Below are 57671 nucleotides of genomic sequence, written 5' to 3'. Positions count from 1 at the left end.
TTTTTACATACCTTCTTGTTCTCACAAAGGTTTCTTCAAAAGCCTGTTCTAATGAAACTTTTTTATTTAAATATTTTTTAATTTCTTCAATTCCTAAAATCTTATTAGCAGGTAAACTTGGATTTATTTTCAATTTTAAAAACTTTTTAACCTCATCGACCGCACCAAGTTCAAACATTTTTTTTAATCGAAGTCTTAGTAATTTCTGTAAAAAAGTATTTTCAGGATTAATATATATTTTTACAAATTGATAATTGCTAAAATAATTTTTATTTTTTTTCTGCCAATCAATTAAAGATTTTTTTGTAAAAGTTACAACCTCATAGGCTCTTATTAGTCTGTGTGTATCATTTTTTTTTATCTTGTTCTGAACTAAAGGATCTAATTTAATAAGCAAACTATAGAACTTATCATTACCTAAGTTTGCATTTAACTTTCTTGCTTTTATTTTGATAGAATCTGGAATTTTTGGAATATTAGAAATACCCTCGGTTAATAATTTAAAATACAATCCTGTGCCACCAACAAAAATAGGTTGTTTTTTTTTCTTTATAATTTTATTCAAATTTAATTTAATTTTTTTTAACCACTCTCCAGCAGAAAAATTATTTTTTACAGAGATATTCCCATAAAGATAATGAGAAATATTAGAATAACTCTCTGGTCTAGCTGATAAAATTTTAATCTCTTTGTATACCTGCATGCTATCAGCATTAATAACTTCACCATTTATCTTTTTAGCGAGTCTTAAGGCAATTTCAGATTTACCAGAACCGGTGGGTCCTGCGATAAGAATAATTTTTTGCATTGGTAAAAATTTTATTTAATTTTTACGCCAATAAATTTACTTTGATTATTGCTATCTAAGATAGTCAATAAAATTGAATTTGTATTTTTTTTAAGTTCTTTTTTAAATTGATCTTCAAAATTTTTAACATTACTTACTGCAATATTGGCAACTGCAATTATAACTTCACCTTCTTTAACTGGTAATAAAGCTAAAGGACTATCTCCGCTAATCTCCAGAATATACACTCCTTTTTTATCTTTTAAATTGGATCTTTGTTCGACGTCTTGATTGTTTATATTTCTAATTTTAATTCCAAGCTCTTTAATAGTTACAATTGAAGGAGTTACTTGTTTGTTATTTTCTTTTTTATATTCGCTTGTTTCTTCAAGTCTCGTAACGGTAATATTTTTTGTTAATATTTTTTTATTTCTCCAAACTTTAACCTCAACACTTTGTCCAATAGGAGTGTCAGCTACAATTTTTGGAAGCTTTCTCATGTTATCAACTTTTTTATTATTAAATTCTAATATGATATCGCCCGCTTCTATTCCCGCTTTATCTGCTGGTCCACCTGTTGAAGCGCTTGATACTAAGGCTCCTTCTTGACTCTTAAGTCCCAAACTATCTGCAATTTCTTTTGTAACTTCTTGAATTCTAACGCCAATATATCCTCTTTTTATTTCTCCAAATTCTGTGATTTGTTTAACGACATTCTTTGCAAAATTTGAAGGAATGGCAAAACCAATGCCTACAGATCCACCTGAGTTAGAAAGTATAGCGCTGTTAATCCCGACCACTTCACCTTTGACATTAAATAACGGTCCCCCAGAGTTTCCTTGGTTGATTGATGCATCTGTTTGAATAAAGTCATCATATTTTCCAAGACTAATATCTCTATTTCTTGCAGATATAATTCCAGCTGTAACAGTGCCACCTAATCCAAAAGGATTTCCGATTGCAACAACCCAATCACCGACTCTCGCCTTATCTGAATCTGCAAATGTTACTGCTCTTAAATTGTCTTTAGTGTTAATTTTAATAACCGCAATATCGCTGGTTGGGTCTGTTCCTAAAACTTTTGCTTCATATTCTTTACCATTAGTTAATTTTACAAATATTCCTTCAGCACTTTGAATAACGTGGTTATTGGTAATTATAATTCCCTCTTTATCAATTATAAATCCAGATCCAAGAGATTGAGTTTTTCTTTTTTGTGGACTCCCACCTCTATCAAAATCTTTAAACAAATCTTCAAATGGATGTCCTGGAGGAAATTGAAATGGAAATGGATTTTGAGGTCTTGTTTCTATAACTCGTGTTGCAGAAATATTTACAACCGAGGGTATTAATTTTTCAACTAAATCTGCAAATGAATCTGGTGCTTCTTTTGAATTTAAATTTGTAATTAATAAAACATTACAAAATATAATTAATAAAAATTTTTTAAAATTTTTCATTGAAATTTTTTTATATAAGCGATAATTACAAAACCTATAATAGCAAAAATAAGCCCTCCCACTCTTAATTTTTGTTCTGATAAATCTTTCATGGAATTTAACATGCTCTTCATACCCCTTGGAAATAATGCATAGAGAAGACCTTCAATAAACAGCAATAAACCAACTGCTGTAAAAATCTCAAGCATTAAGTTATTTTTTTAAAACTTTTTTAAGGCCAGACTCTCCGAAATATCTAAAAAATTCGCTATCGGGTGACAAGACTAAAGATGTTTCGCTGCCACTAATCAAAGATTTTTCATAAGACTGCATTGCTCTATAAAAACTGAAAAATTCTGGGTCTCGTCCGAATGCTTCTGCAAATATTTTGTTTCTAAGACCATCTCCTTCTCCCCTTGTAATTTGCGCGGTTTTTCTTGCGTCAGCTAATATGATAGCAGCTTCTTTATCAGCTATAGATTTAATCGTTTGTCCAACTTCAAACCCCTGAGCTCTAAACTCTTTGGCTTCTCGAGTTCGCTCGGTTTGCATTCTTTTAAAAATTGCCTCACTATTAGCAGATGGCAGATCTGCTCTTTTAATACGCACATCAATGACATCAATACCAAAGTCTTTAGCCTCTTCAGCGACATCTTTAGTAATTTGACTCATAAGTTTGTTTCTATTGGTCGAAATCAAATTAACTAGGTTTTCCTTACCTAAAACACCTCTTATTTTAGCGTTAATAATTGATGCTAATCTTGATTGAGCGATTCTCTCATTTCCTACTGAGATATAAAATTTTAACGGATCGTTAATTATAAATTTTGCATAAGCATCAACAATTATTCTTTTTTGATCTAACGCTATAACCTCTTCTGCTGGAGCATCTATATCTATTACTCTTTTATCAAGGAAATGAACATTTTGAATTAAAGGAATTTTAAAATACAAGCCCGCATCTTTATAAACTTTTTTTGGCTCTCCTAATTGCAAAACAATTGCCTGATGAGTTTCTTTTACAATAAAGAATGTTGAATAAATTAGTAAGCCAACCAATACAGCTACGAAAATTGAAATTTTTAATATTTTTTCAGACATTAGTTTTTAACCTCACTTTTTTTTGACTGAGTATCAGTATTCTTTTTTAATTCTGGTAAAGACAAGTAAGGTACAACGCCTGAGCCTGACTGCTTATCAATTATAATTTTGTTAACACCGGACAAAACTTTTTCCATAGTCTCAAGATACATTCTTTCTTGGGTTACAGTTTTTGCTTTTGCATACTCATTATAAATAGCAATAAATCGACTAGCCTCCCCTTCTGCTTGAGCAACTACTTCTTTTTTATAACCTTCTGCTTCTTGAACAATTTTAGCGGCCTCTCCTCTAGCTCTTGGAATTATGTCGTTCGCGTAAGCTTCGGCTTCATTTTGCGCTCGCTCTTTATCTGCTTTTGCTGCCTGAACATCTCTAAAAGAGTCAATTACTTGTGCTGGTGGATCTGATTTTTGTGCTTGCACTTGGGTAATATCAACTCCACTATTATAAGAGTCTAAAATTTGTTGCATTATTTTTTGAACTTCAATTTCTATTTCTGCTCTACCTTGCGTTAAAATTGTCTGAATTTTTTTTCTGGCTATAACTTCTCGCATTGCAGTTTCAGCAACACTTTTAATTGTTCCAATTGGATCTTGAATATTAAACAAATACTTGCTTGCATCACCTATCACCCAAAAAATAGAATAATTAATATCAACTATATTTTCATCACCCGTTAACATTGCGCTTTCTTCTTTAATATCCCCAATTACTCCTCTGCTTCCTTCATTTGATGATCTAAAACCAACATCAATTCTATTTACCTTGGAAACTTTAGGTGTCATCACAGACTCAATTGGGAACGGCAGATGATAATTTAATCCTGGTTGAGTCATGTTAGTATATTTTCCAAATCTTAAAACAACTCCTTGTTCGTCTGCACCTACTCTATAAAATCCACTTAAAGCCCAAACAGCAATTGCTCCAATTATAAAAAGTGTAATTGGTTTTTTTACATCTGGGGTTTTTGAAGATCCACCAAACATGTTTTTTAAACCATCTTGAAATTTTTTTGCTAAATCCTCCATATCATCAGAATTATTAGAACTAGGCTGCTTATTATTCTTATTAGGACCGCCCCAAGGAGATTCTTTTTTTAAGATATCTTTAGTATTATTAGACTCAATTAATGACATATTATTTTAAAAATAGTCTTACTTAATATAGGTATAAATGGTTATTTAAAAGGAAATTACAATGCGCCAAAATGACTGAAAAAGAAGCAAATCTTAGCAAGAATTTTATGGATCAAATTACTCCTAAAACTCAATTTAAAAAAAATAAAATAAATGGAGTAAAAAAAGTTATTGCTGTTTCTAGTTGCAAAGGTGGTGTTGGAAAATCAACAATTGCGGTTAACCTTGCAATTGCTCTCAAAAATTTAAAATACAATGTTGGTATTTTAGATGCTGATATTTACGGTCCTTCACTTCCTAAAATGATAGGTACTTCAGAAAAACCAAAAAGTGAAGATGGTGCAAATTTAATTCCGATTAAAAAATTTGATATCCAATGCATGTCCATAGGATTTATGGTTTCAGAAGAAACTCCCATGATTTGGAGAGGTCCAATGGTTGCTAGCACCATAAAAACTTTTACTAATAAAGTTTTATGGGACAACGTTGATTTTTTAATTATTGATATGCCCCCTGGAACTGGAGATGCTCTTTTAACTTTTTCTCAAGAAATAGATATTGATGGAGCTATCATCGTCACAACTCCTCAAGATATCGCAATCATTGATGTAAAAAGAGGAATTGAAATGTTTAAAAGAACTAATGTTAAAATATTAGGCATTATTGAAAACATGACCAGCTTTACATCGGATGATGGTGTTGAACATTTTATATTTGGGAAAGATGGCGGAAAAAATATAGCAAGTAAATTTAATATTGAACTTTTAGGGCAAGTTCCAATTAATATTAATCTTAGAAAAAATTCAGATGAAGGAACGCCTTTTGTAGATCAATTTAAAAATGATGAAATTTCTAAACTGTTTTTAGAAATTGCAAATAAAATTACAAAAAAAATTAAATAACTATAAGATTTTTTTTATCTATTACTTCCATTAATTCATTCCACTCTCTTTTACTAAGTCCAGAATCTTCATAACTAATTTTATTTCCATTAATCATTGATTTTACAATTTTTAATCCTTTTGATGATAAATGAGCAGCTCCAACTCTATAATCTAAAAATGCTGCATGAGTGATTGGGACCCATTTTTTAACTGTATCTAACATTTTCTCTGCATAAACTCTAATTTCATATTGCGCATGACTATCTCCTCTTAAAAATAAAAAATTCATGAGATTTAAAAGATCAGTTTTCCAATACCATTGAGTGTATGAATTTAATGTTAAATTCATTCTTGCAAGTTCCCTAGCTAGACCAGATTTTTTTTCATCAATAATTGTTCCATCAAATCTTTCGTTCAACATTTTTTCATAATTGTCATAAGTTCTCACCGCATCATCTTTTAAAATTTTAAGAACTTCATCGGCTTGTTCGCCCGTAATCAAATCGCCTCGACCTTGTCGATTATTAGTTGCCTGCGCCGATAATTGCTCTTTTGCTGGAAGGTAAAACTCTTTATCTAATATAGAGTATCTTGCTGAATACTCATTTACATTAGCCGTTCTGTGTCTAATCCACTGTCTTGCTATAAAAATTGGAAGCTTTACGTGATACTTAATCTCGCACATTTCAAATGGAGTGCTGTGCCAATGCCTCATTAAATATCTTATCAAACCTTCATCCGTTGAGACTTTCTTAGTTCCTTTTCCATAAGAAACTCTTGCAGATTGAACAATTGAAGTATCATCGCCCATATAATCTATAACTCTTATAAATCCATGATCTAGAACTGGAATTGCTTCATAAAGAACCTTTTCAAGTTCGGGAGAAGTTACTCTTTTTGTATAATTGCTTTGTGATTGCTGCTCTTGAATTTCTTTTTTTTGTTCAGAAGTTAGTTCCATTGTCTTAGAAAAGCTTAGATTTTAAATATATCTTTAATTTAGCGATTCAAAGTCTTATATTATTAATGTTGGTTTTCCAACTATGACGATAAACGAGATTCGTAATAAACATTGAGGACCAGGGGGCGGTACCCTGCACCTCCACCAATTTCAACTTATGGGGGTGAAATAGAATCGACTAATGTCTAAAGGCTTTTCTTTCGTCCGGTATAGTACCACCGTAAAGGACTAAAATATAAACGCAAATGAACAATTTGCTCTCGCTGCCTAATTAATTTATTAATTAGATAAGCACGGTCTGGGGCACCGGGTAACAGAACGCCCCACTTTATCTGTTTACGATAAAAATATTTAAAAAATATTATAACTAGAGTACTAGGATTATATTATGAGTAGAATTTCTGCTTTATTCCCAAAAAAAACAAAAACCTTTTTTAAAAAATTTAGAAAATTTAACGCTTTAAATAATTTAGACAAAAAATTACTACAATATATTAATTATAATAATGGATTTTACATTGAATGCGGAGCAAATGATGGTGTGGATCAATCAAATACGTGGTATTTTGAAAAATTTAAAAATTGGCATGGTATTCTTATTGAGGCACATCCAGAAATATTTCGTGAATTAAAAAAAAATCGCAATAAAAGAAATATATTAGTAAATAAATTTTTGGTCTCTAATAATTATAAATCACAAACAATTAATATTTCAAATAATGATTTAATGTCAAAATTTAGCACTACTAATGAAGAAAATAGTTTCTCTACGTCCATTACTTTGACAGAGGTATTAAAAAAAAACAAATCACCAAAATTAATTGATTTATTTTCGCTTGATGTTGAGGGATATGAATTTGAAGTCTTAAAAGGAATAGATTTCAAAAATTATAAATTTAAATATTTCTTAATAGAAACAAACAATTTCGATAACTTAAATAATTATTTAATTTCTAAAAAATATAAATTTATCGATAAATTCTCTAATCATGATTATCTATTCACAATTAATGAATAATATTTATTTTAAGCTAAAACTGAAAAGACAAAGTAAAATCAAAGTAACTGATATTTACAAAAAATATAGAACAAGATTTTTAAAAAGTCAGATTTTATGATAACAATTTATTACTAGGCATGCAAAAGAACACTCTTCTTTATTTATGAAAAAAATAGAAATATATACAACAAATTATTGTCCTTTTTGCGTAAAAGCAAAATCATTATTAAATAAAAAAAAAATTAAGTTCTCTGAGATCAACGTGTCTAATGATGAGGCTTTGAGAGAAAAAATGTCTGCTATGGCAAATGGCGCAAGGTCTGTTCCTCAAATATTTGCAGATAATATTCACATTGGTGATTGTGATAAAATTCATAAATTGGACCAAGAAAAAAAATTAGATAAATTACTAGGTCTCGTGTAAAAAGCTTAATGATTGTATCGCTTTCTATAGCTTTCTTTGCTGGTATAATTAGTTTTATATCTCCATGTGTGCTTCCTTTAATTCCAGGTTATGTTTCATTTATATGTGGAACCACACTTAATAATCTAGATCTAAAATCTAAAAAATTTATATTACAAAAATCTTTATTTTTTTCTTTAGGCTTTTCTTTAGTTTTTATTTCTCTTGGAGCAACAGCTACTTTTATTGGAAGTTTCTTACTGCATAACTCTCAAATTTTATCAATTATTTCTGGAATAGTAATAATTTTTTTTGGTATTTATTTATTAGAATTAATACAAATTAATTTTTTAAATAAAAATTTTGGCAATTATAATATAAAATATTCCAATAATCTGTTCTTTCCATTTATAGTTGGAGTAGGATTTGGATTTGGCTGGACTCCCTGCATTGGTCCAATTCTTGGTTCAATCCTAGCATATGCTTCAATGGAAAATTCTATATATAAAGGAGTTTTATTATTAGGCGTTTATTCACTAGGTCTTGCGATTCCTTTTGTAGTTTCTAGTTTAATTATTAAAAAATTTTTAATCGTTTCGAAAAAAAGTAAATCTTATCTAAATAAAATAAAAAAATTTTCTGGAATTATACTATTAATAACTGGAATTTTAATTGTTACTGGTAAACTTCAAACAATCGGTTTTTATTTAATTGAATTCTTTCCAATTTTACAAAAGTTAGGGTAATTTCTAATTTAGCATTTGAATAACTCTGATAGGCTTTCCCTCTTTAAATGCTTCTAAATTTTCAAACATCTGAGAATAAAAAACTTCGTAATTTTCTTTAGTTACATAACCTAAATGTGGCAACAATAGTGCATTAGGTAAAAATCTTAATTTATGATTTTCAGGTAGCGGTTCAATATCGTAAACATCAAGACCTGCTCCTGCTATAATATTTTTTTCCAGAGCTTCAACTAAATCAAATTCATTTACTACAGGACCTCTTGAAGTATTGATCAAAAATGCTGTTTCCTTCATTAAAGCTAAATCTTTTTTTGCTATCAAATTTTTTGTTCTATCGCTCAAGACTGTATGAATTGTAATAAAATCAGATTTTTCTAATAACTCTTCTTTAGTTACAGCCAATACTTGATTATCTGTTGCTATAGAAAGTTTAAGATTTTCACTCCAGGCAATAACATTCATTCCAAATGCTAAAGCTACTTTTGAAACTTGAGCTCCTATTTTTCCAAAACCTATAATACCTAGAGTTTTACCTTTCAGTTCATATCCTAATGTAGTTTGCCAATATCCTTGGTACATGTTCTCTGCTTCTTCTCTTAAATTTCTTGCAAGCCCCAAAATTAAGGCCCATGTTAATTCTACTGTTGAATTAGAACTTGAATCTGTACCGCAAACTAAAATCTTTTTCTCTTTAGCGGTTAAAAAATCTATAGACTTGTTTCTCATACCGCTCGTAATGATAAGTTTTAAATTTTTTAAATTTGAAATAATTTTTTTAGTAATTGGGGTCCGTTCTCTCATCACCAAAAGAACTTCAAAGTCTTTTAATTGTTCTATTGCGCTATCTTCATTTTCAAATGGTTGATTAAATACATGAAAATAGAAATCTTTTTTTAATTTTTCAAAACTTCCAAGAATTAGTGAAACATTCTGGTAATCGTCTAAAATTGCAACTTTCATCTTGGTGGTGATTTTTTGGAAGAAAGATAAATTCCTATGAAAATTATAATGGCTCCTATAATATGAAAATTCATTAATCTTTCATTTAATAAAAATATTGCCATAAAAGAACTAAATACTGGCATTAGATGTAAAAAAATTCCAGCTTTATTAGGTCCAACAATAACAACTGCTTTATTCCATAATATATAAGAGCCTATTCCGGCAAAAAAAATAACGTAGCTTGTGATTAAAATAACTGGAATATTAAATTTAATTACTTGATGGTTCTTAAATTCATATAAAAATTGTGGAAATAAAAAAATTAAACCAATAGAAACAATTACTGTCATGAAACTTAGATATTTCAATCCTGTATTGTGAGTTCTAAGCATTGTTGAATAGATTGCCCACGATAACATTGCAACTAACAACCAAAGATCACCTTTGTTTAGATCTAGATTAATTAATTTATTAAAATCTAAGCGTGTAACAATTATTGCAACGCCTGTTATAGACAGTATTAGACCTAAAATTTGACTAAGATTTATTTTTTCAGTTCTAAAAATAAAGGAAATAAAAACAATTAATATTGGTATTGTTGAAATCATTAGGGCTCCATTAAGCACTTGAATAAAATTTAAAGAATAATAAACAACAGAGTTAAATACACTAATGCTAGTAATCGACATTATTAAGATTGAATAAAAATTATTTTTTATAACTTTAATATTTTTTAATATGTCTCTTAATGTAAAAGGAATTAAAATAATCCATACTATTAACCACCGAAAAAAATTTAATGTTAATGGTGGAACTTCATAAAGTGTTGCAAATTTTCCAACAATAAAATTCCCTGACCAAAAAAAAGCGCAAAGTGTAAGCATTAAATATGCCCTAAAATTAATGCTCATTTTGATTAAATCCTGTTCGTAACTTTATAATAAGCAAGACCAATTATTTCATGAAATATTGTATTCCAATTAGACACGCCTTTAGAAATATCAAAATTTATCCAAAACATTTTACTAGTGCCTGTCTGGTAATCAACAATAATTGGCTCTAAAATAATTCCTTGTTTCTTAAATGAAAAAAAAGATCTTGGCATGTGACTTGCTGTTGTTATTAAACCCCACGCACCTTTATTTTGAAGAATAAACTCTTTGGAAAAACTAACATTTTCAAGTGTATTTTTTGATTTTTCTTCAAATATTAAATTATCAATTTTAACTCCTTGATCGAAAAAAAATTTTTTTGCATTTTGAAACTCACTCCAACCTTCTGGATACAGTTGACTAGAAAAACCTGAAAATAATATTAAAATTTTAGGATTTTTCTTATAAATTTCTAAAGCTTTTGTTAATCTTTCAGCTCCACCATTAATTGATGTTTCATTTCTTTCTTTAGAAAGCAAACCAGAATTCAAACTGCCACCCATAACTATAACACCCTTTAATTGCTCAACCGGATATTTAGAAGGCTGAATATAATCCTCTATCTTATTAAGCAAAAAATTACTTAAAGGAATATAGCCAAAAAATAAAAATAAAATTAAAAATAATTTAGAAAAAAAAATAACAAATTTTTTTGAGTTTGTGAAAAATATTATAAAAATTAATGAAAATATAATTAAAAATAAAATATATAAAGGATTAATAAAAAAATTTACAATTTTTGATAAATAAAGTTCCATAAAAAATTTTATTAAATAAAATCTTCGTTATATAATTTAGAACTTAAAACAATTCCAAGTCCTATCATATTTGTGAGCATGGCCGTACCACCATATGATAATATTGGTAACGGTACCCCGACGACAGGCAATAATCCTGTTACCATTCCTAGATTTATTGCAATATATAAGAAAAAATTAAAGGCAAAAGCATAGCAAAATATTTTTGAAAAATTATTCTTACTCTGATCTCCAATCAAAGTTACTCGCTTAATTATCGAGAAAAATAACCACAATAATAACAAAGAACCTATCAATCCAAATTCTTCAGCAAAATGAGAAAATACAAAGTCTGTATGGTTCTCGGGGACAAAATCTAATGAACTTTGTGATCCTCTTAAGTATCCTTTTCCAAAAATTCCACCTGATCCTATTCCAATTTTAGATTGAATAACTTGATAATTTGCACCCAAAGGATCTCTTTCTGAATTAAAAAAATTAACAACTCTTTGTTTTTGATAAGGTTTCATTCCTGCAAAAATAAAAGGTAGACATAAAATAATAATTATAAAACCAGATATAAAAATTTTTCGATTTAAACCTACGATCCACAAAGTTCCTAGTGCTGCACCTAGAATTAATACTGCAGTTCCAAGATCTGGTTGTCTTAAAACTAATAAAAATGGAATTAAAATTAAAATTGCAGCAACCAGCAATGAAAATATCTTATTAGTATTTTCAACTTTTACCAGGTTATAAAACTTTGCAAGAACTAATATAATTGCAAGTTTTGCAACTTCTGAAGGTTGGACGTGAAAAAATCCAAAGTCTAGCCACCTTTGAGCGCCTTTAGCTGTTACACCAACAAATTTTAAGACTATTAAAAAAAATAATATTAAAAAATAAAAATGATATGCATATCGATACCAAAAATTTACATGGGTAAAAGCAACTATAATTAAAATTATAAATGCAAATATAAACCTAACTAAATGTTTTAAATAAATAGTTCCTTGCCCCTTATCTATTGAATACAAAGATAAAATACTTATTAATCCTAATGCTAAGATCATATAAATTAAATTTCTGTCTAATTTCTGAAATTTTTCAATTAATAAGAAAATTTTAGATACTTTTACTGTTTCACGCATTGGATATTCTCTTTTTAAATAAAAAATCAAACATGCTGCTGGCAATCGGAGCGGCAACCCTTGATCCAGGGCCAGCGTGTTCCGCAACTACTGCCACTGCATATTTAGGCTCTTCTACTGGACCAAATCCTGCAAAAAGAGAATGGTCTCTGTATTTATATTCTCTACTATTTGGGTTTGCATTATCTTCTCTATCTTTAATGGTCAGTTTTGTAACTTGGGAGGTTCCTGTTTTTCCGGCAAATCTTAACTTACCGGTTAATCTAGAACCATAAGAAGTTCCTCCCGGCTCATTTGTTGCTGCAACTAAAGCATCATTTATTATTTTTATATTTTCAGTATCAAAATCCATACGACTTAATTTAGATTTTTCATCAAGATAAAAAGTTGGATTAACTATATAACCTCCGTTTGCAAATTCAGCCATCGATTTACAAATTTGCATTGGTGTAGCCAATATATAACCTTGTCCTATTCCTGTAATTAAAGTCTCTCCTAGCAACCACGGTTTACCTAGAACATTTTTTTTCCATTTTGTATCCGGAACTAAACCTTTTTTCTCTTCGTCAAAATCTTTTAGTGTTGTTTGTCCAAAATTAAATTTTCTTATTGTTTCCGCTAATCTGTCAACTCCTAATAGTCTTGCCACTTCATAAAAATAAATATCGCATGATTTTTTTATCGCATCTTTTAAGTTAATTCTTCCATGCCCTCCATCTTTCCAGCAATAAAACTCTTGACCATATAGCTCAATCTTTCCAGAGCAAAAATGAGTGTAATCTTGATCGACAATTTTGTTTTCTAAAGCTGCCAAAGCTATAATTGGTTTTACTACCGATCCTGGAGGGTATTGACCTGATAAAAACTTATTAATTAATGGTTTTCTTTCATTCTTTAATAATTCATTAAATTCTGGTTGGGTTATCCCAAAAGCAAATTTATTTGTGTCAAATGAAGGAGTTGATACGCATGCTAAAACTTCACCTGTTTTAATATCCATCGCAATTGCAGATCCGGCATATCTACCAAATTTTTGATAAGTTAATTTTTGAAGTTCAAGATCAAGGGAGGTTTTTAAAGCATTGCCACTTACTCCATCTACAAATTCAACTGTTCTAACTGCTCTTCCAGCTGCATTCACTTCAAAACGAGTAAAGCCTGGAGTACCAATAAGTTCTCTATTTAATATTTTTTCAATTCCAAGTTTTCCAATCTTAATTCCTGGGGTTCTAAAAAGATCATCTTTTTGATTTTGCAGATCATTTTCATTAGGAACACCTACGTAACCTAATACATGAGCAAATTCATAAGGGTAATTATAATGTCTCTCCATTGAAATGAATGGTTGAACCCCATTTAGAATAAAAAGATTGCTGTTTATTTTTGAAAACTCTGCCCATGTTAAATTTTTATTTATAACATAGGGTTGAAATTTTCTTAGTTTTGTAAAATCTGTCTTTGTCTTTTCAATTATTTCGCTATCTAACCGTAAAAACTTATTTAATGTCACAAGAACAAAATCAAGATCAGTGACGTCTCCTTTTATTAAAGCAATTCTATAAAGTTGACGATTTTCTGCTATCTTGTTATTAAAACGATCTAATATTAATCCTCTCTCAGCTGCAATTTTCCATTCTTTAAAACGATTTCGATCAGATAGAATTGAATACTTGTTTTTTTGAAAAACTTGTAACCACAAAAGTCTAAGACCAATTAAACCAAAAAAAGTATATTTAGCAGTAGTTAAAATTGCTTTTCTTCTATTAATTATACTTGTTTTTGTTTGATAACCTTCTGTTGGTCTGTGCTTAAAAAGCTTCATAAAAATATAGACAATATAACATCAAAAATGCTAAATCGTCTCACTTTTTTGGAGGAAAGCAAATATTAAAATAGAAGTTAAAAATGACAATTTAGAGCAAGCTCTTAGAGCTTTAAAAAAAAAATTACAGAGAGAAGGTGTATTTCGCCTGCTAAAAATTAAAAGTCACTTTGAAAAACCATCAGAAAGAAAAAAGAGAGAGAAAGACGAAAACACAAGAAGAGTTAAAAAATTTAAAAAACTAAAAGCTCGTTACTAAACTCAAGATTATAGTAAAAAAATAGCCATCAAAATTAAAACAAGAACTATAGAAACCGATATATACACTGTTAATTTCTTGAAATTAGACCAAGTTTCTATTTGAGGATTTATATCCATAAAATTTCTAACCTTGTCGTGCTTTAAACTTAGGATTTTTTTTATTAATGACGTAAAGTTTTCCTCGTCTTCTAACCACTTTACAATTGATATCTCTTTTTTTAAGAGATTTTAATGAACTCACAACTTTCATAAGGACTTTAATTATACATTAAAAGACACTTTGTAAAGAAAAGTTAACGATTATTCATTAAAAAATTATTTACATAATCTTTTAGCTTAATTTTTGCAGATAATCTTATTATTTTATTATTAAGATTCATTTTTGTTAAAGCAGATGCAAAACGCTCTCCTTTTCTATTTGGCAAATATCTAATTTTATTTTTAAATAATTTTGCAAGTTGAATAATACTATAAGACTGTTTGCTTGCGATACAGTAGTGTTTGCATTTATTTTGTCTCCACGCAAAAATACATGCTTTTACGGTATCATAAACATGAGTAAATCTTCTCATTTGTGTCCCAGGTCTCACCACTGGTAATTTTTTTTTCTGCTTAAAATTGTCTTCAAATATTCCAACAACCGTTGCCATATCACCTTGGCAAATTTGCTTTTCTCCATACACATTATAAAAGTATACAACTTCATATCTAAAATTAAACCACTTCTTCAAATTCTCTAACAGTTCTAAATTTTTAGCTTTTGAAAAAGCGTAAGGAGATAAATTCATGTCCTTCCCTTTATTTCCTAAACTTGCAGAGGTTGCAGAATAAATTAATCTAATATTGTTCTTTAATGCAAAATTAAATACATTTGAGCTTCCTTCAATATTAGAGTTGAAGCATACATTTACTTGTTTGAAGCTTTGATAAATTCTTGCAAACTCACCAAAATGAAAGATGCTATGAATTTTACCAATATAACTTTTCAATAATAGTTCTAAATTTTTTGTACTTCCCTTGAAATACTTAACTCTTTTATTTTTAATATGATTTTTAGACGAACCGGATGAATAATTATCAACGCTTATAATGTTGAATTTTTTAAATTTTAAAAGTTGAGATACTAAATTAGATCCTATAAATCCAGCACCTCCAGTTACTACCAATATATTTTTCATTAAATATTTAACGAGGATTTATAAAGCCTGGCAACGTCCTACTCTTCCGTGCCTTAAGACAAAGTACCATTGGCGCTAAAGGGCTTAACTGCCGAGTTCGGAATGGGATCGGGTGTTACTCCTTTGCAATAATCACCAGGCAAGGTTTTATACATAAATAGTATTCGTTTGTAAATATAATTGAAATTTAAACTAAATCTTCTCAATTTAACAAAAGTAGATAATTTAAAATATAGTGCTATAAGATAAAAACTTTATCGCGGGGTGGAGCAGTCTGGTAGCTCGTCAGGCTCATAACCTGAAGGTCCTTGGTTCAAATCCAAGCCCCGCAACCAATTTAAGTGACGCCTTTAAGGACAAAAATTTAATAACACAAAAAGTGACATGAGAAGAAAGAAATTTTATTCGAAAATTATAAAAAAATACCTAGAAAATAAAATTGATAATACTATTTTAGTTTTAGGTGCGGGAAATTTAGACAAAGAAGTTTTAGAGAAATATTCAAATATTTTTTTTACTAATGTTAACGAACAAAATGAAAAAGAAATAAAGAGCAACATATTCATGCAAAATTTGCCATACAATGACAATAGTTACGACTACGTAATTACCCATGCATCAATTCACCATTGTTCAAAACCTCACGCTGCAATTTTAGAGATGCTTAGAGTGGCAAAATTTGGAGTAATTTTTATAGAATCTCGCGATTGCTTTTTAACCAGATTATCTTGTTCGTTAGGTTATTCAGAGAAATACGAATTTTCTGCAGTAAAAAATGACGAGCGTGGAGGTGTAGATAATACAAATGTTCCAAATTTTGTTTATCGATGGACTGAAATGGAAGTTTTGAAACTTATAAATTCTTACAAACCATTAAATAAATACAAAATCTATTTTGATTACGACTATGATTTTAAATTTTTGAATAACTTTTTTATAAATTTTTTTATCTGGATTTTTTTTCATATATTTATAAATCAAAAAAATTTAATGTCCGTTTATATTAAAAAAAACTAATTGTTATAACTTAAAAAAATAAAAAAGTTATTTTACATTATAGGTAACTAGGAAATTTATTTATCATTTTTTAATAAATAATTTTTAAGAGTTAAATCAAAACCTTTATTAAGGTCTATCCTTGGGAACCAGCCATATTTTTTAGCAATTGAACTATCAATAATTTTTCTTGGGGTACCATCAGGTTTAGATCTATCTAAAACAATTTTACATTTTAAGTTTATCTTTTCTAAAATGAACCTCGCATAATTTAATATACTTCTATCATTACCTGCTCCAACATTAATTAAGGTTTCTTTTGTCTTCTTATTCATAAAATAAATACATGCATCTGCCAAATCATCCACATACATTAATTCTCTTTTTGGTTTTCCACTCCCCCACAATATAATCTGTTTTTTTTTATTCTTTTTAACTTCAATTGCTTTTGCTATTAAAGCTGAAAAAAAGTGAGATGTTTTAAGATTATAATTGTCATTTGGACCGTATAAATTGCACGGCATTAAACATTTATAATTAGTTTTATATTGAAAATTATAACTTTCGCACATTTTAATACCTGCGATTTTAGCTATAGCGTAAGGTTCGTTTGTTTTCTCTAATTCTCCAGTTAATAAATAATTTTCTTTGATTGGTTGTTTAGAATTTCTTGGATAAATGCAGCTCGATCCTAAAAAAATTAATGATTTTACTTTATTTTGGAAACAAGAGTGAATAATATTATTTTGTATTGCTAGATTGTCATAAATAAAATCAGCCTTGTATTTATTATTTGCATAAATCCCGCCAACTTTCCCTGCTGCATTAATAACAGCATCAATCTTATTTTTTTTAAAAAAATTAAATACCTGTTGTTGATTTCTTAGATCTAATTTTTTTTTATCTACAGTTAAAATTCTTTTATAATCAAAATATTTTAACCTTCTAACAACCGCCGATCCTACTAAACCTTTATGGCCTGTTACAAAAATCCTACTTTTCTTATTAATCATTAAATCTTTTCATCTCTTCGCTTACCATTTCTTTTGCTAATGAATAAATATCATAATCTGGCTTCCATTTTAGTTCTTTTCTGGCTTTACGTGAATCTCCTAATAAAGAATTTACTTCTGAGGGTCTAAAATATTTTTTATCTACAGAAATAATTTCTTTATTATTTAAATAGCCTTTTTCATTTAAACCTTTGCCTTTCCAAATAATTTTTATTCCTAATTCTTTTGCCACTAAATAAACAAAATATTTAACCAAATACTGTTTACCTGATGAAATGACATAATCTTTTGGGTTTTTTTGCTGTAACATTTTCCACATAGCAACAACATAATCCTTTGCATGACCCCAATCTCTTCTGGCATATAAATTTCCGAGATAAAGATGTCCTAATCCAGTTTGTACTATTTGACAAAGCGCAGTGACTATTTTCTTTGTAACAAAAGTTTCACCTCTTATTGGACTTTCGTGATTAAATAAAATTCCATTACAAGCGAATATATTGTACGATTCTCTATAATTGACAGTAATCCAATGCGCATAAAGTTTTGCAGCTCCGTAAGGACTTCTTGGATAAAAATTAGTTTTTTCATTTTGCGGGGGTTTTGACGCACCAAACATTTCTGAAGTACCGGCTTGATAAAATTTAATTTTTTTAGAAAGTCCTAACGTCATTATTGCATCTAATATTCGAAGAGCTCCAATAGCATCAACGTTAGCGGTATATTCAGGTACTTCAAAAGAAACTCCAACATGAGATTGTGCTCCTAGATTATAAATCTCATATGGCTTTGTTTTTTTAATTATTTTTAAAACAGATAATGAATCAGTAAGATCTCCATAATGCATATAAAAATTAGTTTTCTTATGGGGATCTAAATAAATATCATCTATTCTGTAAGTATTTAAAGATGAGCTTCTTCTTTTAACTCCATGAACGATGTAATTTTTTTTTAATAAAAATTTAGCTAGATAGGCTCCATCTTGACCCGTGACACCAAAAATCAGTGCAATTTTTTTCATATAATATTAAAAATATATTTATAATTTTTTTATAATTTAAAATTATTTAAGTTATTTATCTAAAAATTTAATAAAGATGTTTGTAGCATAAATTATTTTAATTTACTAAATTTTCTATTTTTATACTTGATAGAAACTTCTTTAATATTAATTTTTTTATGGAACAAATTATATTTAAATATTGCATAAATTGCTTTCAATCCATCAATAAAAAATATTTTTTTACCTTGCTTATGAGTCCTTCCATGGTAAGAAATAGGAACTTCTAAAATTTTTATACCTAAAGAAGATATTTTTGCTGTAAATTCAGGACAAAAATTAAAACCATTCTCTCTTAATTTGATCTTTTGTAAAATAGCTGATCTAAAAACTTTATAACATGTATGAGCGTCGGACAAATTTTGGTTATTTAAAATATTAGATAAAAAAGTTAAAAAATAATTAGCAAGCATTCTTATTATTGTATCAATAGATTTTGGTCTAAATCTTTTTGCTCCTAACAAAACTCTTGAGCCATAAACAATATCTGCAGTAGAATTAATTATAGGACAAATAAGTTTTAAATAATCTTTCGGATTATATTCTAAATCTGCATCTTGCACTATCACAATAGAACCACGAACTTTTTTAAATCCTTGCCTTAAAGCATATCCTTTACCAAAATTTTTTTTTAAAAAAATCTTTTTTTGATAAAGACCTTTGCATTTATTTTTAATAATTAGTTTGGTTGTATCGGTAGAGCCGTCGTCTACTAAAATTACTTCTTTTTTAAAATCTTGAATTTTTTTTATTTTTAGTAATATAGCTTTAATGCTTTTTTCTTCGTTATAAATTGGAATTACAATTGAAATTAACATTTTTTTAATATTTTTTATATTTATGAATAAAAAAAATATTCCTTACTGACAAGGGGTTTAAGTGTCCAAATCTATCAAAATTAGTATTATTTATTTTTTTTATTCTAACTAATAAATTTTTTTCTAAATTATAATAATATTGAGAATAATTTTTTAACTGTTTGACTATTTTATCATGTAAAAGATTATTATATTCAATCAAAAATGCTGGTTTATATTTTTTTATAGTTTTTTTCATCCCTTTTATAACTTGAAAATCATGACCTTCGGTGTCAATTTTGACAAAATCTATCCTTTCATTAATTTTTAAATCATCAAATTTTTTGATCTTAATAACTTTTTTCTTTATAACTACTTTTTTATTAGGAAATGTACTTAAACAACTATTTTTTAAATAATCTTTGCTGAAACTAGAAAAATAATGAATAAATTTTCCGTTAATGAAAGGCAAAAAAAAATTTAGTTTATTGTTTTTTGAGCCTAATGCTAAATTATGAATAAAAATATTAGGATCTTTTTTTTTAATTTTTTTTAAAAATTTATTAAATAAAAAATAATTGGGTTCAAAAAGATGAATTGTATTTGTAAAGCCCATTCTTCTTAAAGCTAATGTGGACGTACCTGTATTAGCTCCAATATCAAGAAAGGAGTTAACATTTTTACTAAAAATTTTTTTAATACCATAATAATCTTTATCATGGGGCAAAAAAAATTTAAAATGAGTTATATTATTTAAAATTAGCAAAATAAACTGTGGATGTCTTTCTAATTTTCTTATAAATATAAATAAAACTGTTCTCAATAAATTTACTAACATAAAAAATAAGTTGCATTATATTTTTTTATATTCTTTTTTATCATCAATTTTTCTAGCATTTGCTGGCTTTCCTTTCTATAAAAATGAAAAAAATTATAAAACTTCTCCGTTATTATTAATTATTTTTGGATCAATATCATTATCAGTTTTAACTTTGCTGATTAATTTTTTTATTCCTTTAACTCCAAAAATTAACACATTAATTTTTTTTATTATTTTAATTTTCGGTTTTTTTTATCTTTTCAAAAAAAAAATTATATTAAAATTTTTCTATACTGGGCTTTTAATAGCAACACTATCTACATTAATAATCACACTAGATAATATATATAGACCAGATGCCAACTTGTATCATCTCCCTTACACGAAAATATTAAATGACAATAAAATTATATTTGGCATTTCAAATCTACACTTTAGATTTGGGCATACCTCAATTTTGCAATACTTAAATGCTATTTTTAATAATTTAATTTTTAATGAAAACGGAATCATTTTGCCATCGGCAATAATTTTTTCAGCAATAGTTTTGTATTTTTATAATGAAATTACAAAAAATTATTTTAACGACAAGATATATGTTTTTTATATATTTCTTGCTCTATCCTATATTCTTTATGGTTATAATAGATATTCTGAATTTGGCAATGATGTAGCGAGTCATCTCATATTTCTATTGACGTGTTCTTTTTTCTTAAAAAAAAATATGGACAACTCACTAAGACCGGAAGAAATTAGTAGAATAATTATATTATCAATTTTTTGTTTCACATTGAAGCCTACGCTTATATTAATTTTATTAATACCCCTGTATTATTATTTTTTTTTTTATAGAAAGTATTTTTTAGTTAACACTATTAATATTTTTAGCTTATTTTTTTTAATAATATGGTTTGCTAAAAATATAATTATTTCAGGATGTCTCATTTATCCAATTGAAATTACTTGCTTTGATCAGTTGCCTTGGTTTAGTTCAGATATAAATTTTGATTTCGCCCCTAAAATTCAAAGCCTTGAGAATGAAGCTTGGACAAAAGGTTGGCCCGATTATCGTGGAGAACCAATAACGCAGCAGTATTATGTAAAAAATTTTTTTTGGTTTAAAACTTGGTTTTTAGGGCATGGCATACTAATTATCAAAAAAATATCTATATTTATTATTTTTTCTTTTACTATTTATTTATTTTTAAAAAAATTTGAGAACAGTGATATGACTTATTACAAAAAATATAAATCGGAAATTGTAAAAAGACTTTTTTTTTTATTAATATTATCTTTTTCTGGAATTTTATTATGGTTCTTTAGATTTCCAGTTTTTCGATATGGCTCGTCTTATTTGGTAATTTTTATAATAACAATTTTCACTTTACTTGCCACTAAAATTAACCTGAGAAACAAAAGTGAAAAAAAGCTTTATAAATACATAAAATTTACACTAATATTATTATTTACATTGTTTGCTCTTAAGCACATTGTAAGAATTTATAAAAACTACGATACATACTACATCAATTATCCTTGGCCAAAATTTCATTCAAACAGACAAATTGATGGAAACTTTGAGATAACTCCGATTAAAATAAACGGCGTATTTGCATATTATTTATTAAAAAGCATAGATGGTTGCGGGTATACTATGTCGCCATGCGCAATAAGAAAATTAAAAAACATAAATTTTTTAGTTAAAAACGACTATAAATTTTTTAATTTAATAAAATAAAAATAATTAGGATATTTGCAGAATAATAACTATATTTTAAAGTATTTATTTATTATTTTGAAATTCTAAATTAATGTAATTTATTTTGTATTTTAAAAGAAATTTATGTCTAATGTTATAAAAATATCAATAGATAGAATTTGATATTAAAGAAAATATTATAAATTTTCTAATAAGTATTTATTATAAAAGAATTTCGAAATTGATTAACATTCTTTAATTGATCATTGGATAAATCAAAAAAAATAAAAAGAGAATTATTGGGTTTGAATCTTTTATAGTAGTTATTATTTTTTTTAAATTTATAATATTCAACAAATACAATTTTTGTCGGATATAATTCATATAAAATTATATCATTATAAAATGTATGTTCACCGGCAATATTATTGTTTGTATAATCAGACATACGGTCTTTGTGAATTAAAAAAACACTATCTATATTGTTAATATTTTTTAGTTCAGAAATTTTATCTCTATTAATCTTAAAATTTAGATTACTTAAATTTGAATAATAAATTTTATCGGTTACGAATAAGCCTATTGTTTTTTTAGGTGTAACAGAAATTAAAAATATTATAAAAAAAAATAGAACATAATTATTATAACTTTTTTTAAAATTCTCAATAATAATAGAAATATAAAAAAGAAAATTAGCAAGTAATAAAATTGCGATATATCTCTGTAATGCTAATATTGAAATTTTTTCAATCTGAAATTTAAGTATGAAAACTACTGAAGAATAAATAAAAATAAGAAAAAAAGAAATTAAAATTAAATAAAATTTGTATCTAAAATTAAATAATAATATTAACCCAAGTAATAAAATGTATATAAATAGAGGTATTTGAAATTGTAGAAAAAAATTATTTATAGAAAAAAAAGTTAATATACCATTAACTAATGTTCCAAAATGTGAAAAATAAATTGGAGAAGTAAATAACTCAATAAAATTTATGCTAAAAAGTTGGTATCTTATAAATTTTATAACATTCTCAATTATTGTCTGAATTTCATAATTCCCACGCAAAATTAGTTCCGTTGGTAAATAATAATAAAAAATTAAAATTAAAAAAGAAATTCCAAAAAAACAAGTTATATTGATAATAGGATTTTTATTATTTTTATAAAAAAAAATCGCAAAAAATAAAAATAATAAAATTAGTGCATAGATAGTTGAGGCTCTATTAATTAATAGTAATGTTAAAAAAATTATAATAAAGGAAATAGAGAATTGTAAAGTTTCTTTATTTTTTTCTTTTGTTGCAAAAAAATATATTAATTTTAATAAACAAGAAAAAAATACTGCTAGAATTGGATCTGAATAGATGGATAAAAAACCAAAACTTAGATTATTTAATAATAAATAGAAAATCAAAAATATAAAAATTTTTTCAACACTTAATAATTTTCTTTCATAAAAAAGATAAAAATAACCACAAATTAATAAAATATTGTTAGCAAATATAGCTAAACCTTCTTTATAATTAAAAAAAACTAATAAATATTGAAATAAAGAAGTTCCTTTTGGATGATGGTTAAAATGATTGTAAGGTTTTAAACCTAATAATAATTCTTTTAAAGAACGCCCCCAGTATGTAAATTCATCTTGATCAAGATAATATCTATCTTTACTTACATAAAAAATAATTAAAAAAAAAAATATAAACTCTAAATTAATACCTATTTTGATTTTAGTAAAATTAGGAATTAAAAATAGAAGTGAAAAAATAGAAAAAAAAAAAAAAAAAAAATTAATATGTAATAAAATAGGCGCTGACGTTGAGCCTTCTTTAAATACTAATTTTAAAATTCTTTATGGACCCAATAATAAAATTATAGAATTCAACAAAAAACCAAAATTCAATTTATTATTAGTTTATCCTTATTGTCAGCTACATCTACCTTAATATTAAAAAAAATTATATTTTGATCTAAAAAAATAATATTGAATAATGGAATTATAAACAAAAAAGAAATTAAATCTAAAAGAGTAACTATCGTACCTCCACCAAGCAGTATTAAAAAAAAAATTAATTCTTTTTTTTTATAAATCAAACTCAGAGTTTTAATTATATCCATGCATAATACCCGCAATATTGTTTTTACATTTATTCTTTTAACAAAAATTTAAATATTATTTTCACCCCAAAAATACTTGGGTTCGTATTTTAGATAAGAATAGTAACCTAATCTTAATTTAATTATAGATTTTCTTTTCTTAATATATTTTTTTACTAAATCTTTTAACTTTATAGGTTTTCCACTGCAAACATTAAAAATGCCATTATTTTTTTTCTCTATAACCAATAATATTTTTTTAACCATTTTGGATATAGGCAAATAATCAATCATTTGATCGCCTTTGCTCATTTTAAAATATTTTTCCTTATTTCTAATAGATAGTCTTAATTGAGAAAATATGGAATTTTTATTTTGCCACTTACCATATGAATAATAGAGTCTGAGCCATTTAAAATTAAAAGTATAGCTCTTTTGTAGATTGGATATTTTTTTATATAATCTAACTTTTGCCAGGCCATAATTTGTGACTGGATTGGCCTTTTCATTAACTTTTTGCAAACCTTTTTTCATTCCATACTCTTGGCAAGTTCCTGTAACAATTAAGTTTTTAATTTTTCTTTTTTGTAACAGTTCTTTTATAAATTTATAATGAATTAAAACATTTTTTTTTAACTGATCAGGTGAATTATAATTTGGTAATCCCTCCCAAGCTAAGTAAATAATAGTAGAATTTTTTGAAATTTTATTAAAATTTATATTGAGATTATTCAGATTAAAATTAATATAATTAATCTTAACAAACCATTTAAAATTTTTAATATCCTTAAAACTTCTTGCTAAAACTGTAACTTTATATTTATTTTTTATTAATGCTGGTATTAAGTGCTTTCCTATATAACCAGTGGCTCCGAATACAATAATTTTTTTACTATACATGATCTAGCTAAAAAAAACTTTTCTAAAAGCTTTTTTGAATCGTGAATCCAACCCTGAATCATATATATTTTCTATGTTGTTAAGAATATATTGCCTAATTACATCAAAAAACGCCCTACTTTTATTTTCTCTAAAAGACAAATAATTTTTTCTTGTTGTTGTTTTTAAATTCGTTGAATATGCATATTCAGTTGCCAACTCTGAATAATACTCTTCTTTATTTATACTCAATAAATATTTTTTAATAATATCTTTTAATACCATAATATCAGAATCATCATTTGATTTTAAATCTCTATATTCATGAATTGTTGGCGTATTATAATAATCTCGTAATCCAAAAAAATTAGGCAAAACTTTAACTCCGCCAACTAACAATATTGATATTTTTTCTAACTGCTCTACACTAACAAAATACTTGAGTTTACAGACATATCTGCTTAAAATTTTATGTGATTCAAAGCTTCTAACACCGTAGTGTGTGGGAGGACATCCCAATCTATAAGCAGATTCTAAAAGAACAATATTGGTGATAAAATTTTCAGTATTAATATCAAAATCATTAGGTAAATGATTAATTAATCTATATCCCAAAAATTTATATTTAGGATTATACTGTAAACACAAGTATCTCCCAGTAACAGCCGAGTAAGATTTGTTTTTTTTTAAAAAATCACTTCCTATAGAATAAAATCTAGGATCAACAATGTCATCATCTGAGCAGTATGAAATAAAATCGGTAGTATTAAGTGCATCAATTAATTTAAATCTTTTTTGATAAGAAACTTCATAATAGTAATTGACATTATATTTTTTTGCTATTTCTTGATTTTTTTTTTTTTCTGTTAAATTTGTACTACCATCTAAAATGTAAACTTTGCTTTTAATCTTTAAAATAAAAAAAACATTTAATTGCCTTTTTAACAAGCTATTCCTATTATATGTAAATATATATACTGAATGATTATACATTGTGAATTTTTTTATTGTACAACATTAAGTCCCGAGATGAATTTTTATTCATATATATCAAATTATGTTTACCAATATCTGTCCCAAGATCTTCATAATTATTATTCATAAAATTTGAGTAGTATACTTTGCAAGCTTCAATTTGAGAAAATTTCATAATTCTAGCTTTTTCCGGATTTATTAAAAAATACTTATATTCTTTTACGTTTTTAGGATCTTTAAAGATTTTAAAAGAGCTGGTTGGATTAATGCTTGCTGAAATTCCTATTTTATTAAAAAAAGCTAGCTCATAAAGAATACTTCCATTGATTGAAACGCCAAAATTAATTTTTTTTATTAGATCAAGATTATTAATATCATTATCAATCCACTCAACTGCAGGATACTTGTTTTTTAAAATTTTTATTATTTTGATATTTTCGTCTATTTGATTAGGGTGAGACTTAACTGCAATTTTTAAATTATACTTATTTATGCAATTAATTGTAAAATCTGCCCATAAATAGTGGTCTGCAAAAATATGTTTAAAACCCCTATCGTGCGGTGCATCAAAAAAATCATGTAAAAATAAAACACCATTAATTCCGGACTTATTTATAAATTTTAATTTTTTTTTGTAGGCATTGTTCTCATTCAAATAGTGTCCACTAATTTCATTTTTTCCATAAAATTTTTTGATAATTTCTTTTTTTGCTTGCTTGATCTTTGTCTTTTTATTTTTTAATTTTTCGAAATTTTTTTTTAAATTTAAAAAATTATCATTATGAAGAGGGTCCTTTATAGATAATTTTTTAGCATACGAATGTTTTCTTCCATACGAAAAAACATTAATTTTTTTTTCTAAAAAAAAACGACAGGGTATACCGTGATGGATGTAAGATGAAAAAGTTGTAAAATAATAACTAATTTTTTTTTCTAAAGAAATATTAGATAAACTTTCTATAATAGCTTTACTAATAAATAATAATTTTTCAAAATAGGCATCGCTAATATCAATAGTTTTTTGTGCCCTAAATCTTAAGTATGTATCGTAGATTAGATCACCTATATTTAAATTTTTTATTTTGATTTTCAGTACGTTAGTTTTCTTTTGGGTACTTTTATTTTTTTCACTTTTGTAGTAAAGAATATTTGGTGTAGTGTAAAATTTATTAACACCGATTGATTGATAAAGTTTTTTCCATTTCTTAATTCTTATTTTAAAAACTACAAAGTTTTTAAACTCATTAAAAAACTCGAATAAACTTACATTTTTTTTTAATACTTGGAAATTATATGGAATTATACCGATTGGTGTAAAGCCTTTTTTTAAAAAATTTTTTACAACAGATTTCATATTTAATAAGAAAAAATAATCTTGAGCAATTTGAATAGCTATATATTTTCTATTATTAGCATTTATTTTATATTCTGACTTATTTGAGGCTATAAATTCTTTTTCATTTGCATCAGCAAAAAAATTTAAATTAAGAAACTTTTTATATATTTTCATATTTGGATCCAAAATGTAAATTTTTATAAAGGCTCCTCAATAAATGATTGATTATAATATTATTTATTTTTTTTTCTTTTATTTATGATTTAAATTATTATATTAGTAGTTAATATAAATAAAAATTCAAATTATTTAATAGTCATTAATATGTATCTTTTGTTTAAATTTTAAATATGAAATTTTTAATTGCAATAAACGCATACATTCGATCTCAAAAAATTGTGATTTTTTTATATTACCTAATCTACTGTTTTATTTTTTTCCCGCTTTTTTTATTTGAAATAATTTTTTATAAACTTCGTAAAAAAAATAGTAATTTTTCATATCAATATATGATAAAAATTTTTATTTTAACTGGTGGCTGGTCAAATATTTTAATTAGTAAATTTTTATGTTATAAAAAAGGAATAATTTACAATCAAAATAGCAATAATAACAATATTTATTTAGGCAAAAATATTTCTGATATAAATACGGAAATTAAAAGTAAAGGATATTGTGTTTTACCAGAGTTGCTCTCGGAGGAAGTAATTGAAAACTTAAACTGTAAATTAATTAGCTGTAGGGGAAAATATAAGTCCGATATTTACTCCAGCATAGAAGATGAAACTTTAGATATAGAAAATCCTAAGGGAACAAAGTTTGAATATAACAAAAATGAACTTATTGAATTTGAAGAAGTTCAAAAAATTTTTTTTGACAAAAAATTACTAAAAATAATTGAAAATTATTTGGATGGATTGCCAATAATAGATATACTAGCATCTTGGTGGAATTTTCCATCAGTTGAAGCGGATCACGCAGCTGCTCAATTGTGGCATTTTGATATGGATAGACCTAAATGGCTAAAAGTATTTATTTATTTAACAGATTGCAAGGATGATAATGGACCACATTGTTACATTAACTCTACAAATAATAATGGCAAGATACCTTTTAAAATCAGGTCTTATGGTTACGCTAGATTAAACGATAAGCTTATAGAAAATTACTACGAAAAAAAAGAGATAAAAACTTTTACTGCAAAAAAAGGAACTATTCTTATAGAAGATACTCGTGGCTTGCACAAAGGTTTAAAGGTTGAAAAAGGAAATAGACTTTTGCTTCAATGTCAGTATTCGTCTTCATTGTTTGGATCTCAAATAGATAAAATAAAATTTCCCAAAAATATCACTGATAGTTTGGTCAAAATTAAAAAAGATAATTTAAAAATGTTTGAAAATTTTTATGAATAATTTTATTTTAAATAAATACATAAAAACTTGAACCTTTTTTTATCAACTCAAATCAGTATCATGGTAGATTTTTCCTGCAATATAACGGTGAGGGTTTAATGCTAACAAGGCAGTTGTACCAGTAAGTTCTATTGATTATGCTATTAATTCTAATGGCATTTGATTATTTAGATTTTTGATTTGAAGACCTGCTTAACAGAATTAATAAATAGAGAACAAATAGACTGAGCTACAATAATAACAAAAAAAATATTAAAAGATTTAAACAAAATTTTAATCTGAAAAATATATACTTAAGCACGAAACTAAAAGAAAATTTTAGATTATCTACTTTTTTACAATAGTAATATTGAAAAATTATTAATAAAAACACTTTAAATATAAATAATTTATAAAAATTACTATAAAAAATATTTGAAATGCATAAATTATGAAAAGAACTGTAACAGATTTATTTTTTTAAACAAAGTACTTACAAAGAATGTAAATTAATTAATAAAAAATCTGTCTCTATTTAAGAACACAAGAAGCAATTATTTATTAGAGTAGTAAGTTTAAAAAAAGTAAACTATATATATGCTAAATCAATTCTAATTTTTATAAAATTGAATAATCAAATTAAAAAAATAATTGAGACGGATAAAAATCTTGAGATTGCATTAAATAATACGCTAGGTTTTGTTATTAACAAGCTGAATGTCAGTAAAATTAAAACAGTCTTCGTGATTGAAGATAAAAAAGTTATTGGTTCGATTACAGATGGGGATATTAGAAGATCAATTATAAAAAATATTTCAATTAACACTCCAATAAATAAGATAATGAATAAAAAACCAATTTTATTAGGTCTTTCGAAAAATGGCTTTTTAAAAAAAACTGAACTTATCGTTAAAAAAAAACAAAATTATATATTTCCTGTAATAGATAATAATAAAAAATATTTAGGTTTTATAAGGTATCAAAACTTTAAAAAAAAATTAATTTTATCACCCAAAAAGTACGATGTTGTTATTATGGCTGGAGGATTTGGAAAAAGATTAGGTCCATTAACTAAAAAACTTCCAAAACCGTTAATAAGAGTAAATGGGGTACCGATTTTAAATAGGGTTATTTCAAAAGTAGATAACTTAAATGTAAATAAAATTTATATTACCTTGCACTATAGAAGTGATAAAATAATTCATTTTCTAAAAAAAATAAATTCTAAAAAAATAATAACTGTTATAGAAAAAAAACCTCTGGATACTTTTGGCTCATTGAATGAAATTAAAAACAAACTTACAAAAGATATATTGGTAATTAATAGTGACATAATAACTACTCTAGATACAAATGATTTATTTGATTTTCACATGAAAAAAAAATCGGATTTAACATTATGTACGAAAAAATATGAGTCTAGTGTTGATTTTGGTGTATTAAAAATCAAAGGTAATAAAGTTCTTAAAATAACAGAAAAACCCTCATTTGATTATTGGATTAATACGGGCATCTATTTTTTAAAAAAAAATTGTTTATTTAAAATAAATAAAAAAAAAATTAATGCAGTTGATTTTATTAACACCTTAATTATAAAAAATTTTAAAATTTTTTTTTACCCTATGTACGAAATCTGGTTTGATATAGGTACTCAAGAACAACTCAAGCTAGCAGATGCATATTTAAAAAAAATAGATAATTAATTATTTAAAAGTATTACCGATTGGATTAATTTTTTTTAATAAATATCCTGCCCACTCAAAATCTAGCAAATCATCAATATCGGCTGATCGCTCTCTAGGCATGATATATGGATATGTTTTCTCAGTATAATATTGACGTGTCGAACGCAGAACTTCTGTTTGAAATACATATACAGCACCATTTGGTACATATATCTTTTTATATTCTTGCCTATTTTTTAATGCATTAAATTCATGTGAGTGATTTTCTAATATACCTTCTTTCGTGATATGCTTATACCAATCTAGAGGAACTGGTGCTTCAGTAACACTGATGACAGAGCTTGCATTCTTGTCATTAAAAATTTTAATAGCTTCATTAATATCCTGAGGAGTTCTTAATGGAGCAGTGGGTAACAAAGCTACAAACGACTGTATTGGCCTTGAATTTTTTTTAGCAATGAAATCTACTACGTGCAAATAAGTATCCATCACCATCGAAGTATCAAGAGCAAGATTGGCAGGTCTCATAAACACTTCTGCCCCGCAATCCTTAGCGATGGACGCAATTTCATTGTCTTCAGTAGATACAATCACTCTATCAATTAAATTTGATTTTAATGCAGCTTTAACAGAATGGCAGATTAATGGTAAGCCACCCAAAAGTTTTATATTTTTTCCGGGTAAGCCTTTGCTTCCTCCACGCGCTGGAATTATAGCCAACATATCTATATAATATCATCTTTTGTTAATAAGTAATCAGCCTCACAATCTCTCTTTAACTTTTTACCTACAACAAATTTTATTTCGTCAGTAGAAAAACCTGTTCCTGGTCTTTTAAGAGATATGTCCTCTTCTCTAATGATATTTTCTGCCTTAAGATTTTTATTTAATACAATGCTTCTACGAAATACTTTTTTTTTCTCTTCTTCAGCTTTAGAGATAGTTCTTTTAAAATTACCCAATGACTCATGAATTATTTTTGAACCTTCAACTATTTTTCTCATTTCTTCTGGATTTGCAGAAATCTCATGATCCCAACCTGGCAAATTCTTGTCTATTGTAAAATGTTTTTCAATAATACAAACTCCAAGCGCAACTGAGGCTAGAGAAGCTACAAAACCTAGCGAATGATCAGAAAAGCCCACTGGATAACCAAATGTATTTTGGAGCATGGTAATATTTTTGAGATTTAAATCTTTATTTTCTGTAGGATAAATAGCTACACAATGTAAAATTACAATTTTAGAATTACCTTCATTTTCTATAATTTTAACTGCTTTTTCTATCTCACCCAAATTTGCCATACCTGTAGATAGTAATATTGGTTTATTAAATTGTGCTACATATTGAAGTAACGGATAATTATTTATATCCATGGAAGCAACTTTATAAAATTCTACATCTACTTCATTTAATAAATCAACCTCTTCTTTACTGAAAGGTGTAGAACAAAAATCAATACTCTTTAATTTACAATAATTCTTTAACTCAAAGTGCTGTTCCTTTCTTAAATAATATTTATCAACCATTTCTTCTAATGATCCAAAATGTTTTTTTTTACTATCATTAAAGATAGTATTTTGTTTATAGCCAGTATTGCTTATTAAGGATTTTTTATTCCACGATTGAAACTTCACTGCATCGCAACCACACTCAATAGCAGAATCTATCATTTTTTTTGCTAAATCCATATCACCATTATGATTGGCTCCTATTTCAGCAATAATATATGGACTGCAATAATTATAAATATTTTTTTTTCTTGTTAATTGTATTTTCATTTTATTGCAAATAATATTTTATATATATCATAGCTCCCACCAAAGTGGATTTTTAATTTCTCTTCTTTTATCAAAATTTAAAGAATATAAAATCTTAAGTTCATTATCGAATTGATTTCCATTAACACTCAAGGCTTTGAAATGTTGTATTTTAATATTTTTAACTTTATTAAAAGATTTTTCGTCTAATTGTTTTAGACCGATAATATTTTGTTCATATTGTCTATAAAAACTGATTGTCTCGTCCGTAAAAACTGCCTTGTATCCCTTTAATAAAAAATTTGAAAAAATATACCAATCAACAGCCACTAAATCATTTGGAATAAAAAGTTTTTTTTGATTAAAAAGCTTTATTGCAGAATTTGAAAAACCAAAAATATTTTTATTTTTGATAAATTCAAATTCTATAATTTGAAGATTTTTAACTCTATTTGATAAATATCTTTTATTGTACACAGTATTTTCATTAAACAGACTAAGATCATTTACAACTATATCGGCCTGATTAAGAATTTTTATAGACTTCTCTATACGATTATTTTTAAAATAATCATCACTGTCACCAAAAATTAAAATATCATAATTTTTTTCAATACAATAATTTATTCCTACTTCTCTATTTTTAGCTGATGTGCCAGAAGAATTAATATTTACAATATTAAGATTTGAATAAAGATCTTTATAATAATTTAAATTTTTAAAGCTATCATTTACAATTACCAAATCAAAATCTTTATAAGTTTGAGCGGATAATGAATCTAAAAAAGATTTTAAAAATTTTTCATTTTGCGGGAAAATTGTGGTCAAAAAAGCTACGCTCTTCATAGTTCTTAAATTTTTGATATTAAAAATAAATACTTTCTACTTTTTTTTGATAGATATAATCATTTAATTAAACTGCCTGCTTTGATGAAGTTATTCTTTCCTATTTTGATATATTCCTTAGTTGTCACGTTGCTGCCGATAAAACTTTTAGATCCTATTTGATTGCCACCATTTATTGTAGCATTGGTAGAAATATGACAATGATCCGATATTGAACAATCATGTTCAACTAACGCCTTTGTATTTATAATACAATTATTTCCTATGAATGAATTTGCATTAACAATCGCGTGATGCATAATAATAGTCCCCCTACCAATCCTTGAATGTTTTGATATATAGGCCTTTGGAGAGATAATTGATGCTAAGGTAAATCCAAATTTGGTAGCCAAATTAAATAGTTTTATTCTTATCAAGGCTGTTTTAATCTGACCAACAGTTATTAAAGCATATTTATATTTTTTTACTAAGTGATGTAAATCAAGATCACTACCAATAACTGCATACCCTAAAACTTTAGAACCTAATAATTTAGGCTTATCAACTATACCTGCTATTTCAAATTTTGCTTCTTGTTCAATAACATCAATTGCTGACTTGCAGTGGCCTCCTCCACCAATTAAAATAATTTTTTTCATGATATTTTGGCGCTACTAGGTATGTTAACTACTCTTTCAAATAACCACTCTGAGTTTTTTAAATCATCACACTGCGAGTATCTGAACATTGGAAGTTTATTCATTAATATCCAAATTGGTCTGGTCATAACTCCGTTAGAATTTGTATCCTCTAAAAATTGATCTCTTTGTTGTTTATTTTGAAGTAGAATGGAATTTAACCAATAATTTGATTTACTATTTCTTTGTTCTTTAAAAAAATTATAATTAGTATTTTTAAAAAAAACTTCATATTTCTTGGCTAGGTTACGTTTATTTTTTATAAAAAAATCTAAATTTTCAAGTTGCGCAACTAATAATGCGGCATTTAAATTTGGCATTCGATAATTATAACCAATCATGTCGTGATTAAAATCCCAATTATGGGGAACTTTAGCAGTTGTAGTTAGGTGTTTTGCTTTTTTTGCAAGCATTTTATCATCAGTAATGACGCAACCTCCTCCGCCAGCAGTAATGATCTTGTTGCCATTAAAACTTATAATTCCTAATTTACCAAAAGTTCCTGTATGTTTATCTTTGTAAAAGCTACCTAAACTTTCAGCGGCATCTTCGATCAAAAATATATAATATTTTTTTAGTATTTTTTTTATTTCGTCAATTCGACAAGGATGACCATAAGAATGCATAGGCACGCATGCTTTAATTATTTTATTAGTTTTTTTATTTATGCATTTTTTGTTTTTAATGATTGTATTATTTTTTAAAAAAGATTTAAGCGCAGATGGAGATAAGCCCATAGTATCTAAATCAACATCAACGAATATTGGTTTAGCTTTGCAGTAACTAATGGCATTGCAGGACGCAATAAAATTTAGCGGCTGAGTAATTACCTCATCGCCCTGTTCTACTCCAGCTAGTATTAATGATATATGAAGAGCTGCGGTGCCACTGGTCGTTGCAATCGCGTATTTTGCACCAGAATATTTGGCAATTTTTTTTTCAAACTTATCGACAAACTTACCTGCAGAAGAAACAAATGTTGTATCAATACATTGATTCAAGTATTTTTTTTCATTACCAATGAATTTCGGCTCATGCAAAGGTATGAACTTTTTAGTTCTATATATTTTTCTTACAAAATTAATAAAATCATTAAACATTATAAATTTCAGATTTATATGTTTTTAAATTTTCTGGCTTGGTTATCCAATCAATAGTTTTTTTTAATCCTTCTTGAATACTAACCTGAGGTTTGTATCCAACTAGTTTATTAATTTTTTTATTATCACACCAAAGTCTATATACTTCTGATTTTTTAGGTCGCTTTCTCTGTTCATCATTAATAAATGTAACATTGCTAGACATTAACTCTTTAATCAATTTAAGCATATCAGCAATACTTATCTCTGAATTAGAGCCGATGTTAACGATTTCGCCAGTTGTCTTTTCACTCTCTGCAAGCATAATAAATCCACGACAACAATCTTCAACGTAATTAAAATCTCGAGTAGGAGACAGATCTCCTAATTTAATTTCTTTTTTACCTAAAGCAATTTGAGTAATAATTGTTGGAATTATTGCACGAGCTGATTGACGGGGTCCATAGGTATTAAAAGGTCTTGCAATTGTAACTGGTAAATCAAATGAATTATAGAAACTCATAGCCATTGCATCTGCAGCTATCTTGCTAGCGCTATATGGAGATTGCGCATACAAAGGGTGTTTTTCATCAATTGGAACATATTGAGCAGTTCCATATACTTCGCTTGTAGAAGTGTGAATTAATCTTGAAATTCCATTTTCTTTTGCTGCTTGACAAATATTTAAAGTACCTTTTATATTGGTCTCCACATAACTATCTGGGGCTAAATAAGAAAAAGGAATTGCTATAAGTGCCCCTAAGTGAAAAATTATCTCCACATTTCTTGAGATCATTTTGCAATAATGAGCGTCTCGAATATCACCATTTAATATTTCAATATCTTTTTTGCAATTTACATTCTCTAGCCATCCCCAATTATTAAATGAATTATATTGAGAAAGAGCTTTGACATGATATCCTTGCTTTACTAGCATCTCCGTTAAATGAGAACCTATAAAACCGTCAGCACCTGTTACTAAAACTTTTTTCATTATTATTATAAGTATTTAATCTATACTTGTATAAGATTTTCTCTAAATTGATAATTAACTTTTATTAACTCTTCAAAAGTTTTCTTGTATATTAATTGACCATTATCTAATAAAAACTCTTAATTAAGTCCTATGTTTATAAAATAGTTCTGCAGGCTAAGTGTGTAAGTTAATGACATTGAGTTCTTATCTTTATTTTTGATTTCTGATAAATTTAGCTATACACAAGGTAAAGTAAATAAAATTTATAGTAGCTTTTTATGAAAAAATTTCTTAATCCGCTTAATTATATTAGTCACTTTATTCGTATACTTTTTTTTTATACCAATAAAAATTTATTTCATGGCGTGATACCAAAATATTTTAAAGATGGGACTGTTACCAGTCATATTTTTGGTGGATCAACAGATATCGCGTTCCAAAAATCCATTAGAGATTCTAAAAAAGAATTTATCCATCCATTATATCATGAATGGAGATTGTATATTGCGTGCATAATTTTAAAAATGCTTATACAAAAAAGAAAAATAATTTATGTAGAGTGTTGAGTGGGAGAAGGACATACATTAAAAGTATTTACAAACTACATCAAGCATTCAAAAACAAAAAAATTAAAGAATAATTACAATAAATCTATTTATTTACTAATGGATACTTTTAGTGGCGTGGATATGAGTTTGGTTCCAAAAAAAGGTAGGAAGGGGGAATACATCACAAAAGCTTATGGGGGTTCTACATTATCAGTTATAAAAAAAAGATTTAGTTCATTAAAGAAAAGAGTTCACTTCATAGAAGGAAGTATACCAGCATCTCTTGACCGGATACCAAAAAAATTTAAGTCACCTGATTTTTTACATATTGACATGAACAATCCAATTCCAGAAGTTTCTGCAATTAATTTTTTTATTAGATCAATGCAACCAGGAAGTATTTTATTGCTTGATGATTATGCATTCGCTACAGCAAAAACTCAAAGACAACATATAGATCGATATTTTGATAAAATAAAAAAAAGCCGACCACTTACTCTACCAAGTGGTCAGGGTATCTATTTTTTTTAGTTTTTTAAATTTTTTATATTTACTGCAGAAAGGGAGCAATCTATTTTTCTGAAAATGGTTCGCTATTTTCACAATTAATAGTGTAGAGATTATAATTATTATACCTTAAGAAATCATACAGTTTTTAGACAAAATATTTTTTCAGTGCATAAATCAAGCCAATTGAGCTATTAGTAACGGTAAGCTTAACGTGTTACCACGCTTCCACACCCGTCCTATCAACGTCGTAGTCTACGACGGCTCTATAGGAAGAACTAGTTTTGAGGTGAGTTTCTCGCTTAGATGCTTTCAGCGATTATCTCTTCCGTATTTAGCTACCCGACACTACAGTTTTTTTTTATCAATAACTAACTAAATTGGTGAAATTAAATCATGTGAAATCAATATTTCTATTAATTCGTATAAATCCCAGGCTGGAAGATTAATTTTTTCAGCTATGTCTACTAATGAATGTTCACCATCACAAAAGCTAAGAAAATTCATCATTGTTTGAACTTCTCTTCCTGATTTTTTGGTAGAAAGTGTTGGATACAAACCTCTTTTTCCTAATTTTGGCTCGCACAAAACTTTAATTTTATAAACCCTGTTTTGCTCGAGAAGCTCCAAAGCTCTTCTTAAAGCCCAATAACCGCCTTCCAATCCTTTTGGTGTGACAACTTTATCTAGGTTATCAAGAGATGTGTGATACTCGGGGTACTGTCCATACTTTGTTCTTAAAATTGATGCTATTGGTAAATCTATTCCTGGGGCACAATATTGACGTTCATCGCTACCTCTATCTAACCATGTATAGCTTGTGTAATCAGGATCAATCCATTTAAGAACATGCTTTGCCACTTTATCGCTAATAGTGTTGCCATTACGGGAAGGCAGATAAGAATAAGTACGTTCATCACCTACGCATGAAATATTAAACCCTGCAAAAACTTTTTTTTTCAAATTGATATAGTTTTTACTAAGGTATGCAATTGACCCAATTGTTTCGGGAATAAATACAAATCTATATGTATAATGTCTTACTTTTAACTCGCTTAACCACTTTGCTAAATATGTTGCAACAGTAATACCGGAAAGTTCATTATTTGCCATGGATGGGTGACAAACATAAGTTGATAAAAAAACTTCTTTTTGTGATTTTCCTTTAATAAGTAGTTCTCCATACGTTAATGAACCATTAAACAATTCACTGTCGATACAAACATCGTACTGCCCTTCTTCTAATTTTTCTCGCTGTTTTTGAGATAAGCAAAATCCCCATTCCCTATTGTAATATGATGTAACATATGGGATGGCCCCTGGCTGGTCGGGTAAAGAATGAAGATGTTTTTGCAATTGAGCAAGGCTTAACTTTTTTCGAACAGGGATACTATAACCAACTAAATTAAGGTTATTTTTTTTAAATGAACATATTTTTTTACCTTTTGGAGTAATTATATATGCATCATGAACATGATACTCTTTAGGTATAATCCAATCAAAAACTTTTGTCCCAGATTTAACTTCAAAAATATTCAATTTAGGAATAATTTCTTTAATAATAGATAAGGTTTCCCTGACCCCACCTCCGGTAATACTTCGATTCAAAGGCCACAAGGTTTTTGCTAATAAATAAATATTTTCACCTATGTTCATTTTAATTTTTTTAAATCAAGTAAATATTACTTAACTTTGATTGAGCGAGCATTATCTTCTATAAATTCAACTATATATAATTCTAAAGTTCAAACAAACATATTAAATCTATTTTCATTAAAATTATTATTCATTATAGGCAAATTTAATCTATTAGTATTCTATTATTTTTTTTTATTAAAATTTTACAAACTGAAAAAAAATCCCTAGCCTTAAAGCTATAACTTTTAATTCTTCCAAAGTTTGTAGTGCGGATTTTATGTTTTTTTACCATTTCTTTTTTTAGAATATTAAAATTATAATTATAATTTTTATTATCTATTCTACAAAAAAACTTTATTTTTTTATTTATAATTTTTCTTTTTTTATTTATAATTTTTGCATTAAATATTTTAAATTTTCTATAGGGTACATTTAGGACTTGCTCGACATAATGAATAAAAGTTACCGCCTCTAGACCGCAGCCTAGACAAATTAATTTAACATTATTTGAATAAAGGTAGCCAAATATTGAATCTTTCCCAAAAGAATTATAATAAGGAATTTTTTTTATTTTTTTTTCTTTGCCATAAGTGCACACACTAAATATTGGGTCACTAGATCTTCCTGAAAGATTATTTTGTCTAAAGTCTTCGCTAAATTGGCCTATTTTGCTTTTGCTTTTATTTATATCGAATATTTTTGTCTTATTGATGCTATATGTAAAGCTTGGAACAATAATAGTACCTTTTTCACCAATAAACTTTTTTACACATTTCCAAAAAAAATCTGTTTTTTCTTTTGGTGTTGAGCCCTTAACCTGAGATATTCCCATGGAGTTACCGTGAAAAAAAATGGTATCATCTTTTTTAATATTTAATTTGTGTAAAAAACAATCTATTTGTTTTTTATCAAGGAGCATATACTTAATATTATAATGATAATCTTTTAATTATATAATTAGACAAATCAAAAAATCTATTTACAGAATTTTCATTATCAAAATATCCATGCACATAGATATTTTGATTTTTTATAGCTATATTTGGAATTATTATTTCCATACTATTTTTTGTTAAATTAAAGTTATTTGGATCTGAGTCTTTGTTTGAATAACCATAAATATTTTTAAGTTCACCAACATCAATTTCTTTCTTCAAATGTTTTATAAATTTTTCTAAAGTAATCTTATTTTGAACTGAAAATCTTAAGTCAATTGACGACACTCCTGTATAAGGAATTAGTGAATATTCAACATTAAAATTATCATTATTTAGAAAGCTCAAAAGCTTTGGTCCTGATTTCTCCAGGGTGCATATTCTTTTTTCTATAGTATTAAATTTATCAAGTTTATATCCTGGTATGTTATGAATTATATTTACACTGCTATCTTTAATATAAAAGTGCTTATTAATATAGGCAGCAAAAGGCACGTATGCATTTACTGTACATGAGCCGTAAGAGATTACTTTATTGCCAATTTCAAATTGATCATGATTATATGAATATATTAGAGTCTGGTCAGCGTCATGTGATGTAGCTGAGATTATTACATGACTAGTGTTATTTTTTAAAAATTTTAAACAATTATTTTTGGATGTGTGCTTTCCTGAAGCTTCAAAAAAAATTTTTGGTTTTCCTATCCAAGTAATATCTTCAGAGCTAGTGTGGGTACAGGTTATTTCATAGCTATTTTTATTTTTTTTATTTTTTATCAATAAGATTTCATTTTCTAATGAAACTTTATAATTACTAAAATTTATTTTTTTATCCTCTTGTATTATTTTCAAAATATTTTTTTGATCAAGTGTATCATCATTAATAAATTTTATTTCAAATTCCGAGATGGAGATATTTTCTAACCAATACTTTAAAAGATGAATACCGAATCTACCAAATCCATTTAGACCGCATATAGTTTTCATCGGGATTATTTATTAAATACTAAGTTAAGTTTTTTTTTAATGATTATTCTTTTAATTTTACCAGAAGCAGTTTTGGGAAAGTCGTCTAATAAATAAAAATATTTTGGCATTTTATAATTGCTAAGATTTTTTTTACATTGTTTTTTAATACAATCCACCAATAAATTAAATTTTAAATTAGAATTGTTAGGTTTAATAGCTACTGCAATTTCCTCACCTTGAATTTCATCATCAATTCCCACCACGCAACATTCTAAGAATTTTTTTGTTTTATATATTTCTTCTTCTATTTCCCCGGGAACAATATTTATTCCGTTTTTAATAATGAGATCCTTAGATCTGTCCAAAAAGAAGATGTTACCTTTTTCTTCTTTACCTATATCGCCGGTAATAAACCATCCTGTATTTGTAAAAGATTTTTTGAATAGTTGTTTGTTTTTATAATATCCAACAAAAACATTTTTTCCCTTAATTAGAATATTGTTTTTCTTATCTAGCTTAAATTTACATACAGAGAGAGGTTTGCCTATGGTTCCTGGCTTCCACTTTTTTTCTCTTGGATCATCTAAGTGAGTCGGCCCAGTTTCCGATAAACCATACAAATTTGCAACTTTAATTTTATATTTACTAATAAATTCAATTTGTTTTGATAATGGCAAAAATGAAGATCCGCATCCAATAAATTTGAGATTATTAAATTTTATTTTACTAATATTTATATTCATCTTGTTTAGCATAAATAAAATAGAGGGGACTATTTGGGTGTAAGTTATTTTATATTTTTTAAGTATATTAAAAAAATTTACCCCTATGTTTGCAAATCCACCAGAAATAAATAACTCAGATCCAACCATTAAACTAGGTAAAATATTATAATTTATTGATGCTGTATGTCCAAATGGCAGAAAGACAAGATGTTTATCTTTGTGTCCGAATTTAAAATCTTTATTGATAGAATCAATTAGTGACAGCATATTTTCATGAGAATACATAATGCCTTTGGGGTTTCCAGTTGTCCCTGAGGAATAATAGATACAAGCCAAATCTTTCAAGTCATTTCTAATTATATTTTTTTTATAAATCTCATGACCTAAAATATGATTAATATTTATGATTTCTTTTTTAAAAAATTTTAAATCTTTACTACCATCAGAAAGAATAATGTCTGGTTGAATAAATTCTAAAATTTTTTTTATTTCATTTTTTTCTGTAAAGAATGGTATGGGCACGAAAACTCCTTTGGACGAAGTAATTGCAAGAAAAAATTCAATATAAGATATGCAATTAGGCAAAATACATAAAATTTTTTTTTTTTTAAAACTATAATTATTTTTTAATTTATAAACAGTTTCAATTACATCATGAAAGCTTTTTTTTTTTCTATTATCTATTTCATATATAAATTTTAATTTTGTTTTATGTTCCTCAAAATATTCAAATATTGATTTTTTTTCAATTTTCATCGATTTACTTGATATTTTTTAATATATTTTTAATACTATTGAACTTGCTAAAATTTCTTTGGTTTATTCTAATTTTAAATTTTTTTTCTAAAGAAGATAGTATTGAAAAATTAGCCATGGAGTCCCAATTTTTACAACTGGTTTGCTTAGAATTTAAATCAATTTTTTCATTTAAGATGTTTTTAACAATCTTAATTATTTCTTTCTTTTTTTCACTTTCATTCATTTTGAATATTTTGTCTATGATTTTTTTAGTTTTAAGCTTTTTCATGTAAGTTTTATATTAATATTTTGCAAATTATTTATAAGATTAAAATGAAAAAACTCTTTTATAATTATTATTTCTCTAGATTGCAAACTTCATAATTATTTAATAAAACAGGAGCATTTCATGGATTTAATCATTAAATTTTTTTTCCAAGTTGTAATCCATTTCTTTTTTAATATCATTAGTTTGTAAAGATTTATAATTCAGACTTTTTACAAAATATCAATTTAATATCCAAAAATCTAAAATTCAAATAAATAGTTTGAAGAGTTATATTAAATAATTTTTTTACATAAAAGTTCATTATTACATCTCAATGCTCTGCGTATCATGAATTTTTTGTATAAAAGCAAATATCTTTATTGTTATTTTTGAAATTTAAATTGTTAATTATTGCTAAACTTTTCAAACTTATATTTACCCAATATTTGCTTCATGCATACCAATAACCATGATTTTAGAATGAGACTTATCTACGGTATTAGTTATGATAAAAAATTAATTTCATCTTTTGAAAACTTTGCGCCATTGTGTCAGAAGCGGGAACGTATAGTTGTTAAATTTTTAATAAAAAATTAAAAGTTTTTAATATTTATTGCATCATCCAAAGCGTTATTTTTGATTACAAAATTATCAATATCAAACAAAAACCAATGCAAATTGGTTCGACCTGTTAAATTTCCAAAGTTCCTGTATTTAAAAAATTTAAAAAAATTCAATGTCAAATACTTATACAAAATTTAATAAAATAATTTCTTACAGTTTTTTTTTAATGGATTTAACTATTACTAGCTATTTAATTAGAAAAATATGATACAAAAATTTATAAAATAAATAAATTCTAAAAATTTAACATGTATAACTTTTAAAAATTAATCAAAAAAATGTTTAAAACTAAAATGCAGAGTTCTTATATAAAGTTAAATCAATTAATTACATTTAGATTTTTTTTTAGACTTCCTATAATTATATTTTTTTTATTTACATCTGCGGTTGTATATTTTGTCATCTTAATAGCCAAACCATTTAAAACTATAAAAATATATACTTTCGATGCTGGAGCATTTGGTCATTACTATAGTGACTCTTTTCTTACTAACTTATTTAAAAAAAGAAATCACTTAATTTTTTCTTATATATCTGGTGATGATAAATATTCAAATAAATTTTTGAAACATTTTATAAAAAAAAAATTTATAAATTCTATTTTTTTTAAGTATTTAGATTTTCTAGCTACATTTTTACCATTTGGAAAAAATCTAAAATCATTTGATTTTAGATTTTACGCGGGTTCAAAAGATATATTTGGTCTATTTTATTACAAAAGAAAATTAGCAATAAATTTTTCCGACATTAAAGAAAGAGAGTTTAATAAATTTTTAGAAAATTATGGAATTGACCGAAAAGACAAAATTGTTACAATTAACATCAGAGACAATTATTATTATCATGTATTAAAAAAAAATATTACATCAAATAGCTTTGCGAGGAATTCTCTTGCTTACCAAGATTTAATACCTACTTTAATTGAATTAAAAAAAAGGAAGTATAAAATCCTTAGAATAGGTAGATTTAGAGAGCCTTTAAATGGCAATTTAAATAATTTAATTATTGATTTAGTTGATAAAAATTCAGATCCTGCCTTTGATTTTTGGATATGCAAAAGAACGAGTTTGCACTTAGGACATAATGGCGGGATTGATGCGTTGCCTGGTTATTTTCAAAAAAAATGTCTAATGTTTGAAATATCTTTTATAACAGAAGTATTTAATTGGTGCCCAGGAATAGCTTCTCTTTCGAGATTATATTGGAAAAAAAATGATAATTTTTTAACTTTAAATGAATATTTAAATTTATCATACAATAACCAGAAAAATAAAAAATTTTTAGAAACTGAAATTTATCGTGAGAAGGTTAATCCTCAAGATATACTAGATCTAACAATAAATACCTTAGATAACCAAATCCTAGCTAATGGTCGACAAAAAAAACTAATTAGATTATTAAAAGAATGGGACAGAAATAATCTAAACAAAAATAATATGAATAAAGAATTAAAAAGATATTTTATTTTTTTTCATCCAAAATTTAATTTTTCTGAAAAATTTTTAGATTATGCTGGAGAAAAGTGGATGGACAATTAGAAAATTTTTTAGTTATTTTGATATTCTTTATGATTTTTGGAAAACTGTTTATAAATTTAATAAATTTTATTATCATAAGTGTTAAGGTATGTAAAAATAAACAATTGCTAAGTTTTTTATTTTATAAATAATGAAAAAAATTTGTTTCGATATTGATGGAGTTATTTGCGATACCAATAAATCTAATTATAAAAAATCTATCCCAATAATAAAAAATATCAAAATAATTAATAAACTTTACGAGAAAAATATCATAATTCTTTACACTGCCAGATGCATGGGCAGGACTAATGATAATATAAAAAGAGCAGAAAAAATTATAAAAATATTAACTATATCTCAACTTAAAAATTGGAAAGTAAAATATCACAAAATTTTTTTTGGGAAGCCAAGCTACGATCTTGTTATAGATGACAGATCGTTATTTTTCAAAAAAAATTGGAACAAAAAATTAAATAATTACTTATAAAATTTTATTTCAATAAAGATTCAACGTATTTGGCATAATCAATATAATCAATATTTTTTGAATGCCCTATAATTGATACTTTCATTGAACCAGCTACATTGCCTAAAAATGTTATAAGCTCCGCATCATCAGATAATTTGGAGGCTAAAGAAGATATTGCAAAAAAAGCATCTCCACTTCCCATCGTGTCAACTACATTATAGTTAAAAACAGGAACATTTTTAAAAAATTTATTTTTAAAATACCAAGCCCCATTCTTTCCATCAGTTATGCATATATTCTTAAATTTTATTTTTTTAAACAAATCATTTCTAATTTCTTCTTTTGAAATATTTTTTTTTCCAACAGCAAGCAAAGCTTCTGGCTTGTCAATGCAAATATAATCTGCTTTATTATATTTCGTAACTAAATTAAATGGTAAATTGCCGCTATTTGTCTGAACGTTAATTGCTAGATATTTTGACTTAACAATCAAAATATCAATAATTTTATTTGTAAAAAAACCATGTCCGAAATCATTTAAAATAACTATGTCAAATTTTTTGAGATTTTTATTTAAGTATGATAAAATTTTTTTTTCATCTCTTTTACAAATATAATCTTCTTTCATTTCATACAGTTCAAATATTTTTTTTGGAAAATACGAATTTTCAATAAATCTTATTTTTTTAATATTTTTAAATTTATTAGAAGAAATAAGATTTATATTCAATTTTTTTTTTAAATTTTTCTTTATAAAGAAAGAATCTTTAGAATTATTTTCAGCAAGAGTTAATAAAGTTACATCATTGCAGAATGAAGAAATATTATTAGAGACTGCAAAAACGCCACCTAGAAAAGAACTTTTTTCGTTCCTTAAATATGAAATTAAATTTTCTTTTGGTGTTTTATTAAGGGGTTTTGTATATATATACTCATCTATTATCCCTTCTCCCAGAACAAGAACTTTTAAATTTTTAAATTTTTCTAAAATATTGTTAATTTTATCAAAATTATTTTTTTTGGAGAAAGTGCTTAAAAAAGTTTTGGCTTCCTCCTTAAGTAAATCAAATTGTGTATTTATTATATTCGATGAGCTGAACTTTTTAGTTTCTGTAAACACAACCTTACCCTTATATCCTTTTACTAAATCTAATTCTTTTTTTAAATTTCCTGTAAAATCTTTTAAATTTAAATAATCTTTGCCTTTAAAATAAATATTAGGTTTTATTAGATTTATAGAAGTTTGAGCTGTTTCTTCTTGAATTATAATAACATAATCTACAAAACTTATAGAGCTCAACATTTCCGCTCTTTGGTTTTCTTTAAAATACGGTCTGCCAGGACCTCTTTTTACATAATTATCTCCTGTAATAGTTACGAATAATTTAGCACTAGAATCTTTTTTTTTAATATCCTCAAAATGCTTAATGTGACCCAAATGTAAAATATCAAAAACTCCATGAGCTAAAAATATCTTAGCATTATTCGCTTTAAGTTTTTTTAGCAAAACTGAAGCTTCACTAATACTAATTATTTTTTTTAACATAATAATTAAAAACCTTATTTAATAAATTTTATGTAATCAACTAGCATTAACAACCACGATTGATGGATGTTTTCTACAATATTATATGTTTTGTTGTTTACCCAAAAATTAATATCTCCAATACTTTTCAGCCGATTATTTTTATTAAAACCAGTAAAAGTTATTAATAAATTTTTATTCTTTTTTATAAATCTAGCCGCATTAATCATATTTCTAGATTCTCCGCTGCTGCTTATCAAAATTACTACGTCTCCTATCTCTAAAAATTTTTTTAATGACTGAGTCACAGAATGCTCATAACCATAGTCGTTGGCATAACACGTAATGATAGACGCTTCATTAAAATGAATAGATTTTATATTGCAAACATTAACTAGATCTAAAGCAACATGACTTACAATTGATGCGCTACCTCCATTACCAAATAAAATTACTTTATTTTTTTTTAAATTTTTTAATATTTCTGCTAGTTTATTAAAATTATTGATGTCCAAGTTATTAAAGCTTTTAAAAAAAGAATTTTTATAATTTTTATAAAATTTATTGAAAAAAGTTTTTTTCATTTTATTGATTAAATGTGACGACAAATTTATATTTGGTATTTATATAAAAATATATTAATTCTTTTAAGTTAACAATATTAAAGAACTTTTTATATACTTATTATGTTATACTTAAATGTTTAAATGAAAAAAAAAATTTTAGTCTTGGGTAGCAATTCTTTTTCAGGTTCGCACTTCGTAAATTTATTATTAAAAAAAAATTTTAAAATTATTGGAATTAGTAGGTCAAAAGAGCCAATAAAATGTTACTTACCTTATAAATATAATAAAAAATTATATAATTTTAAGTTTTATAGAAAAGATTTAAATAAAAATTTAACTGAAATAATTAAAATAATATCCAAAAATAAAATAAAATATATAGTTAACTTTGCAAGTCAGGGTATGGTGGCTGAAAGCTGGAAAAATCCTAAAGATTGGTATCTAACAAATACTTTGTCTCAAATAAACTTTTTTCAAGAATTAAAAAAAATAAAAATTAAAAAATATTTACATATAAGCACACCAGAGATTTATGGCAGTTCTAAAAAAAAAATATATGAAACCAATGCGCATAATCCAACAACTCCATATGCAATTTCTAGATCTGCGGCAGACAAACATTTATTTGGATTAAATAAGATATTTGAATTTCCGGTAGTATTTGCAAGAGCTGCGAATGTCTATGGACCAGGACAACAACTCTACAGAATTATACCAAAAATAATTATAAGCATAAAAAAAAATATTTTAATACCGATTCATGGAATGGGTAAATCAAAGAGATCCTTTGTTCACATTGATGATACAAGCGATGGATACTTTAAAATTTTAATGAATGGAAAAATAGGACAATGTTATCATATTTCTGCAAAAAATTATTTATCAATCAAGAAACTTGCGATGCTAATATGTGCGATTTTAAAAAAAAAACATTCTAATTTTCTAAAATTTTTACCAGAGGATAGACCTGGTAAGGACATGGACTATTTTTTATCCTCTAAAAAAATTAAAAAAGAATTAAAATGGAAAGATACAATTGATCTTTACAAAGGTATTAAAGATACTATTGAATGGATTAATGATAATTATAAAATATTAAGTAAAGAACCTATGAAATATAGACACAAACAATGAAATTATTAATAACTGGAGGATGTGGCTATGTTGGTTCTGAACTTATTAAATCTTTACTAAAATCAGATCATAAAATAATTAACATTGATGTCCAATGGTTTGGCAACTATCTACAAAGCCATAAAAATTTAATAAATATTAAAAAGGATATTAGAAATATACCTGATAAACTTTTTAAAAATATTGATATTGTAATTCATTTAGCAAACATTGCTAATGATCCAGCTGTAGAGCTTAATCCGGTTCTCTCATGGGAAGTGAATGTACTTGCTTCTATGAAATTAATAAACCAAAGCATTAAATATGATGTTAAAAAATTTATATACGCGAGCTCTGGTAGCGTTTATGGAATAAAAAAAGAAAAAAAAGTAACTGAAAATTTAGAACTATTACCAATATCAATTTATAATAAAACTAAAATGATATCTGAAAGAGTTCTTATGAGTTTTAAAGACAAAATAGTTATAAATTGTATAAGACCAGCTACTGTATGCGGTCTATCTGCACGAATGAGGTTTGATTTGACAGTTAATCTACTAACTTTACAGGCGTTAAAAAATAAACAAATTACTATTTTTAATGGCAATCAAATAAGGCCAAATATTCATATAAAAGATATGGTAAGAGTTTATGAATTTTTTATAAAAAAAAATATCAGCTCTGGATTTTATAATGCTGGTTTTGAGAATCTAAAAATTAAAAGTATTGCCCAAAAAATAAAAAATAAGATAAACACAAATATCATAAAACTTAAATCGAATGACTTAAGATCTTATAGGCAAGATTCTTCAAGATTGATTCATCTAGGATTTAAAAGAAAATTCTCTGTAGAAAATGCAATTGATGAAATTATTGGTGCCTACAATGCAAATAAAATAAAAGACAAAAAAAACAACTACACAGTTCAATGGATGAAAAAACTAAACATCAAATAAAAAAAATTAAAATTCTCGCAAAAGAAATAAGACAAGACGTATTAAAAATGTCTTATGAAATGAGAACCGCCCATTTGGCTTCCTCCCTGTCCTGTGTTGATATTATTTCAACTATTTACGAATCTTTTTTAAAAATAAAAAAAAATTACTTACAAAACATAAAACGTAATAGATTTATCTTAAGCAAAGGCCATGCCGCAACTACATTATATTCTGTATTATTTAGAAAAAAAATTATTTCTAAAAAGGAATTTAATTCTTTTTGCAAACCAAACTCTTTACTTGAAGAGCATCCATCCCCGAAAACAAAAGGAGTAGAATGCGCAACCGGATCTTTAGGGCACGGATTGCCGATTGCATGCGGCATTGCATTAGGAAATAAAATTAAAAAAAATAAAACAAAAACATACGTGCTTATTAGCGATGGGGAGTGTAACGAAGGTTCTACTTGGGAAGCGGCAATGTTTGCATCTGCAAAACAATTGAATAATTTAATATTGATCGTAGATTATAATAAATGGCAAGCTACTGGTAGAAGCAACGAAATACTCTCTTTGGCTCCTCTAGCTAAAAAATTTGAAACTTTTGGCTGGAAAATATTTGAAATTAATGGTCATAATTATTATCAGTTAATAAATGCTTTAAAATATTCTTCTAAAAAAAGACCCATCGCAATTATTGCAAATACTATAAAAGGAAAAGGTGTTTCATTTATGGAAGACAATAATAATTGGCATTACAAATCACCAGACGAACAAGAATTAATAAGGTCATTAAAATTTTTATAACTTAAAATAAAATATGAGAAACGCTTTTGCAAAAAATATAACTAAGCTAGCAATTAAAAATAAAAAAATAATTCTTCTATCTGGTGATATTGGAAATAAACTATTTGATGAATTCAAGAAAAATTGCCCAAATCAATTTTATAATTGTGGGGTTGCTGAAAATAATATGGTTGGCGTAGCTTCCGGACTTGCTAAATTAGGCTTTATACCTTTTGTTTACACAATAACGCCATTTTTAGTTGCCAGATCATATGAACAGATAAAAATTGACGTTTGTTATCCAAATCTTGGGGTCACTATTGTTGGGACAGGAGCTGGTTTATCGTATTCTAGATTAGGGCCGACGCATCATTCGTTAGATGACTTATCTTTAATGCAATCGATACCAAATATAAGGATTTTATGCCCTGGAGACTCTATAGAAGTAGAGGCGCTCCTAGAGCAAATAGTTAAAAAAATAGGGCCAACATATTTTAGACTGGGAAAAAAAGGTGAGCCATTAATAAATACATCTAAAAAAAAAATAAAAATAGGCAAAGCAAATTTAATCAGAAAAGGTAAGGATGTATTAGTAATATGCGTTGGTAATACAATTGGAATCGGCCAATCACTAAATCAAACTTTAGAAAAAAAAAGAATTAAAAGCACTATTCTAAGTTACCATACAATTAAACCCATAAATTTTAAAGAATTACAAAGCTATATTAAAAATTTTAAAAAAATAGTTATCATAGAAGAGCACTCCGTTCATGGAGGACTTTCGTCTACAATAAAGAATTACTTTTATAAAATACTCCATAATAAAAAAGTTATTTCAATTTGTGCTCCGGATTTATTTTTTAATGGACTAGGAGAACAGCATGAAGCAAGAAATAAATTAGGATTTAATATAAAATCTATAATAAAAAAAATTCTAAGTGAATAAAATAAAATTAGCTATAGATCTTGATAATACAATTATTAATTACGACCATCTATTTTATAAAGCTGCCAGGAATAAATTAAGCATTCAGTCTAATATAAAAAATAAAGAAAATATTAAAAAGTTAATAATAAAAAAATACAGCGAAAAAAAATGGACAGAAATTCAATCTGCGGTTTATTCTCAGAAAATATTTCAAGCCAAAATATTTCCTGGATTTATTAATGAAATTAAAAAATTATCTAAATATTGTGAAATTTTTATCGTTAGTCATAAAACTTTGTGGCCAATCTACGGTAAGAAAATTAATCTACATAACAAAACAAAACAATTCTTAAAAAAAAAAAAAATTTCATTTTGCAAAAATTATTTAATTAAAGAAGAAAATATATTTTTTGAAACAACAAAAGAAAAAAAAATTAAAAGAATTGAAAGAATAAAACCTGATTATTTTATTGATGATCTAGAAAGTATCTTAAAAAACATTCCTAAATCTATAAATAAAATTTTATTTAACAATAAAAAAAATAATCATTTTGAAAATCTTACAACCTGGTTTCAATTAAATAAATTTATTAATAAATACCAACTATATCTAAACTCAATAAAAAAAAAATATGGTAACAATGTAAAAATAATAAAAGAAATCAAAAGAGGAACTAACAATTATTCTTTAATAATAAAAATATCGAATAAATTATTTTACCTTAAAATATTTCCCAACGAAGCAAATTCACTAAAAAAAAATATAAAAGAATTTAATTTTCTTAGTTCTTTAAAAAAAGCAAAAATATTTCAAATAGCAGATCCTATTTATATTAATTTAGAATTAAATTATTCTCTTTATTCTTTCATAAAAGGTACAGTTAATTCAAAACCGAGTAACGAAGATATCAATCAATGTATAGAATTTATAAGAAAAATTCAAAAAGCTAAAAAATACTTCTTCAAATATTCAAATCGAGAGCGTTTATATGCTACTGATTATTTAAGATCTATTTTCAGTTATTCCTCAAATATAGACCAGAGAATATTAAAACTTAAATCAAAGTTAAATAATCAAAAAATTATCAATTTTTTATCAAATAAAGTGCTGCCTAAATGGAACCTTTTTAAGAAAACTTATAAAAATGACATTAAAAATTTAAAGATTGATAAAAAAGAATTTATACTTTCTCCTTCAGATTTTACGTTTAAAAATACTTTAAAAGTAAAATCAAAAATATTTTTCTGCGATTTTGAATATTCGGGGTTAGACCATCCTTATAAACTTGTATCTGATTTTATTTGTCAGCCTGATATTAATATTTCTTCTAAAAAAAAACTTTATGTATTAAGTAACTTTCAAAATTTTATAAAATTTGACCACACAATATTTAATCTAATTTTAAATATCACTAAATTTAAGTGGTGTTTAATAATTTTGAAAGCACTAACTAAAAACAATAAAACTTCTAATCCGAAAGAAGATTTATTTCTTAAATCGCAAATATATTTTAAGAATTTATAAATAATTAAATGCCATATATTGTCTCGATTGACCCCCGTCTGGCTGTAGAATGGATCCGTGAAAAAAAGATGCATATTCAGAACTCAAAAAGACAATAATACCGACCAACTCATCCATAGTACCAAATCTTCCTAGTGCAGTTCTATTTTTTAAATATTGTTTTGCATGTTTTGATTTAATATTTTTAGGGTTCCAGTGTCCTTTCTCTGTAATAACCACTCCAGGAGCTACCGCCGTCATTACAATATTTCTTTTTTCTAAAGCTAATTGTCTTCCCACGCTTCTCGTGTAAGCAGTAAGAGCAGCTTTCGAAGCATTAAATGCGGAGGGCCCACTAATTTCAAGGCCAGCAATAGAAGTAATGTTAATTATACGTCCCCAATTATCTTTCATCATATCTTTGATAAAATTGTTAGTAACATTAACAGTCGTAAAAAAATTTAAATTCATGACTTCCTCCCATTTTTTTACATCAACGAAAGGATCTGTTATATTTAATGTATGACCTATATTATTGATTAATATATCAACCTTTGAAAATTTATTTTTAATTTTTTTATATAAGATTTTAACATTTTTTTTTTTAGATAAATCAATATTAAAACCAAAACTATTCTCTCTGCCTAAAACTTTTAATGTATTTTGAATATCAGTTTTTTTTCTCGAGGTAATAATTACTGTTGCATTTGCTTTGGATAGAGCAATAGCGATACCTTTTCCTATGCCTGTGGCACCGCCAGTTACTAAGGCTATTTTTCCTGTAAGATCTATTTTCATAAATTTATAAAGTTAATGAGGGATTAATAATAATTCTTGGCTTTTTATCAAAAAGCAACTGATTTATCCTTCTTGTTGAAATAGATGATGCCGTCGAAGTTGTTATTACTAAAGAATTTCTCAAATCAGTATTCCTTAAACCTTTAATTTTAATATTAAGATTAGGAAAATATTTTCCAATTTTTTCTTTGTCGTCATCTAAAATGGCATCGCATAAAGAAATTATATTGTTTAATTGGTAATTAATAATTGGCAACATAAGCCCCCCCCCCCACGCGTAAATCTTGAGTTTTCTCTTTTTATAATACTTAATAACATTCGTTAAATTTTTTATGTACAACTTATAACGGATATACACCTCATTTAGATCAAATTTTAAATAGTCGATTTTTATAAATTTATTCTTTTTAAATTTAGATTTTTTTTTCTCAAAATAAATCATCAAAGCACCATAATGTTCTTCGCAATAATCAAATTTCTTTATTTGGGCTCCAACCATATCTAAAATTTTTGAGCTAGACTTTAAAGAAAAAAGGTTAAAATGCTGATGGTGTATTTGATCAAAGGAGCATCTGTTAATTAAACTTTCGCAACTTGGGTACTGGAAAAAAAATTTAGTTTTATTACTTCCTAACATCATAACTTTTTTTAAAAAATATAGTGGATTCTCAATATGCTCTAATGTATGGCCACAGATAACAACATCCGGAACAAAACTAATTTGGCTTTGGTTAACTTTTTCAAAAAAATTTTTTATAATTTTTATTTTTTTAATATTTGAATCTAGTTTTCCAGTTGGGTCGATCGCAACAGCCTTATTAATTCTTTTATCTTTATAAAATTTATTCAAAAGATATAAATCGTTAGCTCCTATTTCTAATATATTTAATTTTCTTTTATTTAAATTTTTATTTATAAATTCATAAAAAATATCATTTGCATATCTCCCGGAAAAAGCTTTTGTTGAAGAAGTCATGTAGCTATCATTGTAAAACTTTGCGGTATCGTACAAATAAGTTAAGCTTAAATGTTCACATTCAGAACAAAATTTTATTTTTTGATCATAAAAAATTTTAGCTCTTGATGGTTTTTTGAATAAAATCTCTGTTATTGGTAATTTTTTTAAATAGAGGATATTGCTCTTAGGGGGTATTTTATTACACAATGTGCAATGAGGTTGAAATTTATATTTCATTAAAATAATCTATTTTTTTTAAAAAATTTTTAACTTCCTGTTTATTATCTTCATTAGGTGCCCATTTGGGATAAGAAACGTCTTTATGTTTTATAAAAGGTCCAGAATAAACTTCATGATAAATACACCATTTGCTTACTGCGATAGGCATATGATAATAACCTTTGCTCATCCTATAAAAAAAATCTAAGTTTGATTTATAGTCACCCATCCTAACTATTCTAATTTTTTTTCCGTTTTTATCAAATAAATAAACATTCATTTTTCCTTCTATTACATGATAAGATTCGCTTTTTCCATTTGGGTGAATATGTGGAGCAATGAAACTTTTATTGCTTAATGCTATAATCATTTCTTGCGTTTTTTCATTATTGTTTTTATGAATGCATATTCTAGATCTTTTTTTTGAATTTCTAGAAGCAATTAACTTTAATTTTTTTACTAAAATTTTTTTATAAATAGCGATATTGTTTTTATTCTGAATTTTACTAATCATTTAAAACTACTATCTAAAATCGCAACTTTTTTTCTAATTATGTCTTTAAAATTTTTGTATTTTCTACTTTTTAATTCTTTATGCGAAGTCAATAAATTATTAATTTTACCTCTTGGTTCAGAATATCTTATTTGATTAAATTTGACAGGTGCATATTTCATTTTACTTCTCTTTTTACTAAATTTTATAATAAAATCGGCTAATGCACTTCTGACTATTTTTTGAGGAGAACAAATGTGAGCTATCTTTATTTTTTGCAACTTTTTATTTACAATTAAAGATGCTAATGAGCTACACAAATCATCTATATCGGTCATACTAAAAATATTGTCATAAGCCATTTTAGCATCTTTTTTTAATAAAGATTTATAAGTCATAGAAATTACACAGCGGTTTAAATTCTCTCTGCCAACCACCCAACCTGTTCTAATAATGCAATAATTTTTTAATTTTTGTTTGATATATTTTTCAATAAAAAATTTAGTTTTTCCATAAAAATTTAAAGGACTGGGTCTTGAATTCTCATAATAATTTCCATTTTTTCCATTGAAGACCTCCACTGATGACATAAAATATAATTTGCAACCAATTTTATAGATATCTTCTATTAAATTTTTTGTAGATAAAATATTTAATTTTTTTGCTTCTGCTTTATTTTTATATATCCAATGTGGATTACTGTACGCGGACAACAATATAATCACATCGCTAGAAGAAAGATCTGGAAAAATATCTTTAACTTTATCTTTTAATAAATCAAACTTTATAAGACCTTTAATTTTTCTTAATGAATAAGTTCCAATAACTTTAATTTTTTTTTTTTTTAATTTATGAATTAAAGTAGATCCGATTAAGCCGGATGCACCAATAACAAATACTCTCATTAATAAACAATTATTGATTTGCCAATAATTTTACTTTTACGCATATCACTAAATAATTGATTAATATCATCAAGCTTTATCTTGTTATATATAAAGCTGTTATTATTAAATTGTTCCTTACTTATTATTTGAGAATAACTTAAAAAATCTTTATCTGGATTAAAATCACCGCCTCTGCTTCCAATTATTTTTTTACCTAAATTAATATCTAAAGTATAAAATTTTGCCAATTCTTTAAAAGAGGGAACGCCTATCAAAATTTCTGAACCCTCTTTATGTAAGGCTTTAAAAGCCTGAGATATAACCACCGAATTTCCACTGCATTCAAAAAAATAATCAACCCCATTTATAAATCTTTTTTTAATTTCAACATCAATGCTTCTTGATTTATTATTTAACAAAAAACTTGCTCCATACTTTTTTGCTAGATCTAATTTTTTATTATCTAAATCGATTGCAATTATATCTTTAACTTTCAAATAATTTAAAATCTTGATAACGTACAAACCGATTGCACCGCAACCACTTACAGCTGTTACACTATTTTTTGCAACTTTTGATAGTTTGAAAACAGAACTTAGCGCGGTACTTGCTGTACAGCCTAATAATAAAGAACTTAACATATCAAAATTTTTTTTAATCTTGGTAATTCTATTTTCAGAAACTATGCAATGCTCATTAAATGTTGTAACTAATCCTGCATTTATTTTTTTATTTTTCCAAAAATAATTAGGATTTTGAGAGTTTATCCCACTAGAAGGCATCCAATGCAGAAGCACTCTGTCATTCTTTCTTACTTTTTTTACTTTAGGACCAACTTCTAAAACTGACGCGATACCCTCATGACCTAATAAGTGTGGTAAAAATTTATCTGGACCTTTTACTCCTTCAATTTCTCCTAATTGAGATCCACAAATTCCAGAATAAATAAGTTCGACTAGCACTTGTCCTGCTTTTAATTTCTTTGGTAAAATAATAGTATCAATTACTAAAGGTTTTTTTTGCTTAACTAATATTGCTGCTTTGGTTTTTTTAATAAACATTATTTATTTAAAATATATAAATGAAAAATCACCAGTATAACCAGATTGCTTAAAAAACCATTTCCACTCTAGAGGTGTGTAAAAAGCCTCACATGTCACCTGCCAATATAATAAATTAACTTTTTCAAATTCATTTCTATAAGACTCAACGCAAATATATTTATGCTTACAAGAAACCCTCTCGATCTCTCTAAGAGCGGACATCAAATCATAACAATATAAATTATGTAAAGTATTTAAAGAAATTACTAAATCAAAATAATTACTTTTGTAAGGCAAAGATTTGGCATGTCCTTTTTTTAAGTGTGGTTTTATCTCTGACTTTGATTCTTTAATTGCATAACTGGAAATATCTAAACCATAAATTCTGCACTTAGGTAATAATTTTTTAAATTCATACAATAAATAACCTTTTCCACAGCCCACATCCAAAATTTTAGATTTATTATTTAAATTATAGTGTTTAATAATTTTTTTGGCGATTGGTAACCATCTGCTGTCATAATGATAACCGCCATAATTAATATCTCGTGAACCATCCCAATAATCGTATCCCCACTTTTTAGCTTTTATGGCCGCTTTTGCTTTATCAATCTTATTTACTCTTTCTAAATAATTTCTTTTAACGCTATTATGCTTTTTAGATAAAAAGTTAATTTCCATAATTGTATTTTAATTATTACCTATAACTATTATAAAATGTAATTAATAAGAATAATTTATTTTAAAAAATTAAATGAAAGCTACTGATTTAATAGCTAATATACTAAAAAAGAATTCTTTAAAATGTGCATTTGGTCTGCAAGGTGGTGCTGTGGTTCATATTTTTGACTCTTTAGTTAAAAATAAAATTAAAGTTATTTTTACTCATCACGAAGAAAGCGCGGCATTAGCTGCAACTGCTAATGCAAAATTAACTAATGAGATAGGCTGCGCAGTTGTAACCACAGGGCCTGGAAGCACAAATGCCATAACTGGGTTGCTTGCAGCATGGCAGGACTCTGTTCCTGTAATTTTTATTAGCGGGCAAGCTAGATCAAATCATACTTCTTACGGCAAGAAAGTAAGGCAGGTTGGCACGCAAGAGGTAAATATTTGCGATATCATAAGACCAATATCGAAATATTCTAAATTTATTTCTAAAAAAGAAGATATTTTAAAAGAGTTTAATAAAGCTATATTAATTGCAAAATCAGGAAGACCAGGTCCTGTTTGGCTCGATTTAGCTCTAGATATTCAATGGAGTGAAATAAAAATAAAAAAAAATAATATAAAAAAAATTTCAGTAAGAAAGAATCCTATAAAAAGCACAGATGTTAAAAAAGCAATTAAATTAATAAATAAATCAGAAAAACCATTATTTGTTCTAGGGTATGGATTAAGATC

61 protein-coding genes, 1 tRNA gene, 1 rRNA gene, 1 other RNA gene and 1 other annotated feature (2 of these 65 only partly in view) are annotated in these 57671 nt (G+C 26.2%); of the genes, 22 read left to right on the top strand and 42 right to left on the bottom strand.

Annotation, left to right across the window (positions count from 1 at the left end):
* The 5 genes in view from miaA to hflK are tightly spaced (at most 11 nt apart) and all read right to left on the bottom strand, a layout consistent with a single transcriptional unit that may run on beyond the window.
* A protein-coding gene (miaA, locus tag AC8GER_RS01245; RefSeq protein WP_506598165.1) for a tRNA (adenosine(37)-N6)-dimethylallyltransferase MiaA crosses the window boundary here: on the bottom strand, positions 1-808 show its 5' portion. 107 nt of this gene lie to the left of the window's left edge; the window shows 808 of its 915 coding nt (coding positions 1-808); the start codon lies at positions 806-808; its stop codon lies beyond the left edge, outside the window.
* An 11-nt stretch (positions 809-819) separates the two neighbouring features.
* A complete protein-coding gene (locus AC8GER_RS01240) occupies positions 820-2247 on the bottom strand; it encodes a DegQ family serine endoprotease (RefSeq protein ID WP_506598164.1) in 1428 nt (475 codons plus the stop codon).
* Positions 2244-2435 carry a DUF2065 domain-containing protein gene (locus tag AC8GER_RS01235; RefSeq protein WP_506598163.1) on the bottom strand — a complete coding sequence of 64 codons (192 nt, stop codon included), beginning with the start codon at positions 2433-2435 and terminating at the stop codon, positions 2244-2246. The genes AC8GER_RS01240 and AC8GER_RS01235 overlap by 4 nt, the downstream gene beginning before the upstream one ends.
* A 4-nt stretch (positions 2436-2439) precedes the next feature.
* On the bottom strand, positions 2440-3327 hold the full coding sequence (hflC, locus tag AC8GER_RS01230) for a protease modulator HflC (protein WP_506598162.1): 888 nt from the start codon (positions 3325-3327) through the stop codon (positions 2440-2442).
* Positions 3327-4463, bottom strand: a complete 1137-nt coding sequence (gene hflK, locus AC8GER_RS01225; protein ID WP_506598161.1) for an FtsH protease activity modulator HflK — start codon at positions 4461-4463, stop codon at positions 3327-3329. Before hflK ends, hflC begins: the two co-directional genes overlap by 1 nt.
* Before the next feature lie 71 nt (positions 4464-4534).
* Here hflK and AC8GER_RS01220 point away from each other — a divergent pair, with 71 nt between their 5' ends.
* Entirely contained in the window at positions 4535-5365 is an 831-nt protein-coding gene (locus tag AC8GER_RS01220) for an Mrp/NBP35 family ATP-binding protein (protein WP_506598160.1), read from the top strand.
* Here AC8GER_RS01220 and thyX read toward each other — a convergent pair.
* Positions 5358-6308, bottom strand: coding sequence for an FAD-dependent thymidylate synthase (gene thyX, locus AC8GER_RS01215; RefSeq protein ID WP_506598159.1), 951 nt, complete (start codon positions 6306-6308; stop codon positions 5358-5360). The two genes, AC8GER_RS01220 and thyX, sit on opposite strands and share 8 nt — an antisense overlap.
* Before the next feature lie 28 nt (positions 6309-6336).
* Between thyX and ssrA the strand changes: the two genes are divergently transcribed.
* The 4 genes from ssrA (at position 6337) to AC8GER_RS01195 (ending at position 8457) form a co-directional block, all read left to right on the top strand.
* Positions 6337-6636: a transfer-messenger RNA gene (ssrA, locus tag AC8GER_RS01210) on the top strand.
* A 60-nt stretch (positions 6637-6696) separates the two neighbouring features.
* Positions 6697-7326 (top strand): FkbM family methyltransferase, encoded by a 630-nt coding sequence (locus AC8GER_RS01205; RefSeq protein ID WP_506598158.1) that lies wholly within the window; start codon positions 6697-6699, stop codon positions 7324-7326.
* 145 nt (positions 7327-7471) lie between these two features.
* Positions 7472-7732, top strand: a complete 261-nt coding sequence (gene grxC, locus AC8GER_RS01200) for a glutaredoxin 3 (RefSeq protein ID WP_506598157.1) — start codon at positions 7472-7474, stop codon at positions 7730-7732.
* Positions 7733-7740: 8 nt separating this feature from the next.
* The gene (locus AC8GER_RS01195; RefSeq protein ID WP_506598156.1) at positions 7741-8457 is read left to right on the top strand and encodes a cytochrome c biogenesis CcdA family protein; all 717 of its coding nucleotides are present in this window, start codon (positions 7741-7743) and stop codon (positions 8455-8457) included.
* 3 nt (positions 8458-8460) lie between these two features.
* Here the strand turns inward: AC8GER_RS01195 and AC8GER_RS01190 are convergent, their stop codons facing one another.
* The 5 genes from AC8GER_RS01190 to mrdA are packed head-to-tail and all read right to left on the bottom strand — an operon-like array spanning position 8461 to position 14041.
* Positions 8461-9417: a D-2-hydroxyacid dehydrogenase family protein gene (locus AC8GER_RS01190; protein ID WP_506598155.1), complete on the bottom strand. Its 957-nt coding sequence runs from the start codon at positions 9415-9417 to the stop codon at positions 8461-8463.
* Positions 9414-10283, bottom strand: coding sequence for a DMT family transporter (locus AC8GER_RS01185; RefSeq protein ID WP_506598154.1), 870 nt, complete (start codon positions 10281-10283; stop codon positions 9414-9416). The genes AC8GER_RS01190 and AC8GER_RS01185 overlap by 4 nt, the downstream gene beginning before the upstream one ends.
* Positions 10284-10315: 32 nt before the next feature.
* Positions 10316-11089, bottom strand: coding sequence for a YdcF family protein (locus AC8GER_RS01180; RefSeq protein ID WP_506598153.1), 774 nt, complete (start codon positions 11087-11089; stop codon positions 10316-10318).
* An 11-nt stretch (positions 11090-11100) separates the two neighbouring features.
* Complete coding sequence (gene rodA, locus AC8GER_RS01175) at positions 11101-12219, bottom strand: rod shape-determining protein RodA (protein WP_506598152.1); 1119 nt, start codon at positions 12217-12219, stop codon at positions 11101-11103.
* Positions 12212-14041 (bottom strand): penicillin-binding protein 2, encoded by a 1830-nt coding sequence (gene mrdA / locus AC8GER_RS01170; protein ID WP_506598151.1) that lies wholly within the window; start codon positions 14039-14041, stop codon positions 12212-12214. The genes rodA and mrdA overlap by 8 nt, the downstream gene beginning before the upstream one ends.
* Before the next feature lie 64 nt (positions 14042-14105).
* Here mrdA and rpsU point away from each other — a divergent pair, with 64 nt between their 5' ends.
* Positions 14106-14300: a 30S ribosomal protein S21 gene (rpsU, locus tag AC8GER_RS01165; protein WP_029207103.1), complete on the top strand. Its 195-nt coding sequence runs from the start codon at positions 14106-14108 to the stop codon at positions 14298-14300.
* A gap of 8 nt (positions 14301-14308) precedes the next feature.
* On the opposite strand, the gene AC8GER_RS01160 is transcribed toward rpsU, so the two are convergent.
* From AC8GER_RS01160 to rrf, 4 genes are all read right to left on the bottom strand, one after another.
* On the bottom strand, positions 14309-14419 hold the full coding sequence (locus AC8GER_RS01160) for an aa3-type cytochrome c oxidase subunit IV (protein WP_506598150.1): 111 nt from the start codon (positions 14417-14419) through the stop codon (positions 14309-14311).
* 7 nt (positions 14420-14426) lie between these two features.
* On the bottom strand, positions 14427-14552 hold the full coding sequence (ykgO, locus tag AC8GER_RS01155; RefSeq protein WP_017969707.1) for a type B 50S ribosomal protein L36: 126 nt from the start codon (positions 14550-14552) through the stop codon (positions 14427-14429).
* Positions 14553-14595: 43 nt separating this feature from the next.
* Positions 14596-15480 carry an NAD-dependent epimerase/dehydratase family protein gene (locus tag AC8GER_RS01150; protein ID WP_506598149.1) on the bottom strand — a complete coding sequence of 295 codons (885 nt, stop codon included), beginning with the start codon at positions 15478-15480 and terminating at the stop codon, positions 14596-14598.
* A 25-nt stretch (positions 15481-15505) separates the two neighbouring features.
* Positions 15506-15620 (bottom strand): 5S ribosomal RNA (rrf, locus tag AC8GER_RS01145).
* 118 nt (positions 15621-15738) lie between these two features.
* Between rrf and AC8GER_RS01140 the strand changes: the two genes are divergently transcribed.
* Both AC8GER_RS01140 and AC8GER_RS01135 read left to right on the top strand, forming a co-directional pair.
* Positions 15739-15815 (top strand) — tRNA-Met (locus tag AC8GER_RS01140).
* A gap of 49 nt (positions 15816-15864) precedes the next feature.
* Positions 15865-16497, top strand: a complete 633-nt coding sequence (locus AC8GER_RS01135) for a class I SAM-dependent methyltransferase (protein ID WP_506598148.1) — start codon at positions 15865-15867, stop codon at positions 16495-16497.
* A 56-nt stretch (positions 16498-16553) separates the two neighbouring features.
* On the opposite strand, the gene AC8GER_RS01130 is transcribed toward AC8GER_RS01135, so the two are convergent.
* From AC8GER_RS01130 to AC8GER_RS01115, 4 genes are all read right to left on the bottom strand, one after another.
* Positions 16554-17489: a GDP-L-fucose synthase family protein gene (locus AC8GER_RS01130; RefSeq protein WP_506598147.1), complete on the bottom strand. Its 936-nt coding sequence runs from the start codon at positions 17487-17489 to the stop codon at positions 16554-16556.
* Positions 17482-18510 (bottom strand): GDP-mannose 4,6-dehydratase, encoded by a 1029-nt coding sequence (gene gmd / locus AC8GER_RS01125; RefSeq protein ID WP_506598146.1) that lies wholly within the window; start codon positions 18508-18510, stop codon positions 17482-17484. Before gmd ends, AC8GER_RS01130 begins: the two co-directional genes overlap by 8 nt.
* A 92-nt stretch (positions 18511-18602) precedes the next feature.
* On the bottom strand, positions 18603-19367 hold the full coding sequence (locus AC8GER_RS01120; protein WP_506598145.1) for a glycosyltransferase family 2 protein: 765 nt from the start codon (positions 19365-19367) through the stop codon (positions 18603-18605).
* A gap of 4 nt (positions 19368-19371) precedes the next feature.
* Complete coding sequence (locus AC8GER_RS01115) at positions 19372-20184, bottom strand: FkbM family methyltransferase (RefSeq protein ID WP_506598144.1); 813 nt, start codon at positions 20182-20184, stop codon at positions 19372-19374.
* Positions 20185-20194: 10 nt separating this feature from the next.
* On the opposite strand from AC8GER_RS01115, the gene AC8GER_RS01110 reads away from it, so the two are divergent.
* Positions 20195-21904, top strand: a complete 1710-nt coding sequence (locus tag AC8GER_RS01110; protein WP_506598143.1) for an LIC_10190 family membrane protein — start codon at positions 20195-20197, stop codon at positions 21902-21904.
* A gap of 169 nt (positions 21905-22073) precedes the next feature.
* On the opposite strand, the gene AC8GER_RS01105 is transcribed toward AC8GER_RS01110, so the two are convergent.
* Positions 22074-23282 carry a hypothetical protein gene (locus tag AC8GER_RS01105; RefSeq protein WP_506598142.1) on the bottom strand — a complete coding sequence of 403 codons (1209 nt, stop codon included), beginning with the start codon at positions 23280-23282 and terminating at the stop codon, positions 22074-22076.
* Between the two features lie 310 nt (positions 23283-23592).
* Between AC8GER_RS01105 and AC8GER_RS01100 the strand changes: the two genes are divergently transcribed.
* The gene (locus AC8GER_RS01100; RefSeq protein WP_506598141.1) at positions 23593-23814 is read left to right on the top strand and encodes a hypothetical protein; all 222 of its coding nucleotides are present in this window, start codon (positions 23593-23595) and stop codon (positions 23812-23814) included.
* 220 nt (positions 23815-24034) lie between these two features.
* Here AC8GER_RS01100 and AC8GER_RS01095 read toward each other — a convergent pair whose 3' ends face one another.
* Genes AC8GER_RS01095 through AC8GER_RS01085 form a run of 3 tightly spaced genes read right to left on the bottom strand, consistent with a single transcriptional unit; the run spans position 24035 to position 27329 of the window.
* Positions 24035-24865, bottom strand: a complete 831-nt coding sequence (locus AC8GER_RS01095; protein WP_506598140.1) for an NAD-dependent epimerase/dehydratase family protein — start codon at positions 24863-24865, stop codon at positions 24035-24037.
* Positions 24866-24868: 3 nt separating this feature from the next.
* A complete protein-coding gene (locus AC8GER_RS01090) occupies positions 24869-25792 on the bottom strand; it encodes a glycosyltransferase family protein (protein WP_506598139.1) in 924 nt (307 codons plus the stop codon).
* Between the two features lie 37 nt (positions 25793-25829).
* Complete coding sequence (locus AC8GER_RS01085) at positions 25830-27329, bottom strand: hypothetical protein (RefSeq protein ID WP_506598138.1); 1500 nt, start codon at positions 27327-27329, stop codon at positions 25830-25832.
* A gap of 335 nt (positions 27330-27664) precedes the next feature.
* Here AC8GER_RS01085 and AC8GER_RS01080 point away from each other — a divergent pair, with 335 nt between their 5' ends.
* Both AC8GER_RS01080 and AC8GER_RS01075 read left to right on the top strand, forming a co-directional pair.
* A complete protein-coding gene (locus AC8GER_RS01080) occupies positions 27665-28567 on the top strand; it encodes a phytanoyl-CoA dioxygenase family protein (RefSeq protein ID WP_506598137.1) in 903 nt (300 codons plus the stop codon).
* Positions 28568-29172: 605 nt separating this feature from the next.
* The gene (locus AC8GER_RS01075; protein ID WP_506598136.1) at positions 29173-30249 is read left to right on the top strand and encodes a sugar phosphate nucleotidyltransferase; all 1077 of its coding nucleotides are present in this window, start codon (positions 29173-29175) and stop codon (positions 30247-30249) included.
* On the opposite strand, the gene AC8GER_RS01070 is transcribed toward AC8GER_RS01075, so the two are convergent.
* Genes AC8GER_RS01070 through AC8GER_RS01045 form a run of 6 tightly spaced genes read right to left on the bottom strand, consistent with a single transcriptional unit; the run spans position 30250 to position 35587 of the window.
* Positions 30250-30954 (bottom strand): acylneuraminate cytidylyltransferase family protein, encoded by a 705-nt coding sequence (locus tag AC8GER_RS01070; RefSeq protein WP_506598135.1) that lies wholly within the window; start codon positions 30952-30954, stop codon positions 30250-30252.
* 2 nt (positions 30955-30956) lie between these two features.
* Entirely contained in the window at positions 30957-32012 is a 1056-nt protein-coding gene (locus tag AC8GER_RS01065; protein ID WP_506598134.1) for an N-acetylneuraminate synthase family protein, read from the bottom strand.
* Positions 32013-32039: 27 nt separating this feature from the next.
* Positions 32040-32837 (bottom strand): glycosyltransferase, encoded by a 798-nt coding sequence (locus AC8GER_RS01060; RefSeq protein ID WP_506598133.1) that lies wholly within the window; start codon positions 32835-32837, stop codon positions 32040-32042.
* A 59-nt stretch (positions 32838-32896) separates the two neighbouring features.
* Entirely contained in the window at positions 32897-33475 is a 579-nt protein-coding gene (locus tag AC8GER_RS01055) for an acetyltransferase (protein WP_506598132.1), read from the bottom strand.
* Positions 33472-34614, bottom strand: a complete 1143-nt coding sequence (locus AC8GER_RS01050; protein ID WP_506598131.1) for a LegC family aminotransferase — start codon at positions 34612-34614, stop codon at positions 33472-33474. Before AC8GER_RS01050 ends, AC8GER_RS01055 begins: the two co-directional genes overlap by 4 nt.
* Positions 34607-35587: an NAD-dependent 4,6-dehydratase LegB gene (locus AC8GER_RS01045; protein WP_506598130.1), complete on the bottom strand. Its 981-nt coding sequence runs from the start codon at positions 35585-35587 to the stop codon at positions 34607-34609. Before AC8GER_RS01045 ends, AC8GER_RS01050 begins: the two co-directional genes overlap by 8 nt.
* A 260-nt stretch (positions 35588-35847) precedes the next feature.
* Between AC8GER_RS01045 and AC8GER_RS01040 the strand changes: the two genes are divergently transcribed.
* A complete protein-coding gene (locus AC8GER_RS01040) occupies positions 35848-36135 on the top strand; it encodes a hypothetical protein (RefSeq protein ID WP_506598129.1) in 288 nt (95 codons plus the stop codon).
* Positions 36136-36234: 99 nt separating this feature from the next.
* The gene (locus tag AC8GER_RS01035) at positions 36235-36648 is read left to right on the top strand and encodes a class I SAM-dependent methyltransferase (protein WP_506598128.1); all 414 of its coding nucleotides are present in this window, start codon (positions 36235-36237) and stop codon (positions 36646-36648) included.
* A 163-nt stretch (positions 36649-36811) separates the two neighbouring features.
* Positions 36812-36892: a sequence feature (23S ribosomal RNA rRNA prediction is too short), on the bottom strand.
* 107 nt (positions 36893-36999) lie between these two features.
* Here AC8GER_RS01035 and AC8GER_RS01030 read toward each other — a convergent pair.
* The 5 genes from AC8GER_RS01030 to AC8GER_RS01010 form a co-directional block, all read right to left on the bottom strand.
* Positions 37000-38280 carry a DUF4910 domain-containing protein gene (locus tag AC8GER_RS01030; RefSeq protein ID WP_506598127.1) on the bottom strand — a complete coding sequence of 427 codons (1281 nt, stop codon included), beginning with the start codon at positions 38278-38280 and terminating at the stop codon, positions 37000-37002.
* Between the two features lie 145 nt (positions 38281-38425).
* Positions 38426-39181, bottom strand: coding sequence for an AAC(3) family N-acetyltransferase (locus AC8GER_RS01025; protein ID WP_506598126.1), 756 nt, complete (start codon positions 39179-39181; stop codon positions 38426-38428).
* A 10-nt stretch (positions 39182-39191) separates the two neighbouring features.
* A complete protein-coding gene (locus tag AC8GER_RS01020; protein ID WP_506598125.1) occupies positions 39192-40184 on the bottom strand; it encodes a hypothetical protein in 993 nt (330 codons plus the stop codon).
* A 5-nt stretch (positions 40185-40189) separates the two neighbouring features.
* The gene (locus AC8GER_RS01015; protein ID WP_506598124.1) at positions 40190-41647 is read right to left on the bottom strand and encodes a class I adenylate-forming enzyme family protein; all 1458 of its coding nucleotides are present in this window, start codon (positions 41645-41647) and stop codon (positions 40190-40192) included.
* Between the two features lie 4 nt (positions 41648-41651).
* Positions 41652-41873 (bottom strand): hypothetical protein, encoded by a 222-nt coding sequence (locus AC8GER_RS01010; protein ID WP_506598123.1) that lies wholly within the window; start codon positions 41871-41873, stop codon positions 41652-41654.
* 941 nt (positions 41874-42814) lie between these two features.
* Between AC8GER_RS01010 and AC8GER_RS01005 the strand changes: the two genes are divergently transcribed.
* Entirely contained in the window at positions 42815-44059 is a 1245-nt protein-coding gene (locus AC8GER_RS01005) for a TIGR04372 family glycosyltransferase (RefSeq protein ID WP_506598122.1), read from the top strand.
* A 130-nt stretch (positions 44060-44189) separates the two neighbouring features.
* The gene (locus tag AC8GER_RS01000; protein WP_506598121.1) at positions 44190-44528 is read left to right on the top strand and encodes a phosphoheptose isomerase; all 339 of its coding nucleotides are present in this window, start codon (positions 44190-44192) and stop codon (positions 44526-44528) included.
* 4 nt (positions 44529-44532) lie between these two features.
* Here the strand turns inward: AC8GER_RS01000 and AC8GER_RS00995 are convergent, their stop codons facing one another.
* A complete protein-coding gene (locus tag AC8GER_RS00995) occupies positions 44533-46056 on the bottom strand; it encodes a PfkB family carbohydrate kinase (RefSeq protein WP_506598120.1) in 1524 nt (507 codons plus the stop codon).
* A 14-nt stretch (positions 46057-46070) separates the two neighbouring features.
* Positions 46071-46619: an SIS domain-containing protein gene (locus AC8GER_RS00990; RefSeq protein ID WP_506598119.1), complete on the bottom strand. Its 549-nt coding sequence runs from the start codon at positions 46617-46619 to the stop codon at positions 46071-46073.
* A 123-nt stretch (positions 46620-46742) separates the two neighbouring features.
* Between AC8GER_RS00990 and AC8GER_RS00985 the strand changes: the two genes are divergently transcribed.
* From AC8GER_RS00985 to AC8GER_RS00965, 5 genes are read left to right on the top strand one after another with little or no spacing between them, the layout of a single operon-like run.
* Positions 46743-47735 carry an SDR family oxidoreductase gene (locus AC8GER_RS00985; RefSeq protein WP_506598118.1) on the top strand — a complete coding sequence of 331 codons (993 nt, stop codon included), beginning with the start codon at positions 46743-46745 and terminating at the stop codon, positions 47733-47735.
* Positions 47732-48670 carry an SDR family oxidoreductase gene (locus AC8GER_RS00980; protein WP_506598117.1) on the top strand — a complete coding sequence of 313 codons (939 nt, stop codon included), beginning with the start codon at positions 47732-47734 and terminating at the stop codon, positions 48668-48670. Before AC8GER_RS00985 ends, AC8GER_RS00980 begins: the two co-directional genes overlap by 4 nt.
* Positions 48643-49458, top strand: coding sequence for a transketolase (locus AC8GER_RS00975; protein WP_506598116.1), 816 nt, complete (start codon positions 48643-48645; stop codon positions 49456-49458). The genes AC8GER_RS00980 and AC8GER_RS00975 overlap by 28 nt, the downstream gene beginning before the upstream one ends.
* A 13-nt stretch (positions 49459-49471) precedes the next feature.
* Positions 49472-50383, top strand: coding sequence for a transketolase family protein (locus AC8GER_RS00970; RefSeq protein WP_506598115.1), 912 nt, complete (start codon positions 49472-49474; stop codon positions 50381-50383).
* A complete protein-coding gene (locus AC8GER_RS00965) occupies positions 50376-51890 on the top strand; it encodes a hypothetical protein (RefSeq protein WP_506598114.1) in 1515 nt (504 codons plus the stop codon). The genes AC8GER_RS00970 and AC8GER_RS00965 overlap by 8 nt, the downstream gene beginning before the upstream one ends.
* On the opposite strand, the gene AC8GER_RS00960 is transcribed toward AC8GER_RS00965, so the two are convergent.
* Genes AC8GER_RS00960 through AC8GER_RS00935 form a run of 6 tightly spaced genes read right to left on the bottom strand, consistent with a single transcriptional unit; the run spans position 51885 to position 56951 of the window.
* Positions 51885-52667, bottom strand: a complete 783-nt coding sequence (locus AC8GER_RS00960; protein WP_506598113.1) for an SDR family NAD(P)-dependent oxidoreductase — start codon at positions 52665-52667, stop codon at positions 51885-51887. The genes AC8GER_RS00965 and AC8GER_RS00960 overlap by 6 nt on opposite strands.
* Before the next feature lie 4 nt (positions 52668-52671).
* The gene (locus tag AC8GER_RS00955) at positions 52672-53862 is read right to left on the bottom strand and encodes a methyltransferase domain-containing protein (RefSeq protein WP_506598112.1); all 1191 of its coding nucleotides are present in this window, start codon (positions 53860-53862) and stop codon (positions 52672-52674) included.
* Positions 53852-54358, bottom strand: coding sequence for a WbuC family cupin fold metalloprotein (locus tag AC8GER_RS00950; protein ID WP_506598111.1), 507 nt, complete (start codon positions 54356-54358; stop codon positions 53852-53854). The genes AC8GER_RS00955 and AC8GER_RS00950 overlap by 11 nt, the downstream gene beginning before the upstream one ends.
* A complete protein-coding gene (locus tag AC8GER_RS00945; RefSeq protein ID WP_506598110.1) occupies positions 54355-55242 on the bottom strand; it encodes a sugar nucleotide-binding protein in 888 nt (295 codons plus the stop codon). Before AC8GER_RS00945 ends, AC8GER_RS00950 begins: the two co-directional genes overlap by 4 nt.
* Positions 55242-56285 carry an MDR/zinc-dependent alcohol dehydrogenase-like family protein gene (locus tag AC8GER_RS00940; protein WP_506598109.1) on the bottom strand — a complete coding sequence of 348 codons (1044 nt, stop codon included), beginning with the start codon at positions 56283-56285 and terminating at the stop codon, positions 55242-55244. Before AC8GER_RS00940 ends, AC8GER_RS00945 begins: the two co-directional genes overlap by 1 nt.
* 3 nt (positions 56286-56288) lie before the next feature.
* Positions 56289-56951, bottom strand: coding sequence for a class I SAM-dependent methyltransferase (locus AC8GER_RS00935; protein WP_506598491.1), 663 nt, complete (start codon positions 56949-56951; stop codon positions 56289-56291).
* A gap of 70 nt (positions 56952-57021) precedes the next feature.
* On the opposite strand from AC8GER_RS00935, the gene AC8GER_RS00930 reads away from it, so the two are divergent.
* Positions 57022-57671: the beginning of a thiamine pyrophosphate-binding protein gene (locus tag AC8GER_RS00930; protein ID WP_506598108.1), read on the top strand. It continues 1087 nt past the right edge of the window; the window shows 650 of its 1737 coding nt (coding positions 1-650); its start codon is at positions 57022-57024; its stop codon lies off the right edge, out of view.

It is taken from the genome of Fontibacterium abundans (SeqCode) (assembly GCF_965235095.1).
GTDB lineage: Bacteria > Pseudomonadota > Alphaproteobacteria > Pelagibacterales > Pelagibacteraceae > Fontibacterium > Fontibacterium abundans.
The sequence above is the reverse complement of the archived record's forward strand: the minus strand, read 5'-3'. Positions and strand labels throughout refer to the sequence as shown.

Bases quoted from the DNA above. Each gene is read 5' to 3' on its own strand.
- AC8GER_RS00970 (WP_506598115.1), top strand. From the start codon at position 49,472: ATGAGAAACGCTTTTGCAAAAAATATAACTAAGCTAGCAATTAAAAAT.
- AC8GER_RS01040 (WP_506598129.1), top strand. From the start codon at position 35,848: ATGAAAAAATTTCTTAATCCGCTTAATTATATTAGTCACTTTATTCGT.
- AC8GER_RS01150 (WP_506598149.1), bottom strand. From the start codon at position 15,480: ATGAAAAATATATTGGTAGTAACTGGAGGTGCTGGATTTATAGGATCT.
- AC8GER_RS01055 (WP_506598132.1), bottom strand. From the start codon at position 33,475: ATGAAAAAAATTATTTTAATTGGTGGAGGAGGCCACTGCAAGTCAGCA.
- AC8GER_RS01195 (WP_506598156.1), top strand. From the start codon at position 7,741: ATGATTGTATCGCTTTCTATAGCTTTCTTTGCTGGTATAATTAGTTTT.
- AC8GER_RS00945 (WP_506598110.1), bottom strand. From the start codon at position 55,242: ATGAGAGTATTTGTTATTGGTGCATCCGGCTTAATCGGATCTACTTTA.
- AC8GER_RS01070 (WP_506598135.1), bottom strand. From the start codon at position 30,954: ATGTTGGCTATAATTCCAGCGCGTGGAGGAAGCAAAGGCTTACCCGGA.
- AC8GER_RS01130 (WP_506598147.1), bottom strand. From the start codon at position 17,489: ATGATTAATAAGAAAAGTAGGATTTTTGTAACAGGCCATAAAGGTTTA.
- thyX (WP_506598159.1), bottom strand. From the start codon at position 6,308: ATGGAACTAACTTCTGAACAAAAAAAAGAAATTCAAGAGCAGCAATCA.
- AC8GER_RS01020 (WP_506598125.1), bottom strand. From the start codon at position 40,184: ATGAAAACTATATGCGGTCTAAATGGATTTGGTAGATTCGGTATTCAT.
- AC8GER_RS01115 (WP_506598144.1), bottom strand. From the start codon at position 20,184: ATGTTAGTAAATTTATTGAGAACAGTTTTATTTATATTTATAAGAAAA.
- AC8GER_RS01045 (WP_506598130.1), bottom strand. From the start codon at position 35,587: ATGAAAAAAGTTTTAGTAACAGGTGCTGACGGTTTTATAGGTTCTCAT.
- AC8GER_RS01010 (WP_506598123.1), bottom strand. From the start codon at position 41,873: ATGAATGAAAGTGAAAAAAAGAAAGAAATAATTAAGATTGTTAAAAAC.
- AC8GER_RS00940 (WP_506598109.1), bottom strand. From the start codon at position 56,285: ATGTTTATTAAAAAAACCAAAGCAGCAATATTAGTTAAGCAAAAAAAA.
- AC8GER_RS01060 (WP_506598133.1), bottom strand. From the start codon at position 32,837: ATGAAGAGCGTAGCTTTTTTGACCACAATTTTCCCGCAAAATGAAAAA.
- AC8GER_RS00975 (WP_506598116.1), top strand. From the start codon at position 48,643: ATGGATGAAAAAACTAAACATCAAATAAAAAAAATTAAAATTCTCGCA.
- AC8GER_RS01015 (WP_506598124.1), bottom strand. From the start codon at position 41,647: ATGAAAATTGAAAAAAAATCAATATTTGAATATTTTGAGGAACATAAA.
- rodA (WP_506598152.1), bottom strand. From the start codon at position 12,219: ATGCGTGAAACAGTAAAAGTATCTAAAATTTTCTTATTAATTGAAAAA.
- AC8GER_RS01240 (WP_506598164.1), bottom strand. From the start codon at position 2,247: ATGAAAAATTTTAAAAAATTTTTATTAATTATATTTTGTAATGTTTTA.
- hflC (WP_506598162.1), bottom strand. From the start codon at position 3,327: ATGTCTGAAAAAATATTAAAAATTTCAATTTTCGTAGCTGTATTGGTT.
- hflK (WP_506598161.1), bottom strand. From the start codon at position 4,463: ATGTCATTAATTGAGTCTAATAATACTAAAGATATCTTAAAAAAAGAA.
- AC8GER_RS01000 (WP_506598121.1), top strand. From the start codon at position 44,190: ATGAAAAAAATTTGTTTCGATATTGATGGAGTTATTTGCGATACCAAT.
- gmd (WP_506598146.1), bottom strand. From the start codon at position 18,510: ATGAAAAAAATTGCACTGATTTTTGGTGTCACGGGTCAAGATGGAGCC.
- AC8GER_RS01235 (WP_506598163.1), bottom strand. From the start codon at position 2,435: ATGCTTGAGATTTTTACAGCAGTTGGTTTATTGCTGTTTATTGAAGGT.
- grxC (WP_506598157.1), top strand. From the start codon at position 7,472: ATGAAAAAAATAGAAATATATACAACAAATTATTGTCCTTTTTGCGTA.
- AC8GER_RS01065 (WP_506598134.1), bottom strand. From the start codon at position 32,012: ATGAAAATACAATTAACAAGAAAAAAAAATATTTATAATTATTGCAGT.
- AC8GER_RS01205 (WP_506598158.1), top strand. From the start codon at position 6,697: ATGAGTAGAATTTCTGCTTTATTCCCAAAAAAAACAAAAACCTTTTTT.
- AC8GER_RS01135 (WP_506598148.1), top strand. From the start codon at position 15,865: ATGAGAAGAAAGAAATTTTATTCGAAAATTATAAAAAAATACCTAGAA.
- AC8GER_RS00990 (WP_506598119.1), bottom strand. From the start codon at position 46,619: ATGAAAAAAACTTTTTTCAATAAATTTTATAAAAATTATAAAAATTCT.
- mrdA (WP_506598151.1), bottom strand. From the start codon at position 14,041: ATGAAGCTTTTTAAGCACAGACCAACAGAAGGTTATCAAACAAAAACA.
- AC8GER_RS01190 (WP_506598155.1), bottom strand. From the start codon at position 9,417: ATGAAAGTTGCAATTTTAGACGATTACCAGAATGTTTCACTAATTCTT.
- AC8GER_RS01220 (WP_506598160.1), top strand. From the start codon at position 4,535: ATGACTGAAAAAGAAGCAAATCTTAGCAAGAATTTTATGGATCAAATT.
- AC8GER_RS01080 (WP_506598137.1), top strand. From the start codon at position 27,665: ATGATAAAAATTTTTATTTTAACTGGTGGCTGGTCAAATATTTTAATT.
- AC8GER_RS00980 (WP_506598117.1), top strand. From the start codon at position 47,732: ATGAAATTATTAATAACTGGAGGATGTGGCTATGTTGGTTCTGAACTT.
- AC8GER_RS01180 (WP_506598153.1), bottom strand. From the start codon at position 11,089: ATGGAACTTTATTTATCAAAAATTGTAAATTTTTTTATTAATCCTTTA.
- AC8GER_RS01185 (WP_506598154.1), bottom strand. From the start codon at position 10,283: ATGCTTACACTTTGCGCTTTTTTTTGGTCAGGGAATTTTATTGTTGGA.
- ykgO (WP_017969707.1), bottom strand. From the start codon at position 14,552: ATGAAAGTTGTGAGTTCATTAAAATCTCTTAAAAAAAGAGATATCAAT.
- AC8GER_RS00960 (WP_506598113.1), bottom strand. From the start codon at position 52,667: ATGAAAATAGATCTTACAGGAAAAATAGCCTTAGTAACTGGCGGTGCC.
- AC8GER_RS01025 (WP_506598126.1), bottom strand. From the start codon at position 39,181: ATGCTCCTTGATAAAAAACAAATAGATTGTTTTTTACACAAATTAAAT.
- AC8GER_RS00955 (WP_506598112.1), bottom strand. From the start codon at position 53,862: ATGAAATATAAATTTCAACCTCATTGCACATTGTGTAATAAAATACCC.
- AC8GER_RS01085 (WP_506598138.1), bottom strand. From the start codon at position 27,329: ATGAAAATATATAAAAAGTTTCTTAATTTAAATTTTTTTGCTGATGCA.
- AC8GER_RS00995 (WP_506598120.1), bottom strand. From the start codon at position 46,056: ATGTTAAAAAAAATAATTAGTATTAGTGAAGCTTCAGTTTTGCTAAAA.
- AC8GER_RS01050 (WP_506598131.1), bottom strand. From the start codon at position 34,614: ATGTTTAATGATTTTATTAATTTTGTAAGAAAAATATATAGAACTAAA.
- AC8GER_RS01035 (WP_506598128.1), top strand. From the start codon at position 36,235: ATGGATACTTTTAGTGGCGTGGATATGAGTTTGGTTCCAAAAAAAGGT.
- AC8GER_RS00985 (WP_506598118.1), top strand. From the start codon at position 46,743: ATGAAAAAAAAAATTTTAGTCTTGGGTAGCAATTCTTTTTCAGGTTCG.
- AC8GER_RS01095 (WP_506598140.1), bottom strand. From the start codon at position 24,865: ATGTATAGTAAAAAAATTATTGTATTCGGAGCCACTGGTTATATAGGA.
- AC8GER_RS01160 (WP_506598150.1), bottom strand. From the start codon at position 14,419: ATGGATATAAATCCTCAAATAGAAACTTGGTCTAATTTCAAGAAATTA.
- AC8GER_RS01005 (WP_506598122.1), top strand. From the start codon at position 42,815: ATGCAGAGTTCTTATATAAAGTTAAATCAATTAATTACATTTAGATTT.
- AC8GER_RS01120 (WP_506598145.1), bottom strand. From the start codon at position 19,367: ATGTTAATTTCAATTGTAATTCCAATTTATAACGAAGAAAAAAGCATT.
- AC8GER_RS01030 (WP_506598127.1), bottom strand. From the start codon at position 38,280: ATGAACATAGGTGAAAATATTTATTTATTAGCAAAAACCTTGTGGCCT.
- AC8GER_RS00950 (WP_506598111.1), bottom strand. From the start codon at position 54,358: ATGATTAGTAAAATTCAGAATAAAAACAATATCGCTATTTATAAAAAA.